The following is a 57,671-nucleotide window of genomic DNA, read 5'->3' on the forward strand; positions in this document are numbered from 1 at the left end:
AAATAGAACAAATTAAAGATAAATACAATTTCGAACAAAATTGGCGGATATACTTCAGGAGAATCAAACGGAAAACGGCATTGCTTATCGCTTCCAGTTGCCAATTGGGGGCGATTTCAGCGGGTGTTGATGAAAAGATCCATCAAAAGCTATTTAAATTCGGATATTATGTCGGGATGTCTTACCAAATCACCGATGATATATTGGATTTTACGGCTTCGGAGGAAGAACTTGGAAAACCAGCTGGAAGTGATTTGATCCAGGGGAACATCACATTGCCCGTCTTGATTGCAATGGAAGACCCAAAACTGAAGAAGCTTATCGAAACGGTTCGTGAGGATACGCCTAAAGAAGAAATGAGCGCTATCATACAAGCGATAAAATCTTCCGGTGCCATCGAACAGGCAGCGAAGGTCGGTGACCTGTATTTGGAAAAGGCGTTTACTGAATTGAAAGGCTTGCCAGCCATAAAAGCGAGAAAAACATTATCCGATATCGCGAAAAACATCGGAAAAAGAAAGTTTTAATACTTGCAGTTGCGAAACTGCTCAAACAATGGTAATATTCTAAAAGGATTGCCTTATATAGGCAAATAACAATGATACATATTAGGAGTGACAATAATGGAAAGAACATTTTTAATGGTTAAGCCTGACGGCGTTCAACGCAATCTAATCGGTGAAATCGTTTCCCGTTTTGAAAAAAAAGGCTTCCTGCTTGCAGGGGCAAAATTGATGGTCATTTCTCAGGAATTGGCTGAGCAACATTATGGCGAGCATAAAGAACGTCCTTTCTTTGGCGAATTAGTGGACTTCATCACTTCAGGTCCTGTCTTCGCAATGGTTTGGGAAGGTGAAAATGTAATCGCGACTGCACGTCAAATGATGGGTGCCACTAACCCTAAAGATGCCGCTGCTGCAACTATTCGCGGTGATTTTGCCGTAACTGTCGGCAAGAACATCATTCACGGATCTGATTCAGCTGAAAGCGCTGTACGCGAAATCGGTTTATTCTTCAAAGAAGAAGAACTTGTTGAGTATTCAAAACTTGTTAACGAGTGGGTTTATTAATCAATAGATTCAAATGAATGTTAAAGCGGATTTCATCGCCCTCATGCGACGGAATCCGCTTTTTTATTTTGGGCCTTTAAAGAAAAAATGCCATTCTCCGATATATATAGAAGAACTATTTAAAATAAATATGTGCAAGGGAGTCGTGGGGATGCCTCAAGAATATGAAGCGTTTATTCGGAATATCAAGATGCTGACAGGTATCGATTTGGCATTATACAAGGAAGGGCAAATGAAAAGGCGACTGACATCTTTATACGAAAAAAGAGGGTATCATTCATTCGGTGAATACTATAAAGACATCCAAGCCAATCCCGGCGTTTTAAACGAGTTTTTGGATAGGATGACCATCAATGTTTCTGAATTTTATAGAAATGCGAAAAGATGGGAAGTGTTGGAGCATAAAATCCTTCCTGGCTTATTGGGGAGCAAAAAAAAATTAAAAATCTGGAGTGCGGCCTGTTCAACGGGTGAGGAACCCTATACGATAGCAATGATTCTAGCAAATCTCGTCCCGCTAAGCCAAATAGAAATTTTGGCAACGGACTTGGATGTAAATGTCTTGGCACGGGCGAAATTGGGGATGTACCCGGAAAGATCCTTAAATGAAGTTCCAGAAGAAATAAAAAGGAAGTACTTTAAAAAAGAAGCGGATTTTTATCTGGTTTCGGATGAAATCAAGAAGAGGGTCACATTCAAACGGCACAATCTTCTTTCGGACCGCTTTGAGCAGGGATTCGATTTAGTCGTTTGCCGTAATGTGTTGATATACTTCACTGAAGAAGCCAAAAATCTATTGTATGAGAAGTTCAGTGCATCGCTGATTGGAGGGGGGGTATTTTTTGTCGGAAGTACGGAGCAAATATTCACCCCTGGAAAATATCAATTTGAAACGATTGACACATTTTTTTATCAAAAAAAGTGAATACTTATCCATAAGGGACTGATCGTGCATTCGCATTCAGTCTCTTTTCGCTTGCTCTAATATGCCCGATGGGGCCGCGGGCCAAGATCAGAGTGATTAAACTATATCGAAAATGTTGGAGAAGATGTAAAATAAAATGAATAATGAATAAATTCAACGTACAAAAAGGTTTTTAGGTTTACATATACCCACATTGAATAAAATTGTGGTATATTGATACATATACACTTTAAAGTGCTAAAAGGGGGCTGGAAGATGAGATACTTAACAGCGGGAGAATCACATGGTCCGCAGCTAACGACAATTATTGAGGGATTACCGGCTGGAATGCCGATTACGAATGAAGATATCAATGAAGAACTGGGACGCCGGCAAAAAGGGCATGGGCGTGGCCGAAGGATGCAGATCGAGAAAGATCAGGCGTTCATATCCTCGGGGATCAGACATGGCTATACATTAGGTTCACCTGTAGCATTAGTGGTGGAGAATGACGATTGGAAACATTGGACAAAAATCATGGGAAGTGAAGTTCTTTCAGAGGAAGAAGCTGAAGGAGTCAAACGGAAAATCACGCGTCCTCGTCCAGGGCATGCCGATTTGAATGGCGGTATCAAATATGGACATCGCGATTTGAGAAACGTTTTGGAACGGTCATCAGCCCGTGAAACGACTGTAAGGGTAGCGGCAGGTGCCGTGGCTAAAAAGCTATTGTCGTTATTGGGGATTGAAGTGGCCTCACATGTTCTGGAAATTGGCGGAGTGAAGGCAGAACCGCCGGTATATGAAACGATTCAGCAATTGCAGCAAGTGACAGAGGAATCTTCAGTTAGATGTTTCGATAAAAACGTCGAGCAGCAGATGAAGGATGCCATCGATGAAGCGAAACAAAAGGGAGATTCCATCGGGGGCATCGTTGAAGTCATTGTCGAAGGAATGCCTGTTGGTGTAGGAAGTTATGTACATTATGACCGTAAGCTTGATGCAAAACTTGCTGCTGCAATCATGAGCATCAATGCATTTAAAGGGGTCGAGATCGGAATTGGTTTCGAAGCGGCCCATCGCTTCGGCAGTGATGTCCATGATGAAATTGCCTGGGATGAAGACAAGGGCTATTACCGGAAAACAAATCGCCTTGGCGGCTTTGAAGGCGGTATGACAACTGGCATGCCGATCGTTGTGCGCGGTGTAATGAAGCCGATCCCGACTTTATATAAACCTTTGAAAAGTGTTGATATTGATACGAAGGAAGTGTTCGAAGCAAGTGTCGAGCGTTCCGATAGTTGTGCAGTTCCTGCAGCGGCAGTAGTTGCCGAATCAGTAGTGGCATGGGAGCTTGCGGCTGCCATCGTCGATCAATTCCCTTCAGATCGTTATGAACAGTTAGCTGAATACATAAGGTCGTATCGGGAAGACGTAAAGGGGTTTTAATAGATGGAAACCATCCAAATAACAACGGTCTCCAAGCAATATCCCGTTTTGGTCGGTAAGAAGGCAATACAGGAACTGCCAGAATTAATAACAGCTGAATTCAATCACCTAAACAAGATTTTGATCATAACAGATGAGAAGGTTGCTGAGCTGCACTTGCAAACCGTGAAACATGCATTGATCAAGACCGGAAAACCGGTACTGCAGCATATCGTGCCTGAAGGGGAGCATGCAAAAACATTCGAAGTGTTTTATGAATGCCAAGGCTACTGCCTATCCCAGAAACTCAATCGCAAGTCATTGATTATTGCCCTTGGCGGCGGAGCAGTCGGTGACTTGGCTGGGTTTGTTGCGGCCACATTCATGAGGGGAATCCCATTCATCCAGATTCCGACGACTTTGCTAGCCCACGATAGTGCCGTGGGAGGCAAGGTCGCCATCAACCACCCTTCAGGGAAAAATATGATTGGTGCCTTTCATCAACCTGAAGCGGTCATTTATGATCTGGATTTTTTACAAACTCTGCCGCTGAAAGAATTAAGGTCAGGTTTTGCTGAAGTGATTAAGCATTCCTTGATTGCCGATAATGACTTTTATCATTGGCTAAAGTCGAATATTGTGGACTTGAATGAGATTACGGATGAGCAATTTCTGACAATGATCACAAAAGGAATCGCCATTAAAGCGGCAATTGTCGAAGAAGATGAGAAAGAAATGGGCATTCGTGCGTTTTTGAATTTTGGCCATACACTTGGACATGCAGTGGAGGGTTCCATGGGTTATGGGAATTTTACACATGGAGAATCGATTTTAATCGGGATGGTTTATGCTCTTAAATTGAGTATGAAAAAAGAGGGTCTCGATTTTAACCTTGAGGAATTCATTGATTGGGTGTCTCAATTAGGCTACCAAATTACCATACCAGACCGCCTTGAAACTGCAGCGTTACTTCATTTAATGAAAACGGACAAAAAATCAGTCAATGAAGCAGCTACCTTTGTCCTGCTAAATCAGGTGGGGTCACCAATATTAAAAGATATACCCGACTCTGAGCTGATAGATGAAATGACTGAAATGAAATAAATTAAAGGAAAAGGGGGAACTGTGTGTGATAAGAGGAATTAGAGGTGCCACTACAATTGAAAGAGACACAGAAACGGAAGTGATCGCCGCCGTCGAAAAGCTGATGGCGGAAATCATCCAGGTCAATGAGATTGATCCTGACACGGTTGCCTCCGTATTTTTTTCAGCTACGGATGAGATCCGTTCGGTTTTCCCTGCCAAAGCCTTGAGGAAATTCGACGGCTGGACCTATGTACCGGTAACATGCATGAGGGAGATACCTGTGAGCAACTCCCTGCCATTCTGCATCCGTGTCATGATTCATGTCAATACAACGAAAACGCAACAAGAAATAAAGCATATCTATCAGGAAGGGGCCATTGCATTACGGCCGGACTTGATAAAAAAGGGGTAAGGCGGTTCGAACCCAGGAATATGATATACTATTCTCACACTTTCTGGCTTTAAAGTGATAAAAACTATAGAGGTGATTGACATGAAATGGAATGAAGCGGTCCTTTCCTTGAAATCTTACCAACCGGGAAAGTCCACAGATGAAGTGAAGAAATTGTACGGTCTCGAAAAAATCACGAAACTCGCGTCTAACGAAAATCCGTTCGGGTGCTCAGAAAAGGTCAAGGAATCCGTCAGGAATTCAACCCATTCTTTTGCCATCTATCCGGATGGCTATGCAACGATGCTTAGAGAAGCTGTTGCGAAGCATACAGGCGTGAAGCAGACTCAGCTTATCTTTGGGAATGGCTCTGATGAAAACATTCAAATCATTTCCAGAAGCCTATTGGGCGCAGGAAAGAATACGGTCATGGCAACGGGCACTTTCTCGCAATACCGTCATAATGCTACGCTTGAAGGTGCAGAAGTCAGGGAGGTTCCCCATCTTGATGGTGCGCATGATCTGGAAGGCATGCTGAAGGCGATAGATGAAAAAACCGCGGTAATCTGGTTATGTACACCGAATAATCCTACAGGGAAATACATCCCGGAAAAGGAACTATTATCGTTCATCGAAAAGGTGCCTGAAGATGTCCTTATCGTACTGGATGAAGCATATTGTGAATATGCAACGGCTGAGGATTACCCAAGAACGAATCAATGGATCAATAGATTCAAAAATTTGATCATACTGCGCACATTTTCAAAGATTTATGGTCTTGCCAGCTTCAGGGTAGGATACGGATTGGCGGATGAGGATATCATTCAGAAGCTGGACCCATCGCGCGAACCATTCAATGTCAACACATTCGCACAGAATATCGCTATCGTTGCTTTGGAAGACCAAGCTTTCATAGAAAAATGCAAGGATGAAAATCAAAAAGGCCTCAAGCAGTACTACGAATTTTGCGACAAGGAAAATTTAGCGTATTATCCGTCACAAGGCAATTTCATTTTTATCCACTTTAAACATGATGCCGATATGGTGTTCCAATATTTACTTGAGCACGGATACATTGCAAGGAGTGGGAAAGGTTTCGGTTTTCCTACCAGCTTGAGGATAACGATTGGTTCAACTGAGGAAAACGAAGGAATGATCAATGCGATTAAAACGTTCTTGAATGAAGTCGAGGCACCATCTGATTCGCTGCTATAACATGCATCAAACCTTATGGAGCCTCAAAGGATGCGGGGGAGAGAAGAGTGAAGGGAAAGGTTTTTGTAATAGGTCTGGGGCTAATTGGAGGATCATTGGCCAAGGCTGTCCGCCATGCACATCCTGAAGCGGTGATAATTGGTACGGATATCAGTGAAAAGAATATTCAACTCTCGATGCTGCTGGGAACGATAGATGATTCCGTTTCTACTCTGGAAGCGGGGGCGTGTGAGGCTGATTTGATCCTTCTTGCTGTGCCTGTCAATGAGACCGTCAAGATTTTAGCACAATTGGCTGACATGAATTTAAAGAGTGACGTCCTCATATCCGATGCGGGAAGCACGAAGGATACAGTCGTAAAGGCAGCAAAACCATTGATTGATAAAGGGGTGGCCTTCATCGGGGGGCACCCTATGGCTGGTTCACATAAAAGCGGCGCAGGAGCTGCCAAGCTGCATTTGTTTGAGCATGCGTTCTATTTGCTTACACCGGGAGACTCCATCGAGGAGAAAAAGGTGGAACGGCTGAAGGAATGGCTAAAAGGAACAAGAGCGAACTTTTTGGTCGTCACTCCTTCCATGCATGATAAGCTGACGGGTGTCGTCAGCCATTTTCCACATATTGTCGCATCAGGTCTTGTGAAGCAGGCAGAAAATTATAGCAAGGAAAACAAATTGATTTCCAGGCTCGCGGCCGGTGGCTTTCGTGATATCACAAGAATAGCTTCTAGCAGTCCGGAAATGTGGCGTGATATTCTGTTGCATAACCGGGATGTGTTACTTGAGTTAATGAAGGATTGGCTGGCTGAAATGGAGCATGTAAAAGGTTTGGTGGAGGATGGAGATAGTGAGGAAATCCTTCGCTTCTTTGCGGATGCCAAGGTTTTCAGGGATGATTTGCCGACTCACGCCAAAGGTGCCATACCAGCCTTTTATGATTTATATATCGATATACCGGACTATGCGGGAATAATTTCAGAGATTACCGGATATCTGGCGCAAGAAGGAATCAGCATTACGAACATAAGAATCATCGAAACCAGGGAAGAGATATACGGTGTTTTGGTCATTAGCTTCCAAACGGATGTTGACCGCATTAAAGCAGCGGATTGTATCTCCAGACATTCAGATTATGAAACGATCCTGGCATGATGACAGGGGAAGGAAGGTAGCATGAAAACGAAAAAATTACAAACCGATATCCAATCATTACGCGGTTCGATAGACATACCTGGGGATAAATCGATCTCCCATCGCTCGATCATGTTCGGGGCTCTTGCCGAAGGTGAAACGACCGTCACTAATTTTCTTCCGGGAGCCGATTGTTTAAGCACGATTTCGTGTTTTAAACAGCTTGGCATCCAAATCGAACAGGAAGGGAAGCGTGTCCGTATCAAGGGTAAAGGGTTCAAGGGATTAACCGAACCAAAAGAAGTGCTGGATGTCGGAAATTCCGGGACGACAATTCGATTAATGACGGGTATCTTGGCAGGACAAGATTTTTCGGCGGTACTGACAGGAGATGAATCAATAGCCAAACGGCCAATGACCAGGGTGGTGAATCCTCTCCGTCAGATGGGGGCGGTCATAGACGGCCGTAAGGGAGCAGAATATACCCCGATCTTCATCAGAGGAGGCAAGCTGGAGGGTATCCGCTATGAATTGCCTGTGGCAAGTGCACAGGTCAAATCGGCGATAATCCTGGCAGGCTTACAGGCGGAGGGTGAAACGATCATTGTTGAACCGGAAGAGACTCGTGATCATACCGAAAGGATGATCCAGGCGTTTGGCGGGAAAATCGAAAAAGATGGACATACCATTAAAGTGGGCGGAAATCAGGTTTTCAAAGGAACTACCGTACATGTGCCGGGAGATATTTCCTCGGCCGCTTTCTTCTTGGTGGCAGCTGCGGTTACAAAAAATAGTGAAGTCGTCTTAAAGAATGTCGGCCTAAATCCGACAAGGACTGGAATCCTCGAAGTCATGAAAGCGATGGGAGCGGATATCACGATCGAGAAGAAGACGAGTGGAGGCGAACCGGCAGGGGATATCACTGTGAAGAGTTCACGCCTAAAAGGAATCACCATCTCAGGTGACCTAATTCCGCGCTTAATTGATGAAATACCGGTCATTGCGCTTCTGGCAACACAGGCAGAAGGGGTAACTACGATCAAGGATGCAGCAGAACTGAAGGTTAAAGAAACCAATCGAATCGATACGGTGGCCAATGAGCTATCGATTCTTGGCGCTGATATAACGCCTACAGCAGATGGATTGATCATCAATGGAAGTAAGACCCTGAATGGTGGAAAAGTTACAAGCCATGGAGATCATCGCATCGGAATGATGCTCGCTGTCGCCGCATTGATAACGGATGGGGATGTTGAACTTGTCGACCCTGATGCGATTGATGTCTCTTATCCTGAATTCTTTGAGCATATGACGCATTTAATACAATGAATGTCCAAGAGTTTACGGCCCTTGACCAGGACCGTAAACTTTTTTTTTCATTTTTACGTGCTTGGAAATGTTGAAAGCGCTGACATTTTGCGTGAATGGGTCATGAAATTTACGAAAAGGGCCTTCGAATCAAAAAGGAGATTGACCCTGGCATGGAGAATTAACTAGTAACCTTTTTTTAATGAGAATGGAGGGGACTTCATCAATGGAATACAGGGCTGCAGTATGGTAAACTAAGAAATACTGTTTACAAGGCATCTCACGATTACATGGGCATTCTGTCATAATGGAAAAGGACATGACATTATCGCGTGAGATTGTTTGATCAGAGACCAGTTTATCTTGCAAAAGGAAGGAATTCGCAATGAACACAGTGGAACAAGTAATCCAACATTTAAAAAAAGGGGAATTAACAGAAGCTCTTAAACATATAAATCGAATTAAATCATCGGAGTCAGCGGAGGACATTTTGCTGCTGGCCGAAGAAATGCTTCAGCTTGGTTTTGTGGAGGAGGCGAAAGACCTTTTCGAACATCTCCTTGAACTCTATCCTGATGAAGGCGAATTGATGGTTTCATTGGCTGAAATCTTGATTGACATGGACCAGGAAGATGAAGCGATGTTGATGCTTGAAAAAGTACGTGCAGATGATGAGGTATATCCAAGTGCTTTGCTTTTGGAAGCGGACCTTTACCAATTACAGGGAATGGATGAGGTCAGTGAAAGAAAACTACTGAAAGCCAAGGAAATACTGCCTGATGAGATCATCATTGATTTTGCGCTTGGTGAACTGTTTTTCCATCAAGGCAGGGATCAGGAAGCCATTGCAAATTACATAAAGGTATTGGAACATGAACAGGAAATATCCGGAGTCAATGTACATCAGCGGCTTGCTGAAGCATTAAGCAGCTCAGGCAAGTTCGAGGAAGCCCTCCCGCATTTTGAAAAAGCCTTGGAGGATGGACTTGAAATCAACACATTATTCGAGTATGCATTTACAGCTTTCCAAGCAGGTCTTTATGAGACGGCCGTCCGTAAATTTATCGAGCTGAAAGAATTGGATCATGAATATCATTCCTTGTATTTATACTTGGCAAAGAGTTATGAGCATCTGGAGGATTTGGAAAATGCCTTGAAAACGGTCAAAGAAGGAATCAAGGCTGATGAATTCAATAAGGAGCTTTATTTCTTCGGCGGAAAAATAGCATTGAAAAGCGGACTCGATGAAGAAGCGGAAAATCTATTTAAACAAGCTCTTGCCCTTGATCCAGGCTACCTGGAAGCGGCGCTTACCCTCTTGAAATTGTATATGCATCAGGAAAGGTATGAAGATATCTTGGAGTGCATCGGAGAAGTGAGGAGATACGGAGAGGATGATCCTCAGTTTGAATGGATAGCCGCCGTATCTTACCAGCACACCGAACAATTTAAAGAGTCATTAACCAGCTATCATAATGCATATAATTCATTCAAGAACAATCAAGATTTCCTCGAAGACTATGGTTTCTTTTTAATTGAAGAAGGAGACAGAGCCACATCTAGAGAAGTATTTAATAAGCTGCTTGAGATTAACCCGGCGAATGATGAGTATGCCATGATTTTGGAGCGGCTTGGTGAAGGCTCGGATGAAGCGTAAGTTAGCGTAACCAAACTAAATCAAGACAGAGGAGGGAATTCATGGTGGCTGCCCCTGTTTCTGTGAATGAGAAGAAGGATTTTATTCGGTGGTTTTTAAATCATTATCAACTTAAACGAAGAGAATGCGTTTGGATATTGAATTATTTAATGAGTCATGATCAACTGATGAAAAAAGTTCACTTCGTGGAAAATGCCCAATATTGCCCTCGTGGACTCATTATGTCGACACATTGTGTGGAAGAGGTCCCATTCCGGTTTTATAAGTCCAATATCATGACGACCGATGCAGAGAAATCCTTTCACGATATTCGATTGAACCGGGATGAAGATATTTACATCCAACTCAATTTCAAATCGGCTTACTCTTCCTACCAATATGCAGCAGTTTTGGAGCAAAACCCATTCATGCCAAAATCGACGGCATCCAATGAAAAAGATCAGTTGCTGGCAGAACAATTTTTAGAAAAAAGCATGCTCTATTTTCAAAGGGACCGCCTGCTGAAGGAAATCGATGAGGCATTGGATAAGCATGATGAACTAGCATTCAAGAGCCTGACTGAACAATTGAATCAATTGAAAGTACTTGGCTGACATAAGGTTTCAGACTGTAGGCAAAAGGGTTCCGGAATGTATTCATTCCGGGACCCTTTTGATTTTTTTATTGGCTTCAATAGAGCTTTAACAAATACTGTTAAATGTAATTTGTTATTTGTAGCCATAAGGACGATTAAATGAGTGAACGGACGAAAAAAGTGGAGAACCGGCCGAATAAACTTGTGAACGGACGAAAAAAGCGAAGAACCGGCCGGATAAACCTGCGAACGACGAAAAAAGTGAAGAACCGGCCGGATAAACCTGTGAACGGCCGAAAAAAGCGAAGAACCGGCTGAATAAACTTGTGAACGGCCGAAAAAAGCGAAGAACCGGCCGAATAAACTTTTGAACGGACGAAAAAAGTGAAGAACCGGCCGAATAAACTTGTGAACGGACGAAAAAAGTGGAGAACCGGCCGAATAAACTTGTGAACGGCCGAAAAAAGTGGAGAACCGGCCGAATAAACTTGTGAACGGCCGGTTTAACCATCTTTGGATAGGCGAGTGCTTGCAACGGAAAGAAGCAGTGAAATATAAAAAAACTAAGAATTGTATACAAGAAAACCTTTCGGTTTTCAGGATAGGTTTTTTCATAAAATATAGATAAAATCCACATTTTTGTAAAGACTATGGGTATATGGTAAATATGACATAAAAAGCATGGTAAAATGATAAGGAGTTGATTCGAAAAATCGGGAGTGAAGAGAAAGTATGAGATGGACAGCAAAAGAACTTGATATGTATAGTCAGTCAAAGGAATATGTGGATACCGTTTTGATTCCATTGGTTCCCCTTTCTTTCGGAGGCCAAATGAAGCAAACGGGCTCGATGAATGAATTTCTTACCATTTTAAGCATGGAAATTGAAAAACAAATGAAGGGGCGGATCCTGCTGATGCCATCCTTCCATTATATAAGCAATGAAATGGATAAGGTGGAACGTTTGAAGCATTGGGCAACTGAACTGAAGGAAAATGATATCAGGCATATTTTTTTTCTAACATCGGATTATGAGTGGAAGAAGGATGAACGGGAGTTGGAAAATAACCTAATATGGATCCCGGCCATACCATTGGAAAGCCTGGAAAATGAACAAGCCAGGGGTATGATCAATCAACAGGTTCTCCAAATCCTTGATATTTTCACTTATAATTGGAAAAATGAAAAAAAGTAGGATTTTTCGCATAATTTGACACATAGTTGCCACCTTTTGGGTTTTACAAATATTGACCTTGGTAAATTATTGAGATATCATGGAAATGTCCTAGTTTTATAGTGTTGCTATTTATTGGTCCTTTGGGCTCTCAGTATAGTAATAGAGGGGGGGAAAACGCATGAGCAAGCATAATGTTTCACGACGTCAATTCCTTAATTACACACTGACTGGCGTTGGTGGATTTATGGCGGCCGGTATGTTGATGCCGATGGTAAGGTTTGCGATCGATCCTGTATTATCTGCAGATAAAGGCGGGGATTTCGTTGCAACCAAGCAGAAGGTAAGCGAACTGACTGCCGAACCGACTCGTGTTGACTTTAGTTTTAAGCAGGTCGATGGGTGGTATGAGTCCGAAGAAACGAATACAGCTTGGGTTTACAAAATGGATGATGGTAAAATCATTGCTTTATCTCCAATCTGTAAGCATTTGGGCTGTACGGTAGCATGGAATACGGATAAGTCTAATCCGAATCAATTTTTCTGTCCTTGCCATTACGGCAGGTATACGAAAGATGGAGTGAACGTGAAAGGGACACCTCCGGTTAAACCTTTGGATGTCTATGAAACGAAAGAAAAAGATGGAATTCTTTACTTGGGTCGACTAAAACCGCACGGGGAGGCGTAAACATTGTTAACAAAGTTATATGACTGGGTGGACGAGCGTTTAGACATTACGCCGTTATGGCGGGATATTGCTGACCATGAGGTTCCTGAACATGTTAACCCCGCACATCATTTTTCCGCATTCGTATATTGTTTTGGTGGGTTAACATTCTTTATCACGGTCATCCAAATCTTATCAGGCATGTTCTTGACGATGTACTATGTCCCGGACATTAAAAACGCTTGGGAATCTGTTTATTATTTACAAAATGAAGTGGCCTTCGGTCAAATTGTCCGTGGAATGCATCACTGGGGAGCAAGTCTGGTCATTGTTATGATGTTTTTACATACTCTTCGTGTCTTCTTCCAGGGAGCTTACAAAAAACCGCGTGAATTGAACTGGATGGTCGGCGTATTGATTTTCTTCATCATGCTGGCACTAGGATTGACTGGTTATTTACTGCCATGGGATATGAAAGCGCTATTTGCGACGAAAGTTACTTTGACAATTGTCGATTCGGTACCGTTAATGGGTCCGGCACTCAGGGCCTTGATTGCAGGAGATCCAACCGTCGTTGGGGCACAGACATTGACACGATTCTTCGCCATTCATGTATTCTTCCTGCCTGCAGCGTTATTTGCTTTACTGGCGGCTCATTTCCTAATGATCCGAAAACAAGGTATTTCAGGTCCACTTTAATAGAATTATGAACCAATAACCAAAAAAACCTTTTCATAAAGGAGGGGAATTGTTCAATGCATCGTGGGAAAGGTATGAAATTCGTAGGTGACTCGCGTATCTCTGCGAACCGTAAACCGAATATTCCGAAAGATTATTCAGAATATCCTGGTAAAACTGAAGCATTTTGGCCTAATTTCCTTTTAAAGGAATGGATGGTCGGGGCTGTGTTCCTTGTTGGCTACCTATGTCTGACAATTGCACATCCATCTCCATTGGAAAGGATAGCAGATCCGACGGATACAGCGTATATCCCGCTTCCTGACTGGTATTTCCTATTCCTTTACCAATTACTTAAGTATACGTATGCCTCAGGTCCTTACAATGCAATAGGGGCTCTTGTCATTCCTGGTTTGGCTTTCGGGGCATTGCTCCTGGCGCCTTTTTTAGACCGTGGTCCAGAGAGGAGTCCAGCAAAACGTCCGTTTGCTGTGGGCTTCATGCTTTTGGCAATTGCCGGTGTATTTTATTTAACCTGGGAGTCCGCTGCCCATCATGATTGGGAAGCCTCCAAGAAGCAAGGGGCAATCGTAGAGGGTGCAGACATCGATAAAGATAGTGATGGATACAAACTGATGGATTCCAATGGCTGCATTAGTTGCCATGGCGCTGAGTTAACTGGCGGGGCTGGAGCGCCAAGCTTGATTGACACTGGTTTAAAGCCGGAAGAAATCGCTAAAATCGCTCGCAAAGGACAAGGTGCGATGCCAGCTGGCATGTTTAAGGGTTCAGATAAAGAATTGGACACATTAGCTGAATTCGTATCTGGATTATCAGCAAAATAAGAATCCTGCCCAGTTTCCTTCAAAAGCTGAAAAGGAAAGCTGACAACTCATGTTGTCGGCTTTTTTATTGGTAAATGCAAGTGAATATGAAAAGAAATTGAAATCAATTCTTGGTTTTCACGATCAAGACCTGTAAAATGAGAATAATTGAAGAGGTAAGAGAGGTTAACGGAATGAATGTTATATATGGTTGGCTTGCCAGCCGGCAAATGCTTGTTTTATTATTCATCATAAATATTCTTGGTACAGCATTTGGGTATTATTGGTATGGAGGGCAATTGGAGAACACACCAGGCATATTTTTGGCCTTCGTACCGGATAGCCCGACAGCCAGCTTGTTTTTCGTTTTTGTACTATGGGGCTTCCTTTTAAAAAGAAATTTCGGGTTAATGGAAGCTTTGGCCATCATTACGCTATTCAAATATGGCATCTGGGCAGTTGTCATGAATGTAATGACGCTTGTGACAACGGGTACTTTACCATGGGAAGGGTATATGTTAATGGCTTCCCATTTGGGCATGGCGATTCAAGGGATATTATATGCGCCATTTTACCGGATAAAGCCTTGGCATTTGGTTGTCGCCGGAATTTGGACGATACATAATGACATAATTGATTATGTTTTTGAAATGATGCCGATCTACCGTGACTTATTGATGTATATGAATGAAATCGGCTACTTTACTTTTTGGCTCAGTATCCTTTCCATCTTTGTCGGTTGGTACTTCGGGTATAGGAAAAACAGGATCACACTTTCTTTCATCCATTAGAAAAGTTAACCTCGCTTACAGGTTTTGTAAAGGCGGGGTTAACTTTTTTATGTGGAACAAGGTCTACTCATCTTTATTGTTTCATATCGTTTTAGTAGAGATATGAGGAGGGACGAGTAGCATGTTAAAAAAATCCATATTAACCATTGCTGTTTTATTTGTCGTCTTACATTTCCCTGTCTATGCAGAATCCTCTTCAAGTTTGGAGCAATTGGATAACATTTCCGATAGAGCCTTGGAAATGACCAAGTTGAAGCGATATGGAGATTCGGAAAAGATGCTGACGTATTTTTCTGACCGGTTTTTAAAGGAGACAGCGAAAGAGCAGATTCTTGACATGGACGAACTTCGGATTATCACTGTAGCTCATAATGAGGCGTTGATGACGATAAAGGATATGAATAAGGGAGATTCCGAAAAGGTTAATTCTGTGACGAAATTCCGCCTTGTCGTTGATGCGGTCAAGTCAACACATCAGCCCCTTTGGACAGAGATGGAGGATCAGATGATGAGTTCTTTCCAACAGACGAAGAATGCCGCCATCAACCAAGACGCGATTACATTCAATAGCCAGTTGAACTTATTCCTTTCACAATATGAAATGATCTATCCCAGCTTGAAAGTGGACCTTTCCAAGGAAACGATGCAGCAATTGGACACTCGGATTCAATACATTAACCAGTACAGACCGGAAGTGATCAATGATGGTGAAAGTCAAAAGGAGTTGGACGCTTTACAAACCGAGCTAACCTCCATTTTTGAAGATATGGGGGAAGATGATACCGATCCTTCGCTTTGGTGGGTCATCATATCTACAGGCAGCATCATCATCATGACCCTTTCTTATGTAGGCTGGAGAAAATATAAAGGAGATCGGGAAAAACCAAGAAAACAACATAATGATTAAAAACGGAAGGGAAGAGAACACTATATTTGACAGGGGTGTCTTCTATCCATAGAATTAAGAGTAATTATAGTTATAGGAGGATACCATGTATTTCATATATTTGGCGATTATCATTTTAATCCCGATTTATGCACAAATGAAAGTGAAAAGCACGTATAAAAAGTATTCGCAGGTTCCGGCATCTTCCGGGATGAATGGTGCTGAGACGGCAAGGGCCATCTTGGATCAAAATGGACTGTTCAATGTCAGGGTGGAAGAGACGCCTGGGATGCTGTCCGATCATTATGATCCACGGGATAAAACGGTACGGTTATCAACAGACAACTATCACGGCCATTCAGTTGCAGGGGTAGCGGTTGCGGCGCATGAAGTCGGACATGCGATCCAGGATAAAGAAGCCTATGCATTCTTGCGGTTCCGCCATGCACTGGTACCGGTCGCTAACTTTGGATCGAACATATCTTGGATCCTGATTTTAGTCGGGATGTTGGCTCGTATTCCAGGATTACTACTGGCGGGGATCGTATTCATGGCAGCGGCTGTAGTATTCCAAGTGATTACACTGCCGGTCGAATTCAATGCTTCGTCTCGTGCAATGGATCAGCTCGTTTCCGTTGGTGTCATCCGGAATGACGAAGAGCGGGAAACGAAAAAAGTATTGAGTGCAGCTGCGATGACGTATGTTGCTGCCGCTCTTGTAGCAGTACTTGAATTGGTCCGCCTTTTGCTCATGTATACAGGCATGACGAGGGATGAGGATTAATAGGTAAAGGACGCCATCATGTGATGGCGCCCTTTTTTTGTTTCCGCTTATACAGACGGAGACGGCTTGTTATGAAAGTAAGCCTTTCCGGGAACCCTTCAGAATGATGAATCATCTTTCAATCGGATTCTTATTCTCATCGAGGGTGAAGCCCTCACCCAATACATCATGCACTTCACTTACTGATACGAAGGCATGGGGATCCACTGACGTAATGGCATTTTTTAAACGGACCAGCTCATTTTTGGCAACGACGCAATAGAGAACTTCCCGATCATTCCGTGTAAATGAACCATATCCACGTAAGACTGTTACGCCCCGCTCCATATCTTTCATGATTTTTTCAGCAATTTCCTGGTTCTTTTCACTGATGATCATCGCACCCCTGGCTGCATATGCGCCCTCCTGCATGAAGTCAATGACTCTTGCCCCGATAAATACGGCAACAAGGGTATACATCGCTTGTCGATAGTTCAAGTAGGTGAGGATGGAAAGGCCGATCACGATTGCATCAAAGATGAACATGGTCCGGCCCATGCCCATTCCTAAATAGCGATGTGCAAAACGGGCAATGATATCGACTCCTCCCGTTGTCCCCCCGTACCTGAAGATTATGCCAAGGCCGACGCCTACAAAGACCCCTGCAAACAACGCGACCAGCATCAAATCGCCTCCGAGGTCGATGTTGATTTGGTACTTTTCGAACACCCATAGCCATACCGAGAGGCCTACCGTTCCAATGAGTGTATATAGGAAGGAGGTCCGACCTAAATATTTCCAACCGATTAAAAACAGGGGGATGTTCAAAACCAAATTGGAATAGGAAGGATTTATGCCTACAAGTTGATATATAATCAAGGTTAGACCGGTGAAGCCGCCCTCGGCCAAGTTATTTTGCATGTTAAAATGCACGAGGCCAAAGGCAAAGATCCCAGCCCCAAATAGGATGAATAGTGTATTTTTTAGTTTTAAGCCGAAAAGCATTCTCCATACCTCCAAACGGTTGAGTAAAACATCAATTGACTTATTATAACTAATTAGCCAACTATGGGCAATTTTGATTCGCGAACGTATCTGTTGTCATCTGTTTCACTTTTAGCTAACATGGAGAAGATATGAAGTTTGTAAACGAAAATCGAGATTGGGTGACTATATGGAAAAGCACAAGACGATTCAACACATGCAGGCTGAGGTGGACCAATACATAGGACAATTCAAGGAAGGCTATTTCAGCCCGCTCGCCATGCTCGCTCGCATGACTGAAGAGCTGGGGGAATTGGCGAGGGAGGTCAATCATCATCATGGTGAAAAACCGAAGAAAACAACGGAGGAAGAGAACACGGTCGAGGAAGAATTGGGCGACATGCTTTTTGTTTTAATTTGTTTTGCCAATTCATTAGGGATCGACCTCCAAAGCTCACATGATAAGGTGATGCATAAGTTTACAACCCGTGATAAAGATAGATGGACAAAAAAAGAAGATAATACGGAGGGGGAAAGTAAAGATGAGTAAAGTAAAGGTAATTGTAGCGGGTCCGCGCGGCAGAATGGGAAATGAAGCGGTGAAGCTCGTCCAAAGGACGGAAGAATTTGAATTGGCGGCTGTCATCGATCACAAGCATAACGGGATAAGCCTTTCCTCCATAGAAGGTTTTCAAGGCATGGATGTGCCTGTTTTTTCGGATATTAACGAATGCTTTTCTTCGGTGAAAGCAGACGTATTGATTGATTTGACTACGCCAGAAGTGGGGATGTACCATACCGAGACCGCACTGAAGCACAACATCAGGCCTGTAGTGGGCACGACCGGCTTTACCAAGGAAGATTTAACGAAGCTGGAATCATTGACAAAGGAAAAAGGTATCGGCTGCATCATTGCACCAAACTTCGCGATAGGTGCCATTTTGATGATGAAGTTTTCCCAAATGGCGGCTAAATACTTCCCGGATGTAGAAATCATTGAAATGCACCATGATCAAAAACTGGATGCCCCTTCAGGCACCGCCTCGAAAACGGCAGATATGATTGCGGCGGTTAGGGAAACGAAGCAGCAAGGTCATCCTAACGAGAAGGAAACCATCCAGGGCGCAAGAGGAGCGAATGTGGACGGCATGCATATCCATAGCGTTAGGCTTCCAGGACTCGTCGCTCATCAACAGGTGCTTTTCGGAAGCGATGGGGAGTTATTGACGATTAGACATGATTCCTTCAATCGGGCTTCCTTCATGTCAGGAGTTAAACTTGCAGTAGATACCGTCATGAAATTGGACATACTTGTATACGGTCTGGAAAATATTATTGAATAGGGAGTGGAGGATTGACGATGAAAATTGCCTTGATTGCCCATGATAAGAAAAAAGAAGATATCATTCAATTTGTAACAGCGTATAAAACTGTATTTCAGCAGCATGAGTTATTTGCCACAGGTACGACCGGAAAACGGATCATGGAAGAAGTATCCTTGACAGTTCACCGTTTTCATTCGGGTCCGCTTGGCGGAGATCAGGAAATAGGCGCCATGATTGCACGGGGGGAAATGGATATGGTCTTATTTTTCCGCGATCCATTAACATCACAGCCCCATGAACCGGATGTATCGGCCCTTATCCGTCTTTCCGACGTATATGAAATACCCCTGGCCACCAATATGGGTACGGCAGAAGTACTGGTAAAAGGCTTGGAGCATGGGTATATGGATTGGCTTAAACTACGAAAAAAACAAGGTGAAATCAATGATAAGCAAAAGTAATATAGATATCCTGGCGTTCGGTGCACATGCGGATGATGTTGAAATCGGTATGGGCGGCACGATCGCCAAGTATGTACAGCAAGGTAAGCATATCGTGATATGCGATTTGACAAAGGCTGAAATGTCATCGAACGGAACCATCTCATTAAGACAAAAGGAAGCTAAAAGGGCGGCAGACATCCTTGGAGTGGAGAGAATTTCCTTGGATTTACCCGACCGGGGGCTTTATATGAAAGCGGAATACATAAATCAAATCATTACCGTCATTCGCCAGTATAAACCTGCTCTCGTATTCGCCCCTTTTTCAGCGGATCGCCATCCCGATCATGGAAACTGTGCAAAATTAGTGGAAGAAGCAGTTTTTTCTGCGGGAGTGAGAAAGTATATGGAAGAAGGCAGCAGCGATTATCATCGTGTCAAAAATATGTATTATTATATGATAAACGGTTTTCACAAGCCGGACTTCGTCGTGGACATCACTTCTACATTACCGACGAAGCTTGATAGCCTCAGGGCATATGCTAGCCAATTCGACAAAACGGCTGGAGCGGCGGACACACCGCTTGTGAATGGTTATATCGAGACGGTAGAGGCACGGGAGCGAATGTTCGGCAAAGAAGTCGGTGTCGCGTACGCTGAAGGATTCATGACAAAGAAACCGTTATTGATTGATGCCGATTTGTTAGGAGATAACTAATCTTATGAAATTAAAAATTGGAATTACCTGCTATCCCACAGTTGGAGGTTCAGGTGTCGTAGCCACTGAGTTAGGCAAGATGCTTGCGGAGAAGGGGCATGAAATACATTTCATTTCTTCAAGCCTCCCTTTTCGCTTGAATAAGATGTATCACAATATTTATTACCACCAAGTGGAAGTGAATTCGTATTCCGTGTTCCAATACCCCCCATACGACCTTGCGCTTGCGAGCAAGTTAGCTGAAGTAGTGAAACGGGAGAAACTGGATATTCTTCACGTTCATTATGCCATTCCCCATGCTGTTTGTGCGATTTTGGCCAAGCAAATGTCGGGCAATGAAGTGAAGATCGTCACCACGCTTCACGGTACAGACATCACCGTGCTGGGACATGATCCTTCCCTGACCAATTTAATAAAGTTCGGGATAGAGCAATCAGATGTCGTTACCGGTGTGTCTAATTCACTTGTCCAACAAACATATGATTTGATCGCTCCCGATAAGGAAATTAAAACCGTATATAACTTTATTGATGAAAGGGATTACCATAAATCAAATTCAGATTACCTGAAGGATGAATATGGGATCAAGGATGACGAAAAAGTGGTCATCCATGTTTCTAATTTCCGTTCCGTCAAGCGTGTGAAAGACGTCATCCAGGCGTTTTATTTAACTCAAAAGAAAATCCCTGCCAAGCTTCTCCTCGTTGGGGATGGACCGGAAGTGACAACCGTATTGGCCTTGGCGAAAGACCTTGGAATCGATGAATCGGTCCTTTTCCTTGGAAAACAGGATAACCTTGCCGAATTATATTCAATCAGTGATTTGCTATACCTGTTATCGGAAAAAGAAAGCTTCGGCCTGGTGCTTTTAGAAGCGATGGCATGCGGAGTTCCTTGTATCGGAACCGATATTGGCGGCATTCCGGAGGTCATCGTTGATGGGGAGACCGGTTATATTTGTGACCTGGGAGATGTCGCGACGGTGGCCGAAAAAGCGGTCGGTCTATTAAGTGATCCCGCCCTGCATGAACGTTTTTCTGAGGCTGCTCTGGAAAGGGCCAATACTGATTTTCATTCAGATACGATCATGTCGCAATATGAAGCCATTTACCTGGAAGCTTTAGAAGCTAAATCCATCAAATAGGGAGGGGATGCTGATGGACGAATTATTCTTAAAATCGGTGCCCATTCTTGAAAAGATTGAACAAGCAGGATTCGAGGCGTATTTCGTTGGTGGCTCTGTAAGGGATTATATTCTAGGCCGTGCGATTAATGATGTGGACATCGCCACTTCCGCGACCCCCCTGGAAATAAAAGAGGTGTTTCCCAATACGGCGGATATCGGGATTGACCACGGTACGGTGCTCGCCATTACGCCGTCAGGTACATATGAAATTACAACATTTAGAACGGAAGGCGGTTATTCGGACTTCCGCAGACCGGATTCCGTCCAATTTGTCCGCTCTTTGACGGAGGATTTACAAAGAAGGGATTTTACGATGAATGCCATCGCCATGGATAAAGGCGGAAATATCATTGATCCTTTCAATGGGAAGCGTGATCTTTCAGAGCAAAGGATCATTACGGTCGGTAACCCGCATGAACGGTTTCATGAGGATGCCTTGAGGATGATGCGCGCATTAAGGTTCGTCAGCCAGCTTGGTTTTGAACTGGATGTAGACACTTTCCACTCGCTTCAAGTGAATGCCCCCATCATTGGCAAAATTGCAGTCGAAAGGATTCTAGTCGAATTCGAGAAGTTAATGGCCGGCACATATAAGAAGAGGGCAATCGCCCTTTTGCTGGAAAGCGGATTATATCAATACCTGCCCCAGCTCTCGGATAAGAAGGACCATTTAAAGAATGTACTGAATCTGCCGCTTCATCATTTAAAAGCGGCAGAGTTATGGTCCGTGATCATGGTCGAGACAAAGGATGACGAAATGGAAGAGGCGTTAAGAGCATGGAAACTGCCATTGAAAACGATCCGAAACATCCAGCGGATTGTACAGCTGATAAAGCAGGAACCGTCATTTGAAAAATCATCCTTTGAGGTATTCCAGGCAGGGCATGACTTGACTGTACAGGCGTCCAAGGTCAAAGCTTCCCTGACGGGGGGGAATGTCATGGAGGCGGAGGAAAGCGGCCAACATCAGTACGAGGCACTGACTATCAAAACGATGTCCGAACTTGCCGTAACAGGGACGGATTTAGTGAATTGGCGTCAAGAAAAACCAGGACCTTGGGTCAAAGCATACCTGGAAATGATCGTGAAGGCGGTCTTGGATGGAGAGTTAAGAAATGATAAAGAAGAAATAATGAGGTGGCTGGTGAAATGCAATCTGAGTTAAGAACAAAGCTGATGGAAGCCCTTTCTAAGGCGGATGGTGCATTTATATCAGGGCAGGAAATTGCCGAATATATTGGCTGTTCACGAACAGCGGTATGGAAGCATATTGAAGATCTGCGCAGTGAAGGATATCGCGTCGAGGCGGTTAGAAAAAAAGGCTATCGTATCATATCGGCACCAGAGAAAGTGTCCGAAAGCGAAATACAGCTTGGTTTGGAAACAACAACGATCGGCAAGATGATTCACTATCAGGAGACGGTGGAATCCACACAGAAAATTGCCCATCAACTTGCAAATGAAGGTGTTCAGGAAGGGACATTGGTCGTTGCCGAGGAACAGATATCCGGGAAAGGAAGACTGATGAGATCTTGGCATTCACCAAAGTTCAGCGGCATATGGATGAGCCTCATCTTAAGGCCGAAGATCCCGGTTCATGAGGCTCCGCAGTTGACCTTGTTGGCAGCGGTTGCCGTGGCTCAGGCAATAGAGGATACGACTGATTTGAAACCGCAAATAAAGTGGCCGAATGACATTTTGGTGAATCGCAAGAAAGTTGTGGGCATCCTGACCGAAATGCAGGCGGAATCGGATAGGATTCATTCTGTCATCATCGGAATTGGAATGAATATTAATCAGCAATTGGAAGACTTTCCCGAAGAGCTGCAGGAAAAGGCTTCTTCGCTTTTCATAGAAAGCGGAGAAATGATTTCAAGGTCGACGGTCATTCAGCGTGCATTATTGCGCTTGGAAAATTTATATGATCTCTACCTGGAGGAAGGCTTCAAGCCGATAAAGGATCTGTGGGAAAGTTATGCCATCAGCCTTGGACAGGTTATCAGGGCCAGCACCGTCAACGATACCATCGTCGGAAAAGCATTGGGCATAACCAATGCCGGTGTGTTGCTCCTTGAGGATGAAAAAGGAACCGTTCATTCGATTTATTCGGCAGACATTGAGATTCAGTAGATTTTTGTCAATTCCGTAAAAAAAAAATAGAATTTTTGATTTTTGCTTGATATAATGCAAGTGGGCAGTATCTCATGTGAACTGCACCCCCATAAATGCCAAATTATTTGAAAATCTGCCTTGATCCAGATTATTGGACGGGGACGGAGGGATGAAACTTCTGATGGAACAAAAGGATTGACTAAAAGACAAGTGCTGTTTGTTGAACGAAATGTGGCTTTTTTTGCTATTTTTCGCGCGTAACAGATACCTTTTTTAGTCAGTCTTTTTTTTGCGTATGAATGTAGAGGCACCAGTTCACTTACACTGATGTTTTCATCTCCTCCATCAAAAAGGAGGAAACGTAATGAAATTGTCCGGAGATTTTTTGAAAATGAAACAGAATCAAGAGAAGATAGCCATGCTGACGGCTTATGATTATCCATCCGCAATATTAGCCGAACAAGCAGGAGTGGATATGATATTGGTGGGCGATTCTTTAGGAATGGTCGTATTGGGATATGAGTCGACGATTCCAGTAACGGTGAATGATATGATTCATCACACCAAGGCCGTAAAACGCGGGGCGCCGGATACTTTTGTCGTTACGGATATGCCCTTCATGAGCTATCACCTTTCAATGGATGAAACACTCAAGAATGCAGCACGAATCATGCAGGAAGGCCATGCGGATGCCGTGAAGCTTGAAGGGGCAGATGAAGTCGTTGAAAAAATAGCCGCTTTGACGAAGGCAGGCATCCCGGTTGTAGCCCATCTTGGCTTGACCCCTCAATCGGTGGGGGTGCTAGGGGGATACAAAGTACAAGGAAAAGACGCCGAAGCTGCTGCACAGCTTGTGGAGGACGCAAAGAGGTGTGAAGCTGCGGGGGCAATGGCAATAGTATTCGAATGTGTACCATATCAAGTGGGGGAGCTGGTCACGCATCACTTGGGAATACCGACCATCGGAATTGGAGCAGGTGCAGATACGGATGGCCAGGTTCTCGTTTATCATGACGTGATCAAATATGGCGTTGATCGAGTGGCCAAATTCGTCAAAGTATACGGAGATGCGAATGAACTCATAGGGCAATCGCTAACAAACTATGTCGATGAAGTGAAAACGAATCAATTCCCGTCCCAAGAACATACATTTACGATGAAGGAAGAGGAGCTAACAGAGCTTTACGGAGGGAAAAGATGAAAACTTTTACATCAGCAGGGGAATTGCAGCAGGTGCTCCGCGAAGAAAAAAGCAACCAGAAAAGTATCGGCTATGTAGCGACGATGGGGTACTTACATGAAGGGCATGCCACCCTTATGGAAAAGGCAAGGAAAGAAAATGATATCGTCGTTTTAAGTATATTCGTCAATCCTTTGCAATTTGGGCCGAATGAGGACTTTGAAACTTATCCGCGTGATTTGGAACGTGATGAAAACGTTGCTGCGAATGCGGGTGTGGATTATCTCTTCTATCCTACTGTCCAAGAGATGTATGGTGAGGAACCTTCGGTGAAGGTAGTGGTCCAAAGCAGGACGGATTGCCTTTGCGGCAGGAAAAGACCAGGCCATTTCGATGGGGTGGCGACAGTCCTAACGAAGTTTTTCAATATCATCCTTCCCGATCGAGCCTACTTCGGCAAGAAGGATGCCCAGCAAGTCGCGGTGATAGATGGTTTGATCAAGGATTTTAATTTCCCGATAGAGCTTGTCGCCGTAGATACCATTCGTGAAGAAGACGGTTTGGCGAAAAGCTCGAGAAATGTCTATCTTTCAGATGGTGAGCGCATGGAAGCTAAAGAGTTGTATCAAAGCTTATTGAAAGCGGCGGACGCCATTGATTCAGGTGAAAGGAATGCTGCAGCTGTCACGGCACTGGTAAGGAAGCATATCGAAGCCCACACGCATGGATTGATCGACTATATTGAGATCTATCAATATCCGGCGCTTAAACCGCTTGAAACGCTTTCGGGAAACATCATCCTTGCACTTGCCGTTAAATTCAAGCATGCTCGGCTTATTGATAATATTACGATTAACATTAAATAAATCATGATTTTTCAGGGGGAATTTGAATGTTTCGAACGATGATGAATGGGAAAATCCACCGCGCAAGGGTGACCGAAGCGAATTTGAATTATGTAGGCAGCATTACAATCGATGAAGATATCATTGATGCGGTAGGGATCCTCCCTAATGAAAAGGTTGCCATCGTGAATAATAACAATGGAGCAAGACTTGAAACATACGTAATTGCGGGCGAAAGGGGAAGTGGTGTCGTTTGCTTGAACGGGGCTGCAGCAAGACTTGTCCAGCCGGATGATATCGTGATTATCCTATCTTATGTCCTGGTCGCTGAAGAGAAGCTTAATGATCACAAGCCAAAGGTAGCGATCATGAATGAAGAAAACAAAATAATCGAATTGATCTCCAACGAACCTGCAGCTACAATCATGTAAGCCTAAGGCCGGTCCATATGTGCATATGGACCGGCCTTTTTCGATGGAAATAAGTCATTCCATAAACGGAATGAACGGCTTGTTTCCTTTATTGTGATTATTATGGTATAAAAAAGATAAGAGAATTCCATCAGGAAGTGGAGAAAGCAAAGTTTGAGGTGTACATTGATGACGCAACGATATGTAGTGGTCGATTTGGAAACAACAGGGAATTCTCCGAAAAAAGGGGATAGAATTATTCAATTTGCTGGGGTGGTCATTGAAAATGACCAAATTGTCGATGAATATTCGACATACATTCACCCTGGACAGGAAATTTCCCTTTTCATTGAAGAATTGACCGGGATCAGCAACGAGACGGTAAAACATGCACCTGACTTTGAAGATGTCGCAAATAATATTGCCCAGCTTATAGACGGGGCTTGTTTTGTAGCCCACAATGTTTTATTTGATTTATCTTTTTTACAGGAAGAATTGGTACGCTGCGGCTATGAACCGTTTTACGGGTCCACCCTTGATACGGTCGAATTAGCCAAAATCTTAAAACCAACATCGGATGGATATAAGCTTCACCAGCTGGCTAAAGAAGAAAACCTAGATCATTCGCGGCCGCATCAGGCGGATAGTGATGCATATGCCACTGCCCTACTATTGCTGGAATTGAAGAAAAAGCTATTGAATCTGCCGGTGATGACGCTGAAACAGTTATATCGATTATCTTATTCCTTACAAAGTGAGATTTCCGAATTGATAGATGCTTGCATTGCAAGCAAATTAGCGAAAGCGGAAGTGCATTCTCCTGACCTTATCACATATAGGGGTCTTGCCTTTAAAAAGACTGGGGAAGAAAGTGATCGTAACGACAAAGAGTCGGAATTCCCGCTCGAAGATGAGGCTAAAATGGCGATGCTCAACCATGCTTTTCCTGCATTTGAAGCAAGGAGCGGCCAGCTTGAAATGATGAATATGATCCACCATTCCTTTGAATCGAACCAAGATGCGATCATTGAAGCGGGGACGGGAATCGGAAAGTCATTGGGCTACCTGCTTCCGGCCGTTTATTTTGCAAGAAAGCATCAAAAGCCGGTTGTGGTATCGACATATACGCTTCAACTGCAGGATCAGCTTCTGCAAAACGAGGTTCCTAAGCTGAAAACCATCCTGCCGTTTAGTTTTCAAGCAGTCCTGTTAAAAGGGAGAAGCAATTATTTAAGCTTGGCGAAGTTCGAGCGGGCCTTGCGTGAAAAAGAAGATAATTATGAAACGGCCTTAACGAAAATGCAAATATTGGTTTGGCTTACGGAAACGGAAACAGGGGATAAGGATGAATTGAACCTCACCAGCGGCGGTCAGCTATTTTGGAATAGGCTGCAAAGTGACGGTCTTACATATGCGGGCTTAAAACAACCTTGGCAGACGTTGGATTTTTTCGAACGGGCAAAAAAAACGGCAGTCAAAGCAGATATCATCATTACAAACCATTCTTTTTTAATGTCCGATCTTCTGACGGAAGATGCGTTGATTCCAAAGAAAGGCTACCTGATCCTCGATGAAGCACATCATCTGGAGCAGGCGGCTTCTAAACAGCTTGGGAGACGGCTCAATTATATATCAGTGAAAACGATATTGAATCGATTAGGAACAACGGACCAAAAGCAATTATTGTATAAATTGGACAAATTACTCGTAAATAACGGACTGGCAGATGGGAGGAATGGCCACGAACTAGATCGAAAGCTGAATGATTTCTCTTACGAATTCGAGCAGCTTTTCCATTTCCTCTCCAATCAGGCGGAAAAATATTCACGTTCCATGGGTCCGAAACGGATCTCCTTCAAGGTGGATGATGGAAGATGGGGGAAAGGAATCCTTGTTGCCGAGCGATTGGTTGACTTATTGGGATATATCATCTCGGAGCTTTCGCAAAGATTGGCCCATTTATTGAATCATGAATCGCCTTTAGGTAAGAATTCGCTATTTTATTTAAACGATATTGAAGTTCTCCTTGGACATTTGCAGGATACGAGGGAGTCGTTACATGAATTTTTCATGAAGCCGCATGAAGAGAATATTTATTGGCTTGATTATACGAATGCGGCACCGCAGCATGGAGTGACTTTGACGGTCCAGCCGATTGCAGGAAGTAAATGGCTGTGGGATTCCTATTTCGGGCGCCAGAAAAGTGTGGTCATGACATCGGCAACCCTAGTTGTGAAGGATTCCTTTCAATATTTTAAAGAACAACTTGGGCTAGAGAACCAGTCCATGCTAACGGCAAGATTTCCTTCGCCTTTTCCTTATAAGGAGCTTGTTAAGGTTCTCGTTCCCAATGATATACCAGATATCAATGGTTTATCCGTGGAGGAGTTCTCGGAAACGGCAGCAAATCATATCATTGCAGCTGCACAGGCAGCCCAAGGGAGGATGATGGTCTTATTCACTTCACATGAGATGTTGCGGGCCACCTATCATTCCATCAAGGACACCGGGGTTTTGGACGAGTTCACCTTGTTTGCGCAAGGGATTTCGGGCGGAAGCCGAATGAGGCTGCTCAGGAATTTCCAAAACTTCGAGAAAGCCATCCTTTTTGGAACGACCAGCCTTTGGGAGGGCGTCGATATCCCGGGTGAGGATTTATCTTGTTTGGTGATTGTCAGGCTGCCTTTTTCACCACCGGACGAACCGGTAACCGCTGCAAAATGCCAGCTATTCGAGAAGCAAGGGCGAAATCCCTTTGCTGCGTATTCCTTACCAGAAGCACTGTTAAGATTCCGCCAAGGGTTCGGCAGGCTCATACGTACTCCTAATGACAAAGGCGTTTTGGTCGTTCTGGATCGACGCATCGTCACGGCCAAATACGGTCCGGAATTTCGCAAGGCCATTCCAGCGGTCGAATGGCACCAAGCATCCATCACGGAGATGGCCGAGATGATAGAAGAATGGATATAATGAGTTTTTTGATAATTGATGGATTCCGCTGAAATTTTACGGAATTATGAAGAAAAAAAACCTTCGAACTGGTATAATGTGAAAGGTGGTAAAGCCTACTAATCCTATTCATATCAGTGGTTGTTGACAATTTTATAATGGAGGGCGTTTTCATGGAAAGCAAAATTGAAGTAATCTCGACAGTCAGGCTGCAGCATTCACCTGATTTGTATAAAATTGTGGATTCTTTGAACCGAACATTGAAAAAGGATGACTTGATGTTCGGGTTGGCATTGGATTCCGAAGATCAAGAAAAAGCGATATTTACAATTTATCGTACATAGAAAGTGGGAAAAGCAGCTTTGAAAAAATGGTTGATTATTGCTTCCATCCTGGTCCTTTGTCTTATCGGTTTTGTCGGCGGAGCATATATTAAAGCATTGCAGCCAAAAAAAGAAGCTGGCAATGCGGCTTTTAAGAAGGCAAGGGAAGAGGCCGGCCTTCGGTCCATGGACGAATTCTACCTTTATAATGGACAGGATTCATATTCCGTCATCATAGGTAAAGGAGAAAAAGGGACAAAAAAAGTAGTCTGGCTTCCCGAGGACAAAAAAAAGAAAATTGTAGTGAAAGATTATAAAGATGGTAAAACGAAAAAAGAAATCTTAAGCATTGCCAAGGAAAAGCTCAATCCAGAAAAGATCATTTCCGTCAAGCTTGGCATGGAAAAGAACGTTCCTCTTTGGGAAGTAACGTATCTTGATGATTCCGAGCGTTTTAATTATGATTATTATGATTTTAAAACTGGGGAATGGCTTAAGTACTATCGAAGCATTTAGAATGGGGGATTATTTTTATGAAATTAGCAAACCGGGTTCAGTCATTGACACCATCGACAACATTGGCCATCACGGCAAAAGCAAAAGAACTTAAAGCCCAAGGGATTGATATCATTGGTCTGGGGGCCGGTGAACCTGACTACAATACGCCCAAGCATATTATAGAGGCAGCCGTTCAATCGATGAATGAAGGCCAAACCAAATACACGCCTTCCGCTGGCCTGCCGAAGCTTAAAGAAGCGATAGCAGCTAAGTTGAAGCGTGATCAAGGCTTGGATTACAAGACTTCTGAAATCTTGGTAGGCTCCGGGGCCAAGCATGCGCTTTACACATTATTTCAAGCCATCTTGGATGAAGGCGATGAAGTCATCGTCCCGATCCCATATTGGGTAAGTTACCCTGAGCAAATCAAGCTTGCTGACGGAAAGCCGGTTTATGTTGTCGGCACCGAGGAAAACCAGTATAAAATAACGAAGGAACAATTAGAACAGGCGATTACCGCGAAAACGAAAGCAGTGATCATTAATTCTCCAAGCAATCCAACGGGCATGCTTTATACGAGGGAAGAACTGGCGGCCATCGGGGAAGTTTGCCTTGCCCATGATATCTTGATCGTTTCCGACGAAATTTATGAAAAATTGGTTTATGGTAATGCAACGCATACATCGATTGCAGAAATCTCACCTGAATTGAAAAAGCAAACGATCATCATCAATGGCGTTTCTAAATCTCATTCAATGACTGGCTGGAGAATCGGGTATGCAGTCGGTGATGAAGCGATCATCAAAGCGATGACGAACCTTGCAAGCCATAGTACCTCCAACCCAACGACGACTGCACAGTATGGAGCGATTGCTGCATACGAAGGGCCGCAGGATGCCGTTGAAGAAATGCGTCAAGCGTTCGAGGGACGTTTGAATAAGATATATGATAAATTAGTCGAAATACCAGGATTTAGCTGCATTAAACCTCAGGGGGCATTTTACCTGTTTCCAAATGTTAAACGCGCCGCAGAATTAACAGGATACAGCAATGTCGAGGACTTTACGACTGCACTATTGGAAGAAGCGAAAGTCGCAGTCATTCCAGGTTCAGGTTTTGGTGCACCTGATAATATCCGACTTTCATATGCGACTTCATTGGAATTGCTTGAAAAAGCCATTGAAAGAATCCATTCATTTGTTACATCCAAACTGGCATAATACTTCCAAAGCCTGCTGTCCGCTTAAAGCGAACTGCAGGCTTTTTTTTATGGATAATATCGAAGCCGTTCTATCGATAAGAAGGAAGAACAGTCATGATGAAACTCCTTTCGCCAGCGAAGCTAAGCGATTGGACAATCGGGGAGCTCTACCTGTCAAGCTCAGGAATTGGAAGGGCTGTTCAAGGCTCTTGGGCGTCAACGGAGTCCGGGACGCCCGATACCGGTGCAGATTACTTAAGTAGATAGTGAAAAGGCGAAATCGTATATGATTTTCAGTAAAAACCAATTGCAATCATATATGATTTCATATATGATAAAAATATGGAAGAGAAAAACAAAAACACCAATAAAAAGCAAATTGCCTACGAACACCTGCGCCAATTGATATTGGATGGAACATACGGTTCTGGACAGCGCATCATCATCGATCAAATTGCTAAAGAACTACGTTTAAGTCCGATCCCGGTCAGGGAGGCGATCAGGCAACTCGAATCGGATGGACTTATTCATTACAAGCCCTATAGCGGAGCCGTTGTAACAAGCATCAATGAGAGCGAATACATTGAAACGCTTTCTGTCTTATCGCTGCTTGAAGGCTATGCTGCTGCGTTAAGTTCTTTAACGATGAATGATCAGGATTTTGACAATCTAATAAATTTAAACAAAGAAATGGAAAAAGCACTCCATAACTTTGAATTAGAGCTGTTTGGTAAATTAAACGAGTGCTTTCATGCCGAAATTACTGAAAAGTGCGGCAATTCCTTTTTAATGGAGGAAATCAAGCAGTCTCAGCAAAGAATGAATAGAGTCAGAAAGTCGATGTTCACCATGGTACCGCAGCGTGCTGTCCAATCGATCCGTGAACATGAAAGCATTATCAAGCTCCTGCAGGAAAAAGCTTCATTTGAAGATATTGAATCATTGGTAAGAAAGCATAAGCTTAATGCCATCAGTACATTCAAGCAGAGGGCGGATACGAACCGCGATCAAGCACTTTAATGACCCAGGCTTCGTTTTTATAATAGTCGACTGATTATCTATTAAAGCAAAGCCTTTTTTCTTATGTTCATTATTCGGAATATTAAAAAAATGAAAAGGTGGTCAAAAAAATGTACGAGGAAATCAAACGTCGTTTAAGGGGATCCATTGCGCCAGTCATCACACCGTTTGACAAGAAATTGGAAGTGGACGTAAAGGGAATTGAAAATCTCGTAAACTGGCAAATTGAAAGCGGTTCCCATGGCATCTCGGTATGCGGCACGACAGGAGAGCCCAGCTCATTAACGGTGGAAGAACGGGAATTGGTGATGGAGACCGCTATAAAAACGGCAAATGGCAGGGTTCCGGTTGCACCGGGTACAGGGTCTGCCAATCAAAAAGAAACGTTGCATTTGACAAAAAGAGCCCAGGAAATGGGGGCGGATGCTGCAATGGTTATCGTTCCTTATTACAATAAACCAAACCAGCAGGCACTTTATGATCATTTTAAAACGGTTGCGGATTCAGTTGATATTCCGATTGTCGTTTATAACATTCCGGGCAGGACGGCAACAAATTTAGAAGTGAAGACTTTGGCGCGACTTGCTGAAGATTGTAAAAATATCATTGGTGTAAAGGAATCCAATAAGGATTTCGAACATGTGAACCGTGTCTTATTGCATTGTGGCAGAGATTTCCTCTTATATTCCGGCATTGAATTATTATGCTACCCGATGCTTGCGATAGGCGGAGCGGGGCATATCAGCGCAACAGCCAATATCACCCCTAAAGAAGTGGCCGATCTCTATAACCTTTGGGTGGAAGGGAAGGTAGATAAGGCACTCGAGCTTCATTATAAATTGATGCCTTTGAATGATGTATTATTTAAAGAAACAAATCCAGGTCCATTGAAAGCGGCGATGGGAATGATGGGGAAAATCAATCCAGCCTTAAGGCCCCCAATGGGTCCGCCTTCTGAACCGTTGGAAAGGGAATTGCACGAAACCCTCCAATCATACGGATTGGTAGAGCAAGTCATCAAATCATGATTACGAGATGGAAACGAAAACGGAATCTCATAATCTTCCCCAATTAGATTAAAGGAGGGTTCATCATGCCAACTTTTCCCGTGCAGGATATCCAGCACTACATCAATGGGCAATTTATCGATGGTATTTCAGGAAAAACATTTGTCAATCTTAACCCTTTTAATAATCAAGCAATCAACAATGTCGCAGAAGGGTTTAAAGAGGATATCGATCAAGCGGTAGCTTCTGCAAAAGAAGCATTCGATAATGGACCATGGCGATCGATGAAAATGGAAGAAAGATTGGCATACTTGGTCAGGATTGCTGATTTAATTGAAGAACATGCCGAGGAAATATCCTTTTTGGAGTCACTTGATACTGGGCTGCCCATTAGCCAGACAAAAAAACAGGCAGCAAGGGGAGCCGAGAATTTCCGGTTTTATGCGGAGATGGTGAAAAGCAGGCTGATTGGCGAATCGTATCAGGTGGATGACACATTCATTAATTATACGATTCATAAACCAATTGGCGTTGCAGGCTTAATCACGCCGTGGAACGCGCCTTTCATGCTTGAAACCTGGAAGATAGCACCGGCGCTTGCTACAGGTAATACATGTGTACTTAAACCTGCGGAATGGTCCCCCTTGACCGCCAATAAATTAGCTCACATATTTGACCAATCCGGCTTGCCGAAGGGCGTATTGAATATCGTCCATGGTTTTGGGGAAACGGCAGGGGCATCTCTAGTTGCCCATCCTGACGTCCAATTGATTTCCTTTACCGGGGAAACGACAACTGGCGCTCAAATCATAAAAAATGGTGCCGATACCATGAAACGGTTTTCCATGGAGCTCGGAGGGAAGTCACCTGCGATCATTTTTGAAGATGCCGACCTGGAAAAGGCCCTTGATTCCGTTATTTGGGGAATTTATTCTTTCAATGGGGAGCGCTGCACAGCGAATTCCAGGTTATTCGTCCATGAATCGATCATCGAAAAATTCGTCCAAAGATTGAAGCAGCGTGTTCACTCGATCAAAGTTGGCAATCCGATGGATCCTGGAACGGAGATCGGACCGCTTATCCACCGGAGCCATTTTGATAATGTCTCCCGTTATCTTGATATAGCCAAAGACGAAGGTGCTGATATTGTAAGCGGCAGCATCCCTGAAGAATTCAAGGAAGGGAATTTCATTGCCCCGACGCTTCTTCTTAATTGTACGAATGATATGACGGTGGCACAGGAGGAAATTTTTGGACCGGTGATGGCCGTCATCCCATTCAAGACGGAAGTAGAAGTCCTGAGAATGGCCAACGATGTAAAGTATGGGCTAGCCGCATATGTATGGACGAATGATATGAGGCGCGGACATAGATTCGCTCAAGCCGTCGATAGCGGGATGGTCTGGGTGAATTCCCAAAATGTCAGGGATTTGCGAATTCCGTTCGGAGGTTCGAAGTACAGCGGGGTTGGTCGTGAAGGAGGCCATTACAGCTTTGAGTTTTATACGGAAACCCAAGTAATCCATGTTGCGATTGGGGAGCATCACATTCCGAAATTCGGAGTGGAAAAACAGAATGCCGTTTCTTCTGCCGAAAAATAATCGAGATTAAGAAAGGGAGAACACTATGAACTTTTCCATTATTCGTGTTGCGAGAACGATTCTTAATGTTACCGATTTAGACAAATCGAGGGCATTCTATGTGGACGCCTTAGGTTTTATTGAAACGGAAAGAACGAATGCTCACATTTATTTACGTGGCCTGGAGGAAGCGCACCATCATTCGCTGATCCTGCAAAAGGCAGAAAAGCCTAGCGTGGAAGCGATTGGATACAAGGTTGAAAAAGAAGAAGATCTTATTGAATTGGAAACATTATTTAAATCCAAAGGGATGAAAATGAAGTGGATGGCAGAAGGGACGCAGCATGCACTAGGCAGGGCGCTCCGTGTTCAGGACATTTCAGGCTTGCCAATGGAGTTTTTTTACAAAATGGATAAAGCGGAGAGACTGCTGCAACGATTCGATTTGCACAAGGGATCAAGGGTCCAGAGAATCGATCATGTGAATTGCAGCGTTCCCAATGTGCAAAGAGCCCATGACTTTTATGTGAAAGAATTAGGTTTTGCCTGCTCGGAAGATACAGTAGATGAGGCGGGGCATTTATGGGCCACATGGCTGCATAGGAAACAAACGGTCCATGATCAGGCCTTCATGAATGGTGTTGGTCCAAAGCTTCACCATATCGGCTTTTGGCTGCCGGATCCGCTCGCTCTCATCCATGCCTGTGATGTGCTGGCATCTCTCGGTTATGCCCAATCCATTGAACGCGGACCAGGAAGGCATGGTCTGTCCAACGCATTTTTCCTTTATTTAAGAGATCCGGATGGACATAGAATTGAATTATACAATGGCGATTATTTAACGTCCGATCCAGATAATGAACCGATCCATTGGGATTTGGATGACCCGAGGCGCCAAACCTTCTGGGGTGCCAAGGCTCCTGATTCATGGTTCGATGAGGCTTCCGTTGTCCTTGATATCATCACGCGCGAGGAAGTTCCCCTTGAAGACCCAATCCTTGAAAAAAAGAAGCCTGAATTCATGATCTAGGACTGATGCTTTAAGATATCGATTGGTGCGGAAAAGGTCTTCAAAAGCCTGACGGCAGATTTCGGGATTTTCAGAACTGTATTTTGTAAGCGCTTCATTATCATCGGGATAAAAGGAGGATACTAGATGCCAGCGAAAACAGGTGAAGAATATATTAATAGAGTGGACGAAGCAAAGGCGAATGTATGGATCAATGGGGAGCAAGTGAAAGGCAAGATCAGTGAACATCCGGCATTCATGGGGGTCATGAAAAGCCAGGCAGAATTATATGACCTTCAGTATGACCCCGATAAACAAGACACCATGACATATATCTCGCCAACCTCGAATGATAGGGTGGGGACATCATTTTTGCAGCCGCGGACGAAGGAAGACCTTGAAACAAGAAGAAATATGATTCAGGAATGGGCCCGTCATAATAATGGCATGATGGGAAGGTCGCCTGATTATATCAATAGCGGGATGATGGCCTATGGCTCGGCTGCGGACATGTTCGGCACACAAGATGCGGCATTTGCAAAAAATATGAAAACGTATTATGAGCTCTGCCGGGAAAAGGATTTGTCCTTGACACATACCCTGATTCAGCCGCAGGTTAATAGGGGTGTAAGTGCGGCAAAGCTTCCCGATCCATACATCGCTGCCAGGATAGCGGGCAAGAATTCAGAAGGTCTTATCATTAAAGGAGCAAGGCTACTCGCTACACAGGGGGGCATAACGGATGAAATCATGGTTTTTCCGTCAACATTGCTTAAGCAATCCGAAGAAGAAAACCCCTATGCATTCGCCTTCTCCATCCCAAATAATACACCGGGTTTAAAGTTCATCTGCCGTGAATCCTTCGATTATGGCAAATCACATTATGACCATCCGCTTGGCTCAAGATTTGAGGAAATGGATACGATCATCGTTTTTGATGATGTGGTCGTTCCTTGGAATCGAGTATTTGCCTACGGAGATGTTGGGATTTGTAACCAGGCATATAATGAAAGTAATGCCGTGGTACATATGACACATCAAGTGGTAGCGAAAAATATTGCCAAAACGGAGTTCATCCTGGGGATTCTGCAACTGATGGTGGAAACGATCAACATTGGGCAATATCAGCATGTCCAGGAAAAGATTTCGGAAGTCATCATTGCACTGGAAACGGTGAAGGCATTCATTACAGCTTCTGAGGCAAATGCAAAATTGGATAAGTGGGGAATAATGACTCCAGATTTCACCCCGCTGAACATTGCCCGTAATTATTATCCGAAAATTTATCCAAGGTTCAGTGAAATCATGCAGCTTCTTGGTGCGAGCGGCTTAATGGCCATCCCGAATGAGGCCGATTTCAACTCCGAACTCCGGCCTGATTTAGATAAATATCTTCAGGCAGCCAATGGGCCGGCATATGAAAGGGTCAGGTTATACCGGCTGGCTTGGGATGTGTGCATGAGCTCATTTGGCACAAGACAAACGCTTTATGAACGGTTCTTTTTTGGAGATCCGATCAGGATGGCAAGCGCTTTATATAATGGCTATGATAAACAGGAATATGTGGACCGCGTCAAAGAGTTTTTAAACCGCTCCGAACATCTCGCAGAAATCAACTGATTACATGTCGAGTGAATAATCAAAGGCCTTCCTGATCATCGGGAAGGCCTTTAAGTTTCACTTATATCGATTGTGGATATTATTCTTTTTATATGTGCCCGACTCACCGAATTCCACAAGCTCCATGGAAAGGGCGAGATACCTTTTGGAAAAGAGCGGGGCGAAATGGGCTTCCATCGCGGCGAAAAGCTTGTCACATACTTTCGTCTTATCAGGCTCATTTCGTCCAGCGCCTATTTTTAACATGGCGTGAACAAAGGCATCATCCTCAGAGCCATCAGCCACACGATAATGCTTCAATTCAATGGCCCGGGAACGAATGCCCCCAATCGGAAAGAGTGTGGGAAAGGAAATCAAAACATCGTTCATTTTCTTTAATAATTCCCCAATCTGGATTTCATCTTTCATATTGTCCGTGTATTCTACAATGATATGAGGCATATGATTGATCCTTTCCATCAATTATTGATTTTTATGTGTGACGGTTCCTGTCCTTTCGTAAAGATATCGTCACTGACGATTGTGCTGACGAGCTTTCCGATTCCTTCAATTTCCGTCGTGATTTCGTCGCCTACAGCGGTATTCGCCAATCCTTCGGGTGTTCCTGTCAATATCACATCACCTGGACTCAATGTCATGAAACTGCTGAAGTATTCAATTAACTCGGCAATGCCGAATATCATATCGTTTGTATTGCCTTCCTGGGTTAATTTTCCATTGATGTATGTCTTTATGGTAAGGTTCATCGGGTCAGGTATATCTCTGGCATCGACGAGCCATGGGCCAATCGGCGTGCAAGTATCACGGTTCTTAACCTTTAAGTTGGGGCGGTAGTAGTTCTCGAGGTAATCTCTAATTGCGTAATCATTGGCAATGGTATAACCGCAAACATATTCAAACGCTTCTTCCTTTTTTACGGCCTTCGCCGTTTTTCCGATGACAACAGCCAGTTCGCATTCATAATGCATATATGCGGCATCTAGGGGCCGTCTTGTCTGTCCGCGATGGCCGATGAAGGTATTGGGTCCTTTTAAGAAAGCCAGGGGTTCTTCAGGGGCTTTAAAAGCAAGTTCCTTTGCATGGTCTGCATAATTCAGGCCTAGTGCGAACACAGTACGGGGCTCCAACGGGGGAAGCCAGACAACATCTTGCTCATCAACGATCCGGCCATCTGTTAATTTTAGCCGTCCATTTGATTCGCATGCTTGATGGATGGCACCGGCATAAGCTACACGCGCTTTCTTCATGAAATCCCCTCCATCGCCAGTTTCTCTTCGGTTACAATCGGATTTTCCAAATAACCAATTTCTTCTATTTCGATTTTTACATGATCGTTCGCTTTCGCGAGAGGGGCATTCTCCGGAACTCCGACTAAAAGGACGTCCCCGGCATTCAAGGTCATGAAGTCTGTTACATCTTCAACGAGCCGGGAAATGGGGCGTATTAGATTGGACGTTGTATTTTCTTGCCTTAGCTCCCCGTTAATGTACACACGAATCCCTAAACGATCGGGATTTGATATCGAATCTTTGGATACGACCCAAGGGGCGATCGGGCAAAAACCATCACGGGCTTTATATCGGATCGCAGGACGGTAAACGCTTTCGTGAGGGATGCTAATATCATTGACGATCGTAAATCCCTCTATATAATCCATTGCCTGCGCTTTTTTGACTCTTGTGGCTGTCTTGCCGATTACAATTCCAAGTGATGCTCCGATTTCCAATTCAGGTACCCCAGTTGGGAGGGGAATGGGCTTTGCAAAAGCAGAAAACGTGTTTCTAGGTTTAATATAAAGCACTGGCCCTTTAGGCGGTTCATTATAAGGAGGATGGTGGACCTGTTCCATCAGCGCCTCCAAGGAACCTTTGTAGTTCAATAGGGTCCCATACAATGTTCCTGTAACCGGAATATCCAGATTCACTTGAGATAACTCCGAGCTTTTTCCGTTCCTTACCATATGATGATTTGAAATCTCCACTTCTTCCGAAAACTCTGAATCCTTAAGCTTCACCCTTGCTTTAATCACGGCACTCACCCCTTGGAAATTTTATAATCATATATGATATCGTATATGATTTATTGTTGAAGTTCAACATTTTTAGATTATTAAGGATAATTATGAAATAAAAGTAAAAAAAGAAATGCAAAAGAAAAATGCCCCTGAATATTGGCTGTATGAAACTGTTAGCAGTTCACTGAAATCGATGTGAAAAAGTCAATGATAGGGAAACACAGCTCCCCCCCGGAATCCTTGCATTCGTAATCACGTAATCTATCAAGAAATACGCGTGCCGGCTTTCTGAAATTTAATGGAGAGCGGGAGATTTTCATTCATGTGATTTATTTGCTTGTAAGGAGGGCTATGGGTATAATAAGTAGAGTAAATTCCTTAGTAAGTTAAGCTATTTTTGGAGGGAAATTCCGTGAAAATTACAATAAAAGATGCTAGCAAGTTCGTCGATCAAGAAGTGACGATTGGAGGCTGGCTTGCCAGCAAGCGTTCCAGTGGGAAAATTGCCTTCCTTCAAATACGTGATGGCTCCGGTTTCATTCAAGGAGTGGTCGTGAAGGCCGACGTGGGTGAAGAGATTTTTGCCCGGGCGAAATCGGTTACACAAGAGACATCCATGTACGTAACAGGTGTCATCCAAAAGGATGAACGCTCGCCGTTCGGCTTCGAATTACAAGTGAAAGATATTGAAATCATCCATGAATCGTTGGATTACCCGATTACGCCTAAAGCGCATGGTCCTGAATTCTTAATGGATAACCGCCATCTGTGGCTGCGTTCAAAGCGCCAGCATGCTGTGATGAAAATCCGCAATGAGATCATCCGTGCTACATATGAATTTTTCAATGAAGAAGGATTCGTCAAGGTCGATCCGCCGATTTTGACTGGAAGCGCACCAGAGGGAACGAGTGAATTGTTTGCGACCAAATATTTTGATGAGGATGCCTATCTTTCACAAAGCGGTCAACTTTATATGGAAGCGGCAGCCATGGCGTTAGGAAAGGTATTTTCCTTTGGACCTACTTTCCGCGCTGAAAAATCCAAGACAAGACGTCATTTAATCGAGTTTTGGATGATTGAACCAGAAATGGCCTTCATCGAATTTAAAGAAAACCTTGAGGTTCAGGAACAGTTCGTTTCTTCCATAGTCCAGTCGGTATTGAAAAATTGCCAGCTTGAACTGAATACCTTAGGCCGTGACACGGCTAAACTTGAACAAATACAAGCTCCTTTCCCGAGGATCACGTATGATGATGCGATAAAATTCCTTCATGAACAAGGATTTGAAGACATCCAATGGGGTGATGATTTTGGAGCGCCGCATGAAACGGCAATTGCTGAAAGTTATGATAAGCCGGTTTTCATCACGCATTATCCAACCAAAATCAAACCATTCTATATGCAGCCAGCCCATGATAGGGAGGAAGTCGTTCTTTGTGCAGATTTGATCGCCCCAGAAGGATATGGAGAGATAATCGGCGGCTCGGAGCGGATTCATGATCAAAAACTGCTTGAACAGAGAATAAATGAGCATGGCTTGAGCGAAGACGCATACAAATGGTATATGGAATTAAGAAAATACGGCTCCGTACCACATTCAGGCTTCGGCTTGGGATTGGAACGCACCGTCGCCTGGATAAGCGGCGTGGAACATGTCCGTGAGACAATTCCTTTCCCGCGTCTATTAAATCGACTATATCCTTGATTTTGTGAAGAAGCGGTTATCTTGTCGTTTGTGACAGATAACCGTTTTTTGTTAAAATTATAAACTTATTCGGTGAGCCGTATTCATGTTATACTTAAAATGAGGTGTCCAAAAACATGAATAAAGAACATTTATATGCGTGGTTTAAGGAAGGAACGATAACGATTCCATCCTTTTTGCTGACTAACTATAAGTCAATGGGACTGAATGAACAAGAAATGGTCCTATTAATACAATTGCAAAGCTTCATTGATAAAGGTAACCATTTCCCTGCACCGTCCCAAATATCCGATCGAATGACATTACAGGAAACGGAATGTCTGTACTTGATTCAGCGGTTGGTCCAGAGGGGATTCGTGCAAATGGCGGTTGAAGAGAATCAAGAAATCGGCCAGGAAAAATATTCGCTAGCGCCGCTTTATGAAAAAATGATGGACTGTTTCCTGAAAACGTTGAAGCAGGCAGAGTCTGCTGAAGTGCAAAAAGCGGAGGAGAGCTTATATACGATTTTTGAACAGGAATTTGGCCGTCCTTTATCTCCTTTTGAATGTGAGACATTGGCAATGTGGATGGAGGATGACCATCAACCTGAAATCATCAAGTCAGCCCTGAGGGAATCAGTCATTTCCGGAAAGTTGAATTTCCGCTACATTGATCGGATTTTATTCGAGTGGAAAAAGAATGGAATAAAAACCTTGGCTCAGGCCAGGGAGCAAGGACAAAAGTTCAGGGCCCATCAAAAGCGGGAACGTAAGACAGAAGCTGCACAACCAATCAAAGATGTGCCCTTTTATAATTGGCTCGAGCAGTAATGCAAAATGAAGGAGAACGCAAATGTTGAACAAAGCTCAAATTCGATTTTGTCTGGATACAATGGGGGAAATGTTTCCGGAGGCCCATTGTGAGCTGAATCATTCCAATCCATTTGAATTGGTGATTGCTGTTGCACTGTCAGCTCAATGTACGGATGTATTGGTCAATAAAGTCACGAAGGATTTATTCCAAAAATATAAAACGCCTGAGGATTACATAAGCGTTCCGATAGAAGAGCTGGAAAATGACATCCGCTCGATCGGTTTGTTTCGTAACAAGGCTAAGAATATCCAAAAGCTGTCGCGCATGCTGATCGACGAATACGGCAAGGTGGTACCTCGTGATCGTGATGAGCTAGTTAAGTTACCAGGCGTTGGCAGAAAGACCGCGAATGTGGTCGTTTCCGTTGCTTATGATGTGCCGGCGATAGCTGTAGATACGCATGTAGAGCGTGTTTCCAAGCGCCTGGGAATTTGCCGGTGGAAGGATAGCGTCTTGGAGGTTGAAAAAACGTTGATGGCTAAGATCCCCATGGATGAATGGTCCGTTACGCATCACCGCCTGATCTTCTTTGGACGCTATCATTGCAAGGCCCAATCACCACAATGTGAAACCTGTCCGCTTCTTGAATTATGCCGCGAAGGAAAAAAACGAATGAAAAGGAAAGAGGCCATGTGACGCAGATCGTATCGTTAAAAGTGTCCAAGGAATTGGATCATCCTTTCTTTTTCCCTGAAAAGGAAATCGCCTTTGATAAAGAACAGTATGCAGGATGGAGCGGGACAATTCCATTTCAGGACTTTCCATATGAAGTGCTTCATTTTAATGAGGTGGTTTCCTATACTCCATGGACAAAAGGGGCAGTGCATGTAAAGGAAGTATTGGAAAAATGGAAGCAACTTGATTCGGAATGCAGGATGTTATTTTCAGACCGGAAGGCCGGACAGACCTTAGGGCTCATGAAGCGGGGCATCAGCTTATTTTTAACGGCGGTCTTCTGGTTGCATGGAAGGCCAGTGATGCTGAGTTCCTGGCAGGAGCAAATGGAGTCCTTCCATACAATTCCGGTAAATGTCGCTGAAAGGCTTACTTTCATCCTTTCTCGACCGGCTTTCTTTCCTTCATATAGACAGCTTAGCGAGTTGTTCCAAGAATTCGAAAAACAATATGTCAAGTACATGATAAAACAAGCGCATGCTAATAAAAACGTCTAAGCGAATTAGACGTTTCATACTGCAGACAAACCCGAAAATAATGGAGATTTGTCTGCAGTTTTTTTGTTTTGTATTTTGACTGTTTTAATGCACTGCAGGCGCTCTTTTTCAGCGGGGAGGTCCTTTGAGCCTTGCGGGTTTCATGTAGACAGGCATTTCCCGCAGGAGTGTCGCACCTTGCATTCCATTCCACTGTGCGTGAACATAAAGCTGGAATTCCAATCTCCCACAGTTTAGTGGTTGTGTAGAACGTTGCATGGGTGCCGATATGAAGGGCGAAGGGAGACCGTCATTGTCCACACACTAAAAACCCGCCTAAGCAAAAGCTTAGGCGGGTTTTTTTAGTTAACCATTATTATCAGTGTCCTGGTCTTTATCTTTTTCCGGATCAGGATCAGGGACGGGCGTTTCACCAGGTTTTTCTTCTTCCACCTTACCAGGGTCGGTGTCTGTGTTCCCATCCTCGACATTTTCATCGTCTGTATTGCCTTTTCCGTCATCCGGGTTGTTGCCATTTCCATTATTATCAGTGTTGCCATCGCCGTTATTATCGGTGTTTCCATTATCAGTATCGCCATTGTTGTTTTTGTCTTCATCCTGCTTATCTTCATCGCCTTCAGCAGGGGTTTCCTGATCTGGATTTTCACCTTCGGCAGGATCTTCAATCTCCTCATCCGTACCTTCCGGTTCTTCCGCTTCTGCAGGAATTTCAACGGAGGTGCTGGCAGGGTCACTTTGCTGACCATCCGCCAATGCTACCACAGAGAAGGTATATTTACTTCCTGGGGTTGGATTCGGGATTGTCAAACTAGTATCCTTCGATTTCTTCAACACACTCTGAGCACCGCCATCAACGGACATCTTCACCTCGAATTGAGTATCTCCGTCACCTTTAGGATATGCCCATGATAGGTTGATTTGGTTACCTTCTTGATCGTATGAAGCACTGATGCTAGGTTTGTCGATTTTTTCATATTCTGTCGTTACTTGTGTCGGCTCATGGCCTTTAACGTAATACTCATAAGTGATTTTACTGCTCGGTGTATACGCATTGGCTTTTACCGCTGGGTTTGAACCTTTTATGACACCAACCTTCACAACGCTGTCCGGTTGATCAAAGTCCTTCGTTTCCTTTGTTTGTGCCATATGTTCCATCAAATTCTTAAAGATCGCCTTAGGGATCCTTTGGGAAGAATCGCCGAGGTATTCCAATTTCTTACCTGAAGCATTATCATAGCCAGCCCAAACCGCGACTGTATAATTGGTTGTATAACCCGCCATCCAGCTATCTTTTACACCGGAAGAGGGGATATTGTTTGCTGCACGCTGTTCAGGCGTGAAATTGGTTGATCCGGTTTTTCCGGCTACAGGCAGACCAGGTATATTCGCAAGCCTTCCTGTTCCATAAGGTTCATTCAAGACGCTCTTCAGCATATCGGTCACGATGAAAGCAGTGGAGTCTTTCATGACCGGTTTCGATTCTGTCTTGTTTTTGATGGTCGTTTTGTCACGCAAAACAATCTTTTTCACACTATGCGGTTGATTATAGGTCCCGTTGTTTCCGAATGAACTGTAAGCCCCGGCAAGTTCAAGGGTCGATACGTCCTTGCCGCCGCCAAGTGCAGCGGATTCCGTAATTTCCTTGTCGAAGGGAATGCCAAGCTCAACGGCAAAATCACGGCCTCGGTCCAATCCGACTTCCTGAAGTGTTTTCAGGGCTGGGATATTTAATGACCGTGCCAGCGCTTCACGTATCGTTACCGTGCCATAATGGCGCCCTGACGCATTCTTAAGCGGTGTTCCATTGCTATATGAATATTCCTCATCTTTAATCGGTTGGTATGTGGACCAATTCAAGTATTCAACTGCCGGACCGTAATCCAAAATCGGCTTGATTGTCGAACCTGGTGAACGCTTGGCATCCGTTGCATAATTCCAGCCACGTTTGACCGTCGTGTTCCTGCCGCCGCCGACAGCTTTGATCTCACCGGATTGCGTATCCAGTAAGGTGATCCCGGCTTGAAGATCTTTGCTTGGATAATTGATGATTTCATCACTATTCAACATTTTGTATACATATTCCTGGGCATCTTTATCGATCGTCGTTTGGATTTCCAAACCATCGGTGAAGACATTATAGTCACCCATCTCACCGACTTCTTCAATGACTAAATCGATGAATGCATCGTAAGCGGTCGTATCGATTTGGCTTTTATCGATTTCCTGCAATCCTTCTTTAATATCGACGCTTTGCGCATCCTTCATTTCCTTTTCTGTGATGTATCCGTGCTTATTCATTAAGTGAAGGACGATATCACGGCGTTCTTTCGCACGTTCCGGATATTTATATGGATCATAACGGCTAGGGCTTTGCGGTAACCCGACAAGCATCGCCGCTTCGTTCAATTTCAATTCGTCCAGATCTTTGCCATAATAAGTGCGGGAAGCGGTTAGGATCCCATTTGCACGGTTAGCGAAGAAAATTTTATTCACATACATCTCGAAAATTTCTTCTTTTGTATATTTCCTTTCAAGCTGGATGGATAGCCACATTTCCTGGACTTTCCTCTTTATGGTCTTATCAGGCGTTAAATAAGAACGCTTGATGACCTGCTGGGTCAATGTACTTGCACCCTCGGAGCCGAATCCGTTTTTGACGTTGGCTATTACGGCACTGCCCAATCTCAGGAAGTCCACCCCGTGATGCTTGTAAAAACGGGAATCTTCCGTTGCCAGGAAGGCGTGTTCGACTAGATCGGGTATGTCTTCATAATTGACAAAGTCCCGGTTTTCAGTACCGACTTCAGCTAGTAATTTACCATTCTCATCAAGTATTTTGGATGTAACGGGATCTTTCAATAACTTTTCGTCGAGTTTTGGAGCATCGCTTATGAAATAAGCCAATGCCGCGCCTCCTGTCACCAAGCCGATAATCCCTATCGTAACGAGTATAAGGAAAACGCGCTTAAGCATGTTGGTTGACTTCTGGGGGCCTTTTTTCGGCCCCTTTTTTTGAGACTGCCCCTGCTTTCGGCGCTCTTCCCTAGTATTATATTTTTCAGCCATTACAGCTAACCTGCCTTTCTAAAAAAAACTAAAAATTTTCTGTGATAAGCGAATCTACTACTTTAATATAGTCAATTCTCGGTTGAAAGCCAAGAGTAATCTTCTTTGAACTGTTTTCAACCTCTTTCAGTGTAATGGATTTTCGTCCGCCATCTTTCATCCGCTGCCAGTAAAAACTCAACTGTTCAGAACTCATTAAGTATATGTCATCCATTGAGGAGAATCGGATGATCACAAAGGCAATTCCGTCATGCTGGACGATGTGTTTCATATGTTCAATTTGATGGTCATGAAAGTTCTTGAGGGGGAAGGAACTGCTGTTTTTCGTTTCCTTTGCCTCAAAATCAATGTACTTTCCTTTATAAACTCCATTATAATCAGTGGTCGATGCTTGTTTGAAGTAGGCTTCCTTAATGACTGCCGCGCTTCTCTTCGGGTAGTGGACATCGACGATTTGGATGGGTGTCGGTTTTTTATGAATGACGGCAATGCCGTGTGCCAAGTAATATTGGTTGGTTTCGTTTAAATCGTCTTCCAATGTTTTTCCCCGGTTGCTATAACTGATTTTTTTAAGTGGGCTTTTCTTTTCTTCCATAGCCTGCGGTACAAATCTTCGTCCGTTGGGATAATGAAATGCCACTTTTACCCCTCCTTTTTTTCACTTATCTATATTAGCAAAAAAAGAATCCAAAATGTGAATAAAAAGAATTGTTTCTTAGAACGATAGGGTTTAAGTACAATGAAATGCCACAATTCACACGATCAGGGAAGGGCTGATTCCATATGATGCATCTGTCAGGGACGGAAAAGCGATTGCTCCATTCGATAAAAGTACGAACAGCAAAGGCGAATAGGGATAATATATCAAGAACCAAGGCATATGAACAATTTTTTAGAGAACACCCTGAAATACAATGGTCTTTTCTGGCAGGAATGGTCTCCAGGAATGCAGGCTGGAATATGTGTGATCTGGAAGGGGTTTGGTTTTCACGGCTGCTTGGCCGCAAGTACAGGCGGCATTTGTTCCTGACATACGAAGAAGCGAATTGGAGAATATTTCAAGACGCATATCCGCAATTACTTCTCTATCATTATTCGACGAGATATCGTCGTCCATTGTTTCACTTAGGGCGCTTTTTTTTCATTACTCAATTCATGACAAACGCATGGAATGCATTTTGGATAAGCGGAAATCGTGAAAACTTGGTCACGGCACTCATCATAAACGAACAAAATATCATTGAAAAACCGGTCATAAAAAAACAATCATTCGTTTTTCATTCTTTATTATTTTTCCTGCAGGACTGGATGCATTTTAGCACGGTGCTATTTCCCACCTGCACCGGAAAGCTGTATGGTTCATCCGTGTCTCATTTCAAAAATATCGATGAAAGGATTAAATTGGGGAAAAGGTTGGCCGGACTCCTGTTTTCCGAAGAGTTATTTTCACAATTTCATGACTTTTCCTGCAGGACTGAGCCGACCGGGGCAAGATATGATTATGAACGATATCGGGAAAAACCTAGGCGCCATGAAACTCCGATGCTGCGGAAGGTGTATCCTGTGATTTCCCATCAAATTGGGAAGACAGAGCAGTGGGATATGTATAGAAGGGTGAAAAAAGATTGGTTGATCGAGCCGGAGTGGGAAGAAAATCCGCAATTGAGCGAATGGTATGATCATAAGCAGAAGCAGCTTCATACAGTCGTAATGGTGAAGGAGTGGCTAGGCTTTCATTAGAAAGCGAACAGGAAAGGCATCGTTATCAAGCCTTCCCTGTTCGTGGTGCTACTCATCATCTGTTACGTAGAGGGGTGGTTTTTCCCGCTAAGTTTCGGATTGCCGGTCCCGGCTTTTTTTGAGGGCGGCTTTTGTCGTTTTTCGTACTCTTGCTCTTTGCTGTCATTCGACTGCATGAAATCACCTCCTATCTGTATTTTTGTTTAAAAGTCCAATCTTCATTCTGCCATTGTTGTCGAAGGGCATAATAAATTAAGTGAATTACACTTTCTTTGCCGATTCGCTTCTAGTTTTGTCAGGCATGAAGGGCTTTAAGATAAAAAAAAGAATAGTACAGGTAAAGAATGGGAGGGATCAGCATGGTCAATAAAAGTGTAGCAACAGAGGAAATATTGAGGATGATAGCTGAGATCAGTACCAGCCTGGATCGCTTGGAACTTTCATATGGTGAAACGGTAAATACAGTACGGTGCAAATTATGGGCAGAACAATATATATTAGTGAATGACGCCCAGGAGGCCATAGAGAAAGCCGAGGATTATTGGGTGAATACGGCGGAGGACCGCTCCTTTTCTTTCGTTACGGAGAAATCGGTGAATAAACATAATTATTTGGCTGAAGTGCAGGTATGAGTTACAGAATTTCATTTTTTCAGGATCTGGATTATACTTAGGGGAAAATGTACGGAGGAATCCATTGTGGAAAAAGAAAAACTGCAACGATTAACAGACCAATTAATAAAATATACGGAAAATGCGAATGATACCTATGAGGAAGTACGAGAGGCTGGAAAAGAAAAAGATTTTTTTTCGGAAGTTAAGCCATTTGCAGATCAGGTAAGGGAAGCATGCATGGAATGGGAAGCTGGAATGAAGGAATGGATGAAGGAAATCGAATTCAGGCACCTGTTCCCCGAGCAAATTGAACAAACGGCCCATAATCTTTCCGATGTAGCCGTCCAGGCATTTTTCCCCAAGACCAGCTATAAGCGATTCAAAAGCCATGTCCAATCCGTCGAATTTATTTTGCATAATGTAAAAGCGGAAATCGCACGGATCTTATCATAAAAAACACCTACACTTTATTGCCTCTTTTTTCATATATTATCAGAACCATGTAATGAAAAAAGAGGAGGGCTCATTGAACATGATGAGATCCGGTTTTAACCAAGTCCCCCCCAATCAAGGACAGTACCCCCATTCGTTTCCGGAATATGGGGGTGGATACCAGCAGCCCATGCAGTATCCCATGCAGCATGATCAAAATCATGAAGCCTTCGTTCCTCCATATCCCCAAAATTCGGAGGGATATATGATGCCATATCATGATCCTTATCAACAAGGGGCCTATCATCCATTTCAACAAATGCAGCAGCCGGGCAACAGTGTCATGCAGCCAATGTCCCCGATGCCGCAAATGCAGCCGACGCCGCAAATGCAGCCGACACCGCAAATGCAGCCGCCGACGCCGCAAATGCCGTACATCCCACAAATGCAATCCAATCAGTTCAATCAGTATCCGCAGCAGCAAGCGTTCAGCCCGTTTGCCAACCCGCTGTTGCCAGCCAAAAGGCCGCCGCAAGGACAGCAGCAGGCCCATAATCCTTATCCGAAGCAACAATTCATGCAAAAGCCGCAGCCATCAGGCATCAAATCGGTGATGAACCAATTCAAAACCCAAGACGGCTCCATGGATATAACGAAAATGATGAATACAGCTGGACAAATGATGAATACGGTTTCCCAAGTTTCTTCAATGGTAAAAGGAGTAGGGGGCTTCTTTAAAGTTTAGATGACAATTAAAGAAAAAGCAGACTTACAAGTGATCCAGCCACTTTCCTAAGTCTGCTTTTAAATTTGCCTAATTGATTTCAATTCGATTTCCTTTAATTTTGGGCAGGTGCAGTGTGAGGATGCCATCACGATGTCGTGCGGTAACATGTGCATCATCAATCGGTTTTTGAAAGGTAATGGTGCGGGACATGTTTCCTGTGGAGCCTTCCTTTTGAAACAATCCGTGTGTGCCGGGATTTTTATGCTGTTTTTCTGGCTGCCTCGCCGATATGGTGACAGCCTGTGTGAGAACATCAATCGATATATGGCTGCGTGCAATGCCTGGAAGGGTCGCTGTCAGGATATATTCCGAAGTCGATTCTTGTATATCAACAGGAAAGCTGCGTTCTTTTGTGGAACCGAAGAATTCATCCAAAGATTGCAGCATGCCTTTGGGAGGTCTTTCGGAAAATAGCCGATCCATTTTATTGATGAAATGAGAGAATGGTTCGATTCGAGTCCTGTTATTATTTTTTTCAGAAGAGGTCATCACGGTGCTCCTTCCTAAAAATTCCTTTGCCTATAGGCTATGTAGGGGCTGAAGTTTTGTGAATGCAAGGATGGGTTTTAGATGGGTATCTATGGGGAATAACGTTAGGGAATGAATATAATTGGAAATGAGGGATCAATATGACAGAAAGTAGCAAGCTTTCATACATAGATACGGGGAAGGGAACGAAAACGTTGCTATTTATCCATGGCTTTTGCGGAAGCCGTGAATATTGGAATGATATCGTCTCAAAATTGAAAGATGATTTTCGTATAGTGGCTGTCGATATACGGGGACATGGTGAAAGTGAGCCGAATGCAGCATCTTTTTCCATAGAAGATATGGCAAATGATATCGCATCGGTCTTGGAAAAGCTGGGAATCGATCAGGTTTATATGTTTGGCCATTCCCTCGGCGGCTATATCACCTTGGCGTTTGCAGAAAGGTTTCCTGGGAAATTGTCTGGTTTTTCATTGGTTCACTCCACAGCTTTGCCAGATGATGAAGCTTGGAAGGAAGGTCGATTAAAATCCATCGAAACCATCGAAGCGAAAGGGATTCCTGCTTTTATTGATGGTCTTGTGCCGAAGCTGTTCGCCCAATCCGAGGACCCGCGCATTGAACAAACAAAGGAAATCGGATATAAAACCAGTGAAAGCGGAGCGATCGGCTCACTGCATGCGATGAGGAACAGGGTGGACAGGAACCACGTGCTTAAAGAAACGAAGCTGCCTGTCCTTTTGGTTGCAGGCGAGCAGGATAAAGTCATAACTCCAGAAAAAACTTTTTCAGTTAAAGGCAGTCATATTCAGGAAATTACCCTTGAAGGAAGCGGACATATGGGGATGCTTGAAACTCCAAGGAGATTGGCTGAAGAAATCAGGCGGTTTGTGGAATCGAATTAATGTACAATGGACTGAGCAGGAAACGGGATGTTGCCGTTTCCTGCTTTTTTTTTTGAAAAGGAAATAGTTTCCCTTTTGCATAGAACGTTCATTCGGTAGAATAGGAATATGAGGTGGATATATGAAACTGCGAAAAAATTTACAAGAGATCATCACTGATTTAAAAACAAATGAGGGTTTTAATGAAAATATCGTACATTGGCAAGTGATTGAAGCAAAAGAGGCTAAGCAGGTTCCTTTCCCTGAACGGTTGGACGAGAAAATCAAACAAGCACTGAACAAAAGAGGGATCAATGGGCTGTATACCCACCAGGCAACTGCTTTTGAAAATGCCGTGAACGGCAATAGCCTTGTGGCGGTCACGCCAACGGCATCCGGTAAAACCCTATGCTATAATTTGCCGGTACTTCAAAAAATACTGGAAGATGAAAAAGCGAGGGCGCTTTATATTTTTCCCACAAAAGCGCTTAGTTACGATCAAAAAAGCGAATTGAACGAAATGATCCACGAAATGGACGCCCACATAAATAGCTATACGTACGATGGGGATACGCCCTCTAATATTAGGCAGAAAATCCGTCAGGCTGGGCATATCGTTATCACCAATCCCGATATGCTTCATTCCGGAATCCTGCCGCACCATACGAAATGGGTCTCCCTTTTTGAAAACCTGAAGTACGTGATCATCGATGAACTTCATATTTACCGGGGTGTTTTCGGGAGTCATACGGCAAATGTCATTAGAAGGCTAAAGAGGATCTGCAGGTTTTATGGAAGCGATCCTGTATTCGTGTGTACGTCCGCAACCATCAATAATCCAAAAGAGTTGGCTGTGGAGCTGACGGAAACACCAATGGTCCTTGTTGATAATAATGGGGCTCCGAGCGGAAAAAAACACTTTGTCTTTTATAATCCGCCAATCGTTAATAAACCGTTGAATATTAGAAGAAGTGCGGTTTTGGAGGTCAGGAGGCTTGCGAATGAGTTTTTGAAGAATAAAATTCAGACGATCGTCTTTGCCCGGAGCAGGGTTCGTGTGGAAATCCTGCTGACGTATTTGCAGGAACTTGTATCGAAGCAGCTTGGGCCGAAAGCAATCAGGGGCTATCGTGGCGGCTACCTTCCCACTCAGCGCAGGGAAATTGAACAAGGCTTGAGGGACGGCTCCATATATGGTGTGATATCAACAAATGCCCTGGAGCTGGGAGTGGATATAGGTCAGCTTCAAGTTTGCATCATGACCGGTTATCCTGGTTCGATATCGAGTGCCTGGCAACAGGCTGGCCGCGCAGGCAGAAGGCATGGTGAAGCGCTGATCATCATGGTCGGCAGCTCCAGCGCCCTTGATCAGTATATCGTACAGCATCCTGATTATTTCTTTAACAGAAATCCGGAAACGGCAAGAATCAATCCGGATAACCTTTTGATCTTGGTGGATCATGTCAAGTGTGCGGCATATGAGCTTCCGTTTAAAAAAGGCGACACGTTTGGAAAGGCAGAAATCATGGAGGTATTGGAATTTCTTGCCGAAGAAAGGGTATTGCATCAAAATGGAGACAAATGGCATTGGATGAACGATGCATTTCCTGCAAGCAATATCAGCCTTCGTTCCGCTGCCCAGGAAAATGTCGTAATCATCGATCAAACCAGTGCCCCGGGCAATAAGGTCATTGGAGAAATGGATACATTCAGTGCAATGACCCTCCTTCACGACGAAGCGATCTATTTGCACCAAGGCACGCAGTTTCAGGTCGAAAAACTGGATTGGGAAGAAAAGAAAGCATTTGTACGTGAAGTCAACGTGGATTATTATACGGATGCTAACCTGGCTGTGCAGCTGTCTGTATTGGAAGTGGATAAACAGCGAACTTTCGCTTCCACCTCTGCGGCCTTTGGTGATGTGGCCATCCGGGCGATGCCGACGATCTTCAAAAAGATCAAATTCGAGACGCATGAAAATATTGGCTCAGGCCCGATCACCCTCCCTGAAATGGAGTTACATACCAATTCCGCGATGCTTTCAATGGAGCCGGACATATTTGAATGGGACGAAAACCGGATCGAGCAAGGAATGATAGGTGCCTCCCATGCACTTAATTGCATGATTCCGCTTTATGTTATGTGCGATCCCCATGATATCCATGTGTATCCCCAGGTTAAGGCGGCACACAATGAAAAACCGACGATTTTTATCTATGATAGCTATCCAGGAGGGATTGGCTTGAGTGATAAAGTATATGAAAATTCTGAGCTCATTCTTAAGGAAACGATATCAATGATTGAAAATTGCTCTTGTGATGGCGGCTGTCCTTCCTGTATTGGAACGGAATCTGCAACAAAAACCGCTAAAAGTGATGCCAGAAGGTTATTGGGACAATTTTGTAAGGAAAAACAATCATAGAGTGCTGTGATTGGTGAAAGGAGGTGTTGTTCATGTCTTTGAAAAATAAATTGAACCGGATGAAAAAGCATATGAATATAGAGCCGGTTCAGCATGCTTCGCCAATTGCTGATAATGCCGAGGTCGTAAAGGACATTCCTTATCTTGAAAAATGGTTGGAGAACGATACCGTTTCCTATCATTTCGATGGTGACTATTGCTTCATTAGGGAGGTCCGCTATCCTTTGGATCATAAACATGGAATATATGCCTTTTCCGAACTGAATAAGATCGTGAAGGAATGGAACCAAGCGCCGCTTTCGCATCCGCTTTCCACCAAGGGAAGAAAAAGTGAAGAGCTCTTCTTCTTCGATACCGAAACGACCGGACTTGGCGGCGGTGCCGGCAATACGATTTTTCTACTCGGTTATGCCTACATTGAAGGGGAAGAGGTAGTCGTGAAGCAACATATCCTGCGGGAGCCAGGCAGTGAAATACCGCTTTACCAAAGCTTCCTTGAGAGCATTAATTATGAAACGCTCGTTACTTATAATGGGAAGTCATTTGACTGGCCTCAGTTAAAAACGAGGCATACCTTGATAAAGGAACATGTTCCGAAACTCCCGGAATTCGGGCATTTCGATTTATACCATGCTTCCAGAAGGCTATGGAAAAATAAATTGGAACGCGTGAAGCTATCTGCAGTGGAAACGGACATTCTAGGTGTGCATCGGTTGGATGATATTCCTGGATACTTGGCACCGATGATTTATTTTGATTTTGTGGAGAGAAAGAACCCCGAGATCTTATTCGGAATCATGAAGCACAATGAAATGGATGTTCTATCATTGATCACTTTGTATATCCATTTGTCCAGGAAAATCCTCCAAATGGATGGATATACGGAAGAGTCCATGGAAATTGCACGCTGGCTCGATTATCTAGGAAAGAAACAAGAATCGGCGGACGCCTATGAAAAAATCTTGGTCGCAGGAAATGAAGAAGAACGGATTATGGCTGGCCACGCCCTAGCCTTTCAGAAAAAGAAGCAGAAACAATACAATGAAGCGCTGGACATTTGGAAAGAGGTTGCCTTGAAGGGGAATGTCCAATTAAGGGTAGCGGCAAGAATAGAATGTGCAAAACTTTTCGAGCATCAATTCAAGGATGTACCTGCCGCTCTTGAATGCGCTGTAGCTGCACAACGAGAAATGATGGCGAAAGGGCAGGGCTTCCCTGCCGAAAAAAAGAAAATCGAGCTGGAAAAAAGGATTCGCCGCCTGGAAAAGAAAGAAAAATCCAAGGATCTTGCCGATGGTGCAAGAAAATCCGCAGGGCCAATTAATGAGTAAAAAAAAGAATACAAATATTGTAGCCTTCAACTATTATGTGTAAAATGGGAAGAGCTGAGGGTGGAAGCGCCGAGACATTGATTTCACTCCCTGCATCATTTAAATTTGAAAGCGGAGCGGAGAAATGCATAAAACGACTTTATTCCTATTTTTTGTTGTCCTTTGTTTAACGATTGTTTTATTTACATCACTAAAAGGCAGTTTCTATTCCTTTTTATAAGAAGAAAAAGCATCACCTTAATGGAAATGATTAAGGGTTAACCATAGTTTAGGATGTGTACGTGGTGTTTGTCACAAAGAGTTTTTTGCCTATTCCCCATAAATAGGTCATTTCATCAGTACACGTCTCCCCTTTTTTTCATAGTCTGTAATGGTAAGACTAAACTTATCAGACGAAAGGGGACGTATTTTAGATGAATTTTCGTAATTGTGGAGGAAACAACTCCAATGTAATGGGCGCATATAACAACAATAACGCCAATGTAATGGGCGCATACAACAACAATAACGCCAATGTCATGGGTGTATCGAACAACAACAACGTTATGGGCGTATCGAACAATAACAATGTCATGGGCGTTTCAAACAATAATAACTCCAACGTAATGGGTGCTTATTCTCAACCGATGCAATATGGCCCAACACAAACACTTCCATCTCAAATGGCTCCGGCCCAAGTCAACCCAACCAAGCAATATGTCAATACGAATGTATCGAACACAGTGATTCCTGTCGTTCATCCATCACATACTACTACGGTCAACAAACATGTGAACACGTATAAGCATTACTTCCCACATACACAATCCGTGGTGAATGAGTGCTATAACCAAAACTTGATTTGTGGAAAGCCGCACAATCCGTGTTGTCCACCTAGGCATTACGGATACTGATTAATAAGGGCTATTAAGCCCTTATTTTCATACATAATCACTAAAAAGGGAGATTGGCCAAGCAATGAAGGTTTTATATTTAACTGGCTACAAGGCGTTTGAATTCGGGATATTCAAAAATGACCACGAGGCCGTGAAATATATTAAGAAAGCGATTGAACAGCGTCTTTTACCGTTGGTGGAAGATGGACTGGAATGGGTGATCATATCCGGACAGTTAGGAACCGAGCTTTGGGGAGCCGAAGTGGTATTCGACATGCGGAAGCATTATGATCAGCTTAAATTAGGCGTTCTCACCCCCTTCCTGAAGCAGGAGGAATCATGGAACGAGACCAATCAAGAGTATTATCGGTCGATATTGGCCCGTGCCGATTTTGTGGAATCGATTTTCAATAAACCATATGAAGGGCCCCAACAATTGAAAATCAAGAACAAATATATGATCCATAAAAGTGATGCGATGCTCATCATTTTTGAAGCCGAAAAAGATGGTTCAGCCAAATACCCATACTATGAGGCGCTGAAAAAAGCGGAAAATCAACAATACCCCATCTATCAGGTGAACTTTGATGACCTGCAAATGGCGGCGGAAGAGGGCAACTGGTCCGGAGAATGACGGTGTGAAAATAATTATGGATTAAAAGTTGTTTCTGAAAGCCATTCATATTATGATGAAATTTAGATAGAGATTCATGGGAGTACATAGCGCGCACGCAAACAGTATGCATTTGTTAGTGTGTTTCGTTGACAAACCCAGTCAGATTTGAAAAAATAATAAAAAGTCATTTGTATTGGCGAAAGTATTGAGGTGAGTCTTATGCTATCCGATAAGATAAAATTAACGGCTAAAGATATTCTTGAGAAGGATTTTAAAACAGCCATGCGCGGTTATAAACCTGAAGATGTCGATCAATTCCTGGATCTGATCATTAAAGATTATGAAGTGTTCCATCAGGAAATCGAGGATCTTAAACAAGAAAATCTTAAATTGAAAAAACATGCCGAAGAAAGTACAAAACGTCCGAATCAGCCTGCTCCCAGTGCAACTCCGGGAACCACTAACTTTGACATCCTGAAACGGTTATCCAATCTGGAAAAACACGTTTTTGGAAACAAGCTTTTTGATTAATTCCTTCTACAAAAAGGAAAATGATTTTGGTGTTGTGTTTTGATAAGTAATGGAGTATAATCAATGATGTTATGTTAACGTTTGGGTAATTGCTGCTGCATTCTTTGCAGTAGAGGAAAGTCCATGCTCGCACGGACTGCGATGTCCGTAGTGTTCGTGCCTGGCGAAAAAATAAGCTTGGGCAGCAGTCTTGGACTGTTGACGGCTGGGAAAATGCCTAAGTCCTCTTGGATATGGCATGAATACCTATAAAAGTGCCACAGTGACGGAGCCTTTACAGAAATGTAAAGGGTGGAACGAGGTAAACCCCACGAGCGAGAAACCCAAATTAATGGTAGGGGCGCTTTCTTCCTTGGAATTGAACGAGGAGAAGGACAGGAGCCATGCTTCTGTAGATAGATGATTACCGCCGAAGTACGAGACGCGAGTCGCTTGCAGTACTGAGGAACAAAACATGGCTTACAGAACGTTATCATATTATATCAAAAGCACAACTCTCCTTTTAAAAGGAGAGTTTTTGTTTGTGAAGCAGCCCTTTAATAAATTATTTATCGATATCCAAAACTCCTCTGTGTTAAACTAAGTACTTGACGTAAATCACGAATCACGAAGTTCTATCATTATCAATGTAGAAGCAGTAGGACGATGGATTATTTTCATCCACTGCCTGCTTGCCAAAAAAAATCTGAGATAGTTACGCTATTCCATGATTCTGGGTATCCTCTATATATAAGGATCCGTCAATCGAGTGGGTGTGAATAGCAGCTGCATGAGTATCGGAATGTCACCAAAAAACGATTGCGGTCATGGTCAGTCGATACATAGAATGTGTGTAAGCTTCAAGCGTTGGATGACTGCATATGGGTAAGCTTTTTAAAAACGGCAATCTCCGACGAACGCTAAGCGGATTAAAAGGAACGGAAACTTTTTGCTTAAAATCGACGTCCTGTCACATCCTGCCAAAAGAAGGCGGAGCAGGGCGATCATGATTTGGATTAATGGAAAGAAGGTGCAATACTAATGAAACAATTCGATATTATCGCGACGTCAGCAATGGGATTGGAATCCATTGTTGCCAAGGAAGTTAGGGATTTAGGTTATGATTGTCAGGTCGAAAATGGAAAGATCATGTACAAAGGTGATCAATCTGCGATTGCCCGCTCCAATTTATGGCTTCGGAGTGCAG

60 protein-coding genes and 1 other RNA gene (2 of these 61 cut by a window edge) are annotated in these 57,671 nt (G+C 43.6%); 54 read left to right on the forward strand and 7 right to left on the reverse strand.

What is annotated here, in order from left to right:
• The 18 genes from hepT to CVN76_RS11935 all read left to right on the forward strand — a co-directional run.
• Positions 1-527, forward strand: partial view of a heptaprenyl diphosphate synthase component II gene (gene hepT, locus CVN76_RS11850; RefSeq protein ID WP_100531401.1) — the 3' portion only. 436 nt of this gene lie to the left of the window's left edge; 527 of the gene's 963 nt are visible here — the last part of the coding sequence; its start codon lies beyond the left edge, outside the window; its stop codon occupies positions 525-527.
• Positions 528-623: 96 nt separating this feature from the next.
• A complete protein-coding gene (gene ndk, locus CVN76_RS11855) occupies positions 624-1,070 on the forward strand; it encodes a nucleoside-diphosphate kinase (RefSeq protein ID WP_034308008.1) in 447 nt (148 codons plus the stop codon).
• 151 nt (positions 1,071-1,221) lie between these two features.
• Positions 1,222-1,995 carry a CheR family methyltransferase gene (locus tag CVN76_RS11860; protein ID WP_100531402.1) on the forward strand — a complete coding sequence of 258 codons (774 nt, stop codon included), beginning with the start codon at positions 1,222-1,224 and terminating at the stop codon, positions 1,993-1,995.
• 255 nt (positions 1,996-2,250) lie between these two features.
• Positions 2,251-3,423: a chorismate synthase gene (gene aroC / locus CVN76_RS11865; RefSeq protein WP_100531403.1), complete on the forward strand. Its 1,173-nt coding sequence runs from the start codon at positions 2,251-2,253 to the stop codon at positions 3,421-3,423.
• 3 nt (positions 3,424-3,426) lie between these two features.
• Positions 3,427-4,506 (forward strand): 3-dehydroquinate synthase, encoded by a 1,080-nt coding sequence (gene aroB / locus CVN76_RS11870; RefSeq protein WP_100531404.1) that lies wholly within the window; start codon positions 3,427-3,429, stop codon positions 4,504-4,506.
• A 25-nt stretch (positions 4,507-4,531) separates the two neighbouring features.
• On the forward strand, positions 4,532-4,900 hold the full coding sequence (gene aroH, locus CVN76_RS11875) for a chorismate mutase (protein WP_100531405.1): 369 nt from the start codon (positions 4,532-4,534) through the stop codon (positions 4,898-4,900).
• Positions 4,901-4,981: 81 nt separating this feature from the next.
• Positions 4,982-6,094, forward strand: coding sequence for a histidinol-phosphate transaminase (gene hisC, locus CVN76_RS11880; RefSeq protein ID WP_100531406.1), 1,113 nt, complete (start codon positions 4,982-4,984; stop codon positions 6,092-6,094).
• Between the two features lie 47 nt (positions 6,095-6,141).
• Complete coding sequence (locus tag CVN76_RS11885; protein ID WP_100531407.1) at positions 6,142-7,245, forward strand: prephenate dehydrogenase; 1,104 nt, start codon at positions 6,142-6,144, stop codon at positions 7,243-7,245.
• 21 nt (positions 7,246-7,266) lie between these two features.
• Complete coding sequence (aroA, locus tag CVN76_RS11890) at positions 7,267-8,553, forward strand: 3-phosphoshikimate 1-carboxyvinyltransferase (protein WP_100531408.1); 1,287 nt, start codon at positions 7,267-7,269, stop codon at positions 8,551-8,553.
• Between the two features lie 364 nt (positions 8,554-8,917).
• Positions 8,918-10,189: a tetratricopeptide repeat protein gene (locus CVN76_RS11895; RefSeq protein WP_100531409.1), complete on the forward strand. Its 1,272-nt coding sequence runs from the start codon at positions 8,918-8,920 to the stop codon at positions 10,187-10,189.
• 41 nt (positions 10,190-10,230) lie between these two features.
• Positions 10,231-10,782, forward strand: coding sequence for a ReoY family proteolytic degradation factor (locus tag CVN76_RS11900; RefSeq protein WP_100531410.1), 552 nt, complete (start codon positions 10,231-10,233; stop codon positions 10,780-10,782).
• A gap of 713 nt (positions 10,783-11,495) precedes the next feature.
• Positions 11,496-11,957, forward strand: a complete 462-nt coding sequence (locus CVN76_RS11905) for a YpiF family protein (RefSeq protein WP_100531411.1) — start codon at positions 11,496-11,498, stop codon at positions 11,955-11,957.
• A 160-nt stretch (positions 11,958-12,117) separates the two neighbouring features.
• A complete protein-coding gene (locus CVN76_RS11910) occupies positions 12,118-12,624 on the forward strand; it encodes a QcrA and Rieske domain-containing protein (protein ID WP_061144276.1) in 507 nt (168 codons plus the stop codon).
• A 3-nt stretch (positions 12,625-12,627) separates the two neighbouring features.
• Complete coding sequence (gene qcrB / locus CVN76_RS11915; protein ID WP_061144275.1) at positions 12,628-13,302, forward strand: menaquinol-cytochrome c reductase cytochrome b subunit; 675 nt, start codon at positions 12,628-12,630, stop codon at positions 13,300-13,302.
• A gap of 56 nt (positions 13,303-13,358) precedes the next feature.
• Positions 13,359-14,126, forward strand: a complete 768-nt coding sequence (locus CVN76_RS11920) for a menaquinol-cytochrome c reductase cytochrome b/c subunit (RefSeq protein ID WP_061144274.1) — start codon at positions 13,359-13,361, stop codon at positions 14,124-14,126.
• A 173-nt stretch (positions 14,127-14,299) separates the two neighbouring features.
• Positions 14,300-14,896 carry a DUF1405 domain-containing protein gene (locus CVN76_RS11925; protein ID WP_100531412.1) on the forward strand — a complete coding sequence of 199 codons (597 nt, stop codon included), beginning with the start codon at positions 14,300-14,302 and terminating at the stop codon, positions 14,894-14,896.
• A gap of 121 nt (positions 14,897-15,017) precedes the next feature.
• Positions 15,018-15,803 (forward strand): sporulation protein YpjB, encoded by a 786-nt coding sequence (ypjB, locus tag CVN76_RS11930; protein WP_100531413.1) that lies wholly within the window; start codon positions 15,018-15,020, stop codon positions 15,801-15,803.
• An 85-nt stretch (positions 15,804-15,888) separates the two neighbouring features.
• Positions 15,889-16,566 (forward strand): zinc metallopeptidase, encoded by a 678-nt coding sequence (locus CVN76_RS11935; RefSeq protein WP_100531414.1) that lies wholly within the window; start codon positions 15,889-15,891, stop codon positions 16,564-16,566.
• A 111-nt stretch (positions 16,567-16,677) separates the two neighbouring features.
• On the opposite strand, the gene CVN76_RS11940 is transcribed toward CVN76_RS11935, so the two are convergent.
• Positions 16,678-17,550 carry a YitT family protein gene (locus CVN76_RS11940; protein WP_100531415.1) on the reverse strand — a complete coding sequence of 291 codons (873 nt, stop codon included), beginning with the start codon at positions 17,548-17,550 and terminating at the stop codon, positions 16,678-16,680.
• A gap of 169 nt (positions 17,551-17,719) precedes the next feature.
• Between CVN76_RS11940 and CVN76_RS11945 the strand changes: the two genes are divergently transcribed.
• The 20 genes from CVN76_RS11945 to hpaB all read left to right on the forward strand — a co-directional run bounded on the left by CVN76_RS11945 (position 17,720) and on the right by hpaB (position 36,952).
• Complete coding sequence (locus tag CVN76_RS11945; RefSeq protein WP_100531416.1) at positions 17,720-18,079, forward strand: nucleotide pyrophosphohydrolase; 360 nt, start codon at positions 17,720-17,722, stop codon at positions 18,077-18,079.
• Entirely contained in the window at positions 18,072-18,872 is an 801-nt protein-coding gene (gene dapB / locus CVN76_RS11950) for a 4-hydroxy-tetrahydrodipicolinate reductase (protein WP_100531417.1), read from the forward strand. The genes CVN76_RS11945 and dapB overlap by 8 nt, the downstream gene beginning before the upstream one ends.
• 17 nt (positions 18,873-18,889) lie before the next feature.
• Positions 18,890-19,315 (forward strand): methylglyoxal synthase, encoded by a 426-nt coding sequence (locus tag CVN76_RS11955; protein ID WP_100531418.1) that lies wholly within the window; start codon positions 18,890-18,892, stop codon positions 19,313-19,315.
• Positions 19,299-20,012: a bacillithiol biosynthesis deacetylase BshB1 gene (gene bshB1 / locus CVN76_RS11960; RefSeq protein ID WP_100531419.1), complete on the forward strand. Its 714-nt coding sequence runs from the start codon at positions 19,299-19,301 to the stop codon at positions 20,010-20,012. The genes CVN76_RS11955 and bshB1 overlap by 17 nt, the downstream gene beginning before the upstream one ends.
• A 4-nt stretch (positions 20,013-20,016) precedes the next feature.
• Positions 20,017-21,156, forward strand: a complete 1,140-nt coding sequence (bshA, locus tag CVN76_RS11965) for an N-acetyl-alpha-D-glucosaminyl L-malate synthase BshA (protein WP_100531420.1) — start codon at positions 20,017-20,019, stop codon at positions 21,154-21,156.
• A 13-nt stretch (positions 21,157-21,169) separates the two neighbouring features.
• Complete coding sequence (locus CVN76_RS11970; RefSeq protein ID WP_100531421.1) at positions 21,170-22,363, forward strand: CCA tRNA nucleotidyltransferase; 1,194 nt, start codon at positions 21,170-21,172, stop codon at positions 22,361-22,363.
• The gene (locus tag CVN76_RS11975) at positions 22,348-23,328 is read left to right on the forward strand and encodes a biotin--[acetyl-CoA-carboxylase] ligase (protein ID WP_100531422.1); all 981 of its coding nucleotides are present in this window, start codon (positions 22,348-22,350) and stop codon (positions 23,326-23,328) included. Before CVN76_RS11970 ends, CVN76_RS11975 begins: the two co-directional genes overlap by 16 nt.
• Before the next feature lie 346 nt (positions 23,329-23,674).
• The gene (gene panB / locus CVN76_RS11980; protein WP_100531423.1) at positions 23,675-24,511 is read left to right on the forward strand and encodes a 3-methyl-2-oxobutanoate hydroxymethyltransferase; all 837 of its coding nucleotides are present in this window, start codon (positions 23,675-23,677) and stop codon (positions 24,509-24,511) included.
• Entirely contained in the window at positions 24,508-25,356 is an 849-nt protein-coding gene (gene panC / locus CVN76_RS11985; RefSeq protein WP_100531424.1) for a pantoate--beta-alanine ligase, read from the forward strand. Before panB ends, panC begins: the two co-directional genes overlap by 4 nt.
• A 26-nt stretch (positions 25,357-25,382) precedes the next feature.
• Positions 25,383-25,766 carry an aspartate 1-decarboxylase gene (gene panD / locus CVN76_RS11990; RefSeq protein ID WP_100531425.1) on the forward strand — a complete coding sequence of 128 codons (384 nt, stop codon included), beginning with the start codon at positions 25,383-25,385 and terminating at the stop codon, positions 25,764-25,766.
• A 168-nt stretch (positions 25,767-25,934) separates the two neighbouring features.
• Positions 25,935-28,715, forward strand: coding sequence for an ATP-dependent DNA helicase DinG (gene dinG, locus CVN76_RS11995; protein WP_100531426.1), 2,781 nt, complete (start codon positions 25,935-25,937; stop codon positions 28,713-28,715).
• A 152-nt stretch (positions 28,716-28,867) separates the two neighbouring features.
• Positions 28,868-29,038: a YpmA family protein gene (locus CVN76_RS12000; protein ID WP_064505144.1), complete on the forward strand. Its 171-nt coding sequence runs from the start codon at positions 28,868-28,870 to the stop codon at positions 29,036-29,038.
• 18 nt (positions 29,039-29,056) lie between these two features.
• Positions 29,057-29,533, forward strand: coding sequence for a cell wall elongation regulator TseB-like domain-containing protein (locus CVN76_RS12005; RefSeq protein ID WP_100531427.1), 477 nt, complete (start codon positions 29,057-29,059; stop codon positions 29,531-29,533).
• 17 nt (positions 29,534-29,550) lie between these two features.
• Positions 29,551-30,735: a pyridoxal phosphate-dependent aminotransferase gene (locus tag CVN76_RS12010; RefSeq protein WP_100531428.1), complete on the forward strand. Its 1,185-nt coding sequence runs from the start codon at positions 29,551-29,553 to the stop codon at positions 30,733-30,735.
• A 95-nt stretch (positions 30,736-30,830) separates the two neighbouring features.
• Positions 30,831-30,983: a hypothetical protein gene (locus CVN76_RS30990; RefSeq protein WP_157805651.1), complete on the forward strand. Its 153-nt coding sequence runs from the start codon at positions 30,831-30,833 to the stop codon at positions 30,981-30,983.
• Positions 30,984-31,058: 75 nt separating this feature from the next.
• Positions 31,059-31,736 (forward strand): GntR family transcriptional regulator, encoded by a 678-nt coding sequence (locus tag CVN76_RS12015; RefSeq protein ID WP_100531429.1) that lies wholly within the window; start codon positions 31,059-31,061, stop codon positions 31,734-31,736.
• A 110-nt stretch (positions 31,737-31,846) separates the two neighbouring features.
• A complete protein-coding gene (hpaI, locus tag CVN76_RS12020) occupies positions 31,847-32,764 on the forward strand; it encodes a 2,4-dihydroxyhept-2-ene-1,7-dioic acid aldolase (RefSeq protein WP_100531430.1) in 918 nt (305 codons plus the stop codon).
• Positions 32,765-32,829: 65 nt separating this feature from the next.
• Complete coding sequence (gene hpaE / locus CVN76_RS12025; protein WP_100531431.1) at positions 32,830-34,344, forward strand: 5-carboxymethyl-2-hydroxymuconate semialdehyde dehydrogenase; 1,515 nt, start codon at positions 32,830-32,832, stop codon at positions 34,342-34,344.
• A 25-nt stretch (positions 34,345-34,369) separates the two neighbouring features.
• Positions 34,370-35,353 (forward strand): 3,4-dihydroxyphenylacetate 2,3-dioxygenase, encoded by a 984-nt coding sequence (gene hpaD, locus CVN76_RS12030; RefSeq protein ID WP_100531432.1) that lies wholly within the window; start codon positions 34,370-34,372, stop codon positions 35,351-35,353.
• Positions 35,354-35,479: 126 nt separating this feature from the next.
• On the forward strand, positions 35,480-36,952 hold the full coding sequence (hpaB, locus tag CVN76_RS12035; protein ID WP_100531433.1) for a 4-hydroxyphenylacetate 3-monooxygenase, oxygenase component: 1,473 nt from the start codon (positions 35,480-35,482) through the stop codon (positions 36,950-36,952).
• A 57-nt stretch (positions 36,953-37,009) separates the two neighbouring features.
• Here hpaB and CVN76_RS12040 read toward each other — a convergent pair whose 3' ends face one another.
• From CVN76_RS12040 to CVN76_RS12050, 3 genes are read right to left on the reverse strand one after another with little or no spacing between them, the layout of a single operon-like run.
• Entirely contained in the window at positions 37,010-37,393 is a 384-nt protein-coding gene (locus CVN76_RS12040; protein ID WP_100531596.1) for a 5-carboxymethyl-2-hydroxymuconate Delta-isomerase, read from the reverse strand.
• Between the two features lie 17 nt (positions 37,394-37,410).
• Positions 37,411-38,199, reverse strand: a complete 789-nt coding sequence (locus tag CVN76_RS12045; RefSeq protein WP_061144251.1) for a fumarylacetoacetate hydrolase family protein — start codon at positions 38,197-38,199, stop codon at positions 37,411-37,413.
• Positions 38,196-38,981: a fumarylacetoacetate hydrolase family protein gene (locus CVN76_RS12050; RefSeq protein ID WP_100531434.1), complete on the reverse strand. Its 786-nt coding sequence runs from the start codon at positions 38,979-38,981 to the stop codon at positions 38,196-38,198. Before CVN76_RS12050 ends, CVN76_RS12045 begins: the two co-directional genes overlap by 4 nt.
• Before the next feature lie 397 nt (positions 38,982-39,378).
• Between CVN76_RS12050 and asnS the strand changes: the two genes are divergently transcribed.
• The 4 genes from asnS to CVN76_RS12070 all read left to right on the forward strand — a co-directional run bounded on the left by asnS (position 39,379) and on the right by CVN76_RS12070 (position 42,698).
• A complete protein-coding gene (asnS, locus tag CVN76_RS12055) occupies positions 39,379-40,671 on the forward strand; it encodes an asparagine--tRNA ligase (RefSeq protein WP_100531435.1) in 1,293 nt (430 codons plus the stop codon).
• A 116-nt stretch (positions 40,672-40,787) separates the two neighbouring features.
• A complete protein-coding gene (locus CVN76_RS12060) occupies positions 40,788-41,483 on the forward strand; it encodes a DnaD domain-containing protein (RefSeq protein WP_100531436.1) in 696 nt (231 codons plus the stop codon).
• A 22-nt stretch (positions 41,484-41,505) separates the two neighbouring features.
• Positions 41,506-42,162: an endonuclease III gene (nth, locus tag CVN76_RS12065; protein WP_100531437.1), complete on the forward strand. Its 657-nt coding sequence runs from the start codon at positions 41,506-41,508 to the stop codon at positions 42,160-42,162.
• On the forward strand, positions 42,159-42,698 hold the full coding sequence (locus tag CVN76_RS12070) for a YpoC family protein (protein WP_100531438.1): 540 nt from the start codon (positions 42,159-42,161) through the stop codon (positions 42,696-42,698). Before nth ends, CVN76_RS12070 begins: the two co-directional genes overlap by 4 nt.
• A 345-nt stretch (positions 42,699-43,043) precedes the next feature.
• Here the strand turns inward: CVN76_RS12070 and CVN76_RS12075 are convergent, their stop codons facing one another.
• Together CVN76_RS12075 and recU are read right to left on the reverse strand one after the other, a co-directional pair.
• Positions 43,044-45,671, reverse strand: coding sequence for a PBP1A family penicillin-binding protein (locus CVN76_RS12075; protein WP_198512544.1), 2,628 nt, complete (start codon positions 45,669-45,671; stop codon positions 43,044-43,046).
• A 121-nt stretch (positions 45,672-45,792) separates the two neighbouring features.
• Positions 45,793-46,404 (reverse strand): Holliday junction resolvase RecU, encoded by a 612-nt coding sequence (gene recU, locus CVN76_RS12080; RefSeq protein WP_100531440.1) that lies wholly within the window; start codon positions 46,402-46,404, stop codon positions 45,793-45,795.
• A 143-nt stretch (positions 46,405-46,547) separates the two neighbouring features.
• On the opposite strand from recU, the gene CVN76_RS12085 reads away from it, so the two are divergent.
• The 4 genes from CVN76_RS12085 (at position 46,548) to CVN76_RS12100 (ending at position 49,295) form a co-directional block, all read left to right on the forward strand.
• Positions 46,548-47,504 carry a DUF2515 family protein gene (locus tag CVN76_RS12085; RefSeq protein WP_100531441.1) on the forward strand — a complete coding sequence of 319 codons (957 nt, stop codon included), beginning with the start codon at positions 46,548-46,550 and terminating at the stop codon, positions 47,502-47,504.
• A 359-nt stretch (positions 47,505-47,863) separates the two neighbouring features.
• Positions 47,864-48,136, forward strand: a complete 273-nt coding sequence (locus tag CVN76_RS12090) for a hypothetical protein (RefSeq protein ID WP_061144243.1) — start codon at positions 47,864-47,866, stop codon at positions 48,134-48,136.
• A gap of 66 nt (positions 48,137-48,202) precedes the next feature.
• Positions 48,203-48,571, forward strand: coding sequence for a YppE family protein (locus CVN76_RS12095; RefSeq protein WP_100531442.1), 369 nt, complete (start codon positions 48,203-48,205; stop codon positions 48,569-48,571).
• A 79-nt stretch (positions 48,572-48,650) separates the two neighbouring features.
• On the forward strand, positions 48,651-49,295 hold the full coding sequence (locus CVN76_RS12100) for a YppG family protein (protein WP_232732190.1): 645 nt from the start codon (positions 48,651-48,653) through the stop codon (positions 49,293-49,295).
• Between the two features lie 69 nt (positions 49,296-49,364).
• On the opposite strand, the gene CVN76_RS12105 is transcribed toward CVN76_RS12100, so the two are convergent.
• Positions 49,365-49,826: an Hsp20/alpha crystallin family protein gene (locus tag CVN76_RS12105; protein WP_100531443.1), complete on the reverse strand. Its 462-nt coding sequence runs from the start codon at positions 49,824-49,826 to the stop codon at positions 49,365-49,367.
• Between the two features lie 140 nt (positions 49,827-49,966).
• Here CVN76_RS12105 and CVN76_RS12110 point away from each other — a divergent pair, with 140 nt between their 5' ends.
• The 8 genes from CVN76_RS12110 to CVN76_RS12145 form a co-directional block, all read left to right on the forward strand.
• Positions 49,967-50,731 carry an alpha/beta fold hydrolase gene (locus CVN76_RS12110; protein WP_100531444.1) on the forward strand — a complete coding sequence of 255 codons (765 nt, stop codon included), beginning with the start codon at positions 49,967-49,969 and terminating at the stop codon, positions 50,729-50,731.
• A gap of 121 nt (positions 50,732-50,852) precedes the next feature.
• Positions 50,853-53,132 carry a DEAD/DEAH box helicase gene (locus tag CVN76_RS12115; RefSeq protein WP_100531445.1) on the forward strand — a complete coding sequence of 760 codons (2,280 nt, stop codon included), beginning with the start codon at positions 50,853-50,855 and terminating at the stop codon, positions 53,130-53,132.
• A gap of 32 nt (positions 53,133-53,164) precedes the next feature.
• Positions 53,165-54,463 (forward strand): ribonuclease H-like domain-containing protein, encoded by a 1,299-nt coding sequence (locus tag CVN76_RS12120; protein ID WP_100531446.1) that lies wholly within the window; start codon positions 53,165-53,167, stop codon positions 54,461-54,463.
• Between the two features lie 413 nt (positions 54,464-54,876).
• A complete protein-coding gene (locus CVN76_RS31770; protein WP_232732191.1) occupies positions 54,877-55,356 on the forward strand; it encodes a CotD family spore coat protein in 480 nt (159 codons plus the stop codon).
• A 64-nt stretch (positions 55,357-55,420) separates the two neighbouring features.
• Positions 55,421-55,972 (forward strand): DUF1273 domain-containing protein, encoded by a 552-nt coding sequence (locus CVN76_RS12130; RefSeq protein WP_100531447.1) that lies wholly within the window; start codon positions 55,421-55,423, stop codon positions 55,970-55,972.
• Positions 55,973-56,173: 201 nt separating this feature from the next.
• Positions 56,174-56,485, forward strand: a complete 312-nt coding sequence (gene gpsB / locus CVN76_RS12135) for a cell division regulator GpsB (protein WP_057915139.1) — start codon at positions 56,174-56,176, stop codon at positions 56,483-56,485.
• A 77-nt stretch (positions 56,486-56,562) separates the two neighbouring features.
• Positions 56,563-56,952: RNase P RNA component class B (rnpB, locus tag CVN76_RS12140), an RNA gene on the forward strand.
• 553 nt (positions 56,953-57,505) lie between these two features.
• On the forward strand, positions 57,506-57,671 hold the beginning of the coding sequence (locus CVN76_RS12145; protein WP_061144235.1) for a THUMP domain-containing class I SAM-dependent RNA methyltransferase. It continues 986 nt past the right edge of the window; the window shows 166 of its 1,152 coding nt (coding positions 1-166); the start codon lies at positions 57,506-57,508; its stop codon lies off the right edge, out of view.

Source organism: Bacillus sp. mrc49, from assembly GCF_002803435.1.

Excerpts from the sequence above, each read along its gene's own strand:
- ndk (WP_034308008.1), top strand. The coding sequence starts at position 624 with ATGGAAAGAACATTTTTAATGGTTAAGCCTGACGGCGTTCAACGCAAT.
- CVN76_RS11860 (WP_100531402.1), top strand. The coding sequence starts at position 1,222 with ATGCCTCAAGAATATGAAGCGTTTATTCGGAATATCAAGATGCTGACA.
- aroC (WP_100531403.1), top strand. The coding sequence starts at position 2,251 with ATGAGATACTTAACAGCGGGAGAATCACATGGTCCGCAGCTAACGACA.
- aroB (WP_100531404.1), top strand. The coding sequence starts at position 3,427 with ATGGAAACCATCCAAATAACAACGGTCTCCAAGCAATATCCCGTTTTG.
- hisC (WP_100531406.1), top strand. The coding sequence starts at position 4,982 with ATGAAATGGAATGAAGCGGTCCTTTCCTTGAAATCTTACCAACCGGGA.
- aroA (WP_100531408.1), top strand. The coding sequence starts at position 7,267 with ATGAAAACGAAAAAATTACAAACCGATATCCAATCATTACGCGGTTCG.
- CVN76_RS11895 (WP_100531409.1), top strand. The coding sequence starts at position 8,918 with ATGAACACAGTGGAACAAGTAATCCAACATTTAAAAAAAGGGGAATTA.
- CVN76_RS11900 (WP_100531410.1), top strand. The coding sequence starts at position 10,231 with ATGGTGGCTGCCCCTGTTTCTGTGAATGAGAAGAAGGATTTTATTCGG.
- CVN76_RS11905 (WP_100531411.1), top strand. The coding sequence starts at position 11,496 with ATGAGATGGACAGCAAAAGAACTTGATATGTATAGTCAGTCAAAGGAA.
- CVN76_RS11910 (WP_061144276.1), top strand. The coding sequence starts at position 12,118 with ATGAGCAAGCATAATGTTTCACGACGTCAATTCCTTAATTACACACTG.
- CVN76_RS11920 (WP_061144274.1), top strand. The coding sequence starts at position 13,359 with ATGCATCGTGGGAAAGGTATGAAATTCGTAGGTGACTCGCGTATCTCT.
- CVN76_RS11925 (WP_100531412.1), top strand. The coding sequence starts at position 14,300 with ATGAATGTTATATATGGTTGGCTTGCCAGCCGGCAAATGCTTGTTTTA.
- ypjB (WP_100531413.1), top strand. The coding sequence starts at position 15,018 with ATGTTAAAAAAATCCATATTAACCATTGCTGTTTTATTTGTCGTCTTA.
- CVN76_RS11935 (WP_100531414.1), top strand. The coding sequence starts at position 15,889 with ATGTATTTCATATATTTGGCGATTATCATTTTAATCCCGATTTATGCA.
- CVN76_RS11940 (WP_100531415.1), bottom strand. The coding sequence starts at position 17,550 with ATGCTTTTCGGCTTAAAACTAAAAAATACACTATTCATCCTATTTGGG.
- CVN76_RS11945 (WP_100531416.1), top strand. The coding sequence starts at position 17,720 with ATGGAAAAGCACAAGACGATTCAACACATGCAGGCTGAGGTGGACCAA.
- dapB (WP_100531417.1), top strand. The coding sequence starts at position 18,072 with ATGAGTAAAGTAAAGGTAATTGTAGCGGGTCCGCGCGGCAGAATGGGA.
- CVN76_RS11955 (WP_100531418.1), top strand. The coding sequence starts at position 18,890 with ATGAAAATTGCCTTGATTGCCCATGATAAGAAAAAAGAAGATATCATT.
- bshB1 (WP_100531419.1), top strand. The coding sequence starts at position 19,299 with ATGATAAGCAAAAGTAATATAGATATCCTGGCGTTCGGTGCACATGCG.
- bshA (WP_100531420.1), top strand. The coding sequence starts at position 20,017 with ATGAAATTAAAAATTGGAATTACCTGCTATCCCACAGTTGGAGGTTCA.
- CVN76_RS11970 (WP_100531421.1), top strand. The coding sequence starts at position 21,170 with ATGGACGAATTATTCTTAAAATCGGTGCCCATTCTTGAAAAGATTGAA.
- CVN76_RS11975 (WP_100531422.1), top strand. The coding sequence starts at position 22,348 with ATGCAATCTGAGTTAAGAACAAAGCTGATGGAAGCCCTTTCTAAGGCG.
- panB (WP_100531423.1), top strand. The coding sequence starts at position 23,675 with ATGAAATTGTCCGGAGATTTTTTGAAAATGAAACAGAATCAAGAGAAG.
- panC (WP_100531424.1), top strand. The coding sequence starts at position 24,508 with ATGAAAACTTTTACATCAGCAGGGGAATTGCAGCAGGTGCTCCGCGAA.
- panD (WP_100531425.1), top strand. The coding sequence starts at position 25,383 with ATGTTTCGAACGATGATGAATGGGAAAATCCACCGCGCAAGGGTGACC.
- dinG (WP_100531426.1), top strand. The coding sequence starts at position 25,935 with ATGACGCAACGATATGTAGTGGTCGATTTGGAAACAACAGGGAATTCT.
- CVN76_RS12000 (WP_064505144.1), top strand. The coding sequence starts at position 28,868 with ATGGAAAGCAAAATTGAAGTAATCTCGACAGTCAGGCTGCAGCATTCA.
- CVN76_RS12010 (WP_100531428.1), top strand. The coding sequence starts at position 29,551 with ATGAAATTAGCAAACCGGGTTCAGTCATTGACACCATCGACAACATTG.
- CVN76_RS30990 (WP_157805651.1), top strand. The coding sequence starts at position 30,831 with ATGATGAAACTCCTTTCGCCAGCGAAGCTAAGCGATTGGACAATCGGG.
- CVN76_RS12015 (WP_100531429.1), top strand. The coding sequence starts at position 31,059 with ATGGAAGAGAAAAACAAAAACACCAATAAAAAGCAAATTGCCTACGAA.
- hpaI (WP_100531430.1), top strand. The coding sequence starts at position 31,847 with ATGTACGAGGAAATCAAACGTCGTTTAAGGGGATCCATTGCGCCAGTC.
- hpaE (WP_100531431.1), top strand. The coding sequence starts at position 32,830 with ATGCCAACTTTTCCCGTGCAGGATATCCAGCACTACATCAATGGGCAA.
- hpaD (WP_100531432.1), top strand. The coding sequence starts at position 34,370 with ATGAACTTTTCCATTATTCGTGTTGCGAGAACGATTCTTAATGTTACC.
- hpaB (WP_100531433.1), top strand. The coding sequence starts at position 35,480 with ATGCCAGCGAAAACAGGTGAAGAATATATTAATAGAGTGGACGAAGCA.
- CVN76_RS12040 (WP_100531596.1), bottom strand. The coding sequence starts at position 37,393 with ATGCCTCATATCATTGTAGAATACACGGACAATATGAAAGATGAAATC.
- CVN76_RS12045 (WP_061144251.1), bottom strand. The coding sequence starts at position 38,199 with ATGAAGAAAGCGCGTGTAGCTTATGCCGGTGCCATCCATCAAGCATGC.
- CVN76_RS12060 (WP_100531436.1), top strand. The coding sequence starts at position 40,788 with ATGAATAAAGAACATTTATATGCGTGGTTTAAGGAAGGAACGATAACG.
- nth (WP_100531437.1), top strand. The coding sequence starts at position 41,506 with ATGTTGAACAAAGCTCAAATTCGATTTTGTCTGGATACAATGGGGGAA.
- CVN76_RS12075 (WP_198512544.1), bottom strand. The coding sequence starts at position 45,671 with ATGCTTAAGCGCGTTTTCCTTATACTCGTTACGATAGGGATTATCGGC.
- CVN76_RS12085 (WP_100531441.1), top strand. The coding sequence starts at position 46,548 with ATGATGCATCTGTCAGGGACGGAAAAGCGATTGCTCCATTCGATAAAA.
- CVN76_RS12090 (WP_061144243.1), top strand. The coding sequence starts at position 47,864 with ATGGTCAATAAAAGTGTAGCAACAGAGGAAATATTGAGGATGATAGCT.
- CVN76_RS12100 (WP_232732190.1), top strand. The coding sequence starts at position 48,651 with ATGATGAGATCCGGTTTTAACCAAGTCCCCCCCAATCAAGGACAGTAC.
- CVN76_RS12105 (WP_100531443.1), bottom strand. The coding sequence starts at position 49,826 with ATGACCTCTTCTGAAAAAAATAATAACAGGACTCGAATCGAACCATTC.
- CVN76_RS12110 (WP_100531444.1), top strand. The coding sequence starts at position 49,967 with ATGACAGAAAGTAGCAAGCTTTCATACATAGATACGGGGAAGGGAACG.
- CVN76_RS12115 (WP_100531445.1), top strand. The coding sequence starts at position 50,853 with ATGAAACTGCGAAAAAATTTACAAGAGATCATCACTGATTTAAAAACA.
- CVN76_RS12120 (WP_100531446.1), top strand. The coding sequence starts at position 53,165 with ATGTCTTTGAAAAATAAATTGAACCGGATGAAAAAGCATATGAATATA.
- CVN76_RS31770 (WP_232732191.1), top strand. The coding sequence starts at position 54,877 with ATGAATTTTCGTAATTGTGGAGGAAACAACTCCAATGTAATGGGCGCA.
- CVN76_RS12130 (WP_100531447.1), top strand. The coding sequence starts at position 55,421 with ATGAAGGTTTTATATTTAACTGGCTACAAGGCGTTTGAATTCGGGATA.
- gpsB (WP_057915139.1), top strand. The coding sequence starts at position 56,174 with ATGCTATCCGATAAGATAAAATTAACGGCTAAAGATATTCTTGAGAAG.